The organism is Acidipropionibacterium timonense, assembly GCF_900605005.1.
Taxonomy (GTDB): domain Bacteria; phylum Actinomycetota; class Actinomycetes; order Propionibacteriales; family Propionibacteriaceae; genus Cutibacterium; species Cutibacterium timonense.
The window spans coordinates 2520774-2577704 of record NZ_LR027558.1; the positions used below are offsets into that span (position 1 = coordinate 2520774).

Sequence of the window (56931 nt, forward strand, 5' to 3'; positions counted from 1 at the left end):
CAGGGGGCGCTGCGGATGCGCAGCTACGACCGTCTCTCGCGCACCACGCTGTTGGGGCGACGTCGCGGCGACCTCCTCGTCCGCGTCACCGCGGACGTCGAGGCGGTGCTCGACGTCGTCGTCCGGGTGCTCGTCCCGGCCTGCGCCGCCTCCCTCGTCATCGTGGGGACGACGGTGTTGCTGGGTCGGTTCTCGCCCGCCTCGGCGGCGGTGTTGCTGGGGTCGGCGGTGCTGGCCGGGGTCGTCATCCCCTGGCTCACCAGGCTCGCCTCACGCCGCGCCGACGAGCTCGTCGTCCCGCTGCGTGGTGACCTGGCCGACCGTACCCGGGAGCTGGCCCACGCGGCCCCCGACCTCGTCGCCCTGGGCGCCGACCGGGCTGCCCTGGGACGGGTGCTCGAGGTCGACTCGCGCCTGCGCGAGGCCGAGCGCCGCGCCGCCTGGATGCGCGGTCTGGGAACCGCCGGGCAGATCCTCGCCGCCGGGGTGGCCGTCGTCGGGGCGCTGCTCATCGGCGGTCAGGCGGTCGCCGATGGCCGCCTGGGCGGACGGATCCTCGCGGTGCTGGTCCTCACCCCGCTGGCCCTCCACGAGGTCTTCGGGAGCTTCACCTCTGCGGCGCAGGTCTTCACCCGGGCCAGGGCGGCCCTCGACCGGGTGGTGGAGGTCCTCGACGAACCCCTCGTCGGCGTCGGGGACTCGCCGACCGCCGCGGCGAGCGACGACTCCCCCGCTCTGGACCTCGTGGACCTGTCGGTCGGCTGGCCCGGACACGAGCCCGTGCTCGCCGGGGTCGACCTGCACGTCCGGGCCGGCGAGTCGGTGGCGATCGTCGGGCGCTCGGGGATCGGCAAGACGACCATCGCGGCGACGATCATGGGTCTGGTGCCGCCGATGGCAGGTCAGGTGCACACCCGGGGTCGGGTGCGCTACCTGGCCCAGAACGCGCATGTCTTCGCCACGACGATCTCCGAGAACGTGCGGATCGGGGCGCGGGACGCCACCGACGCCGAGGTGCTCGCGGCCCTGCTGAGGGCGGGGCTGGACGTGCCGCCCGACCGGGTCGTCGGGGAGGACGGGGCCACCCTCTCGGGCGGTGAGGCACAGCGCCTGGCCCTGGCCCGGGTGCTCGTGCAGCACGAGGCCGGCCGGGTCGGGAGCGCCGACCTCCTCATCCTCGACGAACCCACCGAGCACCTCGACGTCGAGACCTCCGAGGCCCTCATGGACGACCTGTGGGCCACGACGACTGGGGCGGCGAAGGTCGTCATCACCCATGATCCGCTCGTCATGGCCCGGTGCGACCGGGTCTGGCAGGTCGGGTAGCCGGAGGCGGCGTCAGGAATTTCCCCCCAGCGCGAGAATGTTCCCCTGGAGGGGAACATCTCCTCCCTCACGGCACTTTCCTGACATGGGGAGCCGGAGACCCCCGACCCTCGGCGCCTCGGGGCACAGCCGCAAGCGCCTCGGGGCGCCGACCCACCGCCCCGAGGCCTCGACCCCGACAACGCCAGGTGCCCGCCCGGGGATCCCGGGCGGGCACCATGAACGGACGAGGGCCTCAGCGGTCGTCGACGATGATGACGTGCAGCTGACGCGGCCCGTGCACGCCGTTCACCCTCGACAACTCGATGTCGCTGGTGGCCGACCCGCCCGAGATCCACGTGAGCGGGTGGCGGTCACGGACCGCCGGCTTGACGAGCTGGACCGCCTGCGGCACGTCCGACACCACCGAGCTGGCGGTCACCACGCACACATGACGGTCGGGCACCAGGGAGATGGCCCGGCGACCCTGGTCGTCCAGGTGGGTCAGGACGATGGTGCCGGTGTCGGCCACCCCGCAGGCCGAGGCGGTGACGACGGCGTCGGTCTGGTTGAGGGTCTCCTTGGTGAGGGCCGGGTCGTCGACCCGCACCTCGAGGCCGGCATCGGCGATGGCCCTGCGCCACGACTCGTCGAGCCCCTTGGGCACGACGACCGACGACTCGGCCCCCGTCGCCTTGAGGCCCTCGACGATCGCCTGGGGCACGCCAGCGGCCGACACCCGCACCACGGTGCAGTTGTAGTCGCGCACCTTCTCGACGAAGGTACCCACGACGTCGTCCATGTCGATACCGCCGCCGTAGGTCCAGGTGATCGGCACGTCGACCGCGGGGTCGCTCTCGGTGATGTCAGCGCTGGCGCGGCGGATCCGGCCGAGGATCTCCTCGCGCGCTGCGGTGTCGTCGAACATCAGTGGTCCTCCCGATTCTTCTTCCACCAGGTCCGGAAGCTCTGGGCCGGAATCCCCTCGACGTCGCGGTACTTGAGCCAGCGCTCGGCGACCGGCACCGGGATCGGCCCCAGCGACTTGCCGCGCATGACCTTGCCGGCGAGCTGCGAGCCCTTCTGCACCGTCTCGAAGTGCTTGGCATCGCCCATGACCCAGGCGGCGGTCTTCATGAGCGCCATCTCTGCGGCCACCTCGTGGTCCTGCGGCACCTTGTCGGCCTTCTCGGCGACGACGACCCGGTTGCGCAGGTGGACGAGGATGTCGGTGAAGGGGATCTTCACCGGGCAGACGTCGTTGCACGCCCCGCACAGCGAGCAGGCATACGGCAGGCCGCGGTCGACCGGGTCGTCCACGCCACGCAGCTGCGGGTTGAGCGCGGCACCGATGGGCCCGGGGTACACCGAGCCGTAGGCGTGACCGCCGGTGCGCTCGTAGACCGGGCAGATGTTGAGGCACGAGGCACACCGGATGCAGCGCAGCACCTCGCGTCCGAGCTCGTCGGCCAGGACGTCGGTGCGGCCGTTGTCCATGAAGATGACGTGCTGCTCCTGTGGTCCGTCCCCCTCGGTGACGCCGCTCCACACCGAGTTGTAGGGGTTCATCCGCTCACCGGTGGCCGAGCGCGGCAGCAACTTGAGGAAGACCTCGAGGTCGTCGAAGGTCGGCAGCACCTTCTCGATGCCGACGATCGACACCAGCGTGTCGGGCAGGGTGAGGCACATGCGGCCGTTGCCCTCGGACTCGACGATGACGAGCGAGCCCGTCTCGGCGACGACGAAGTTGCCACCCGAGACGCCCATCTCGGCACGCAGGAACTTCTCGCGCAGGTGCAGCCGGGCGGCATTGGTGAGCTCGGGCGGGTTGTCCGAGATGTCCTCGGGGGCCGGACGCCCGTAGTTCTTCATCTCGCGCAGGAAGATCTCGCGCACCTGGGAGCGGTTGCGGTGGATGGCCGGCACGACGATGTGGGAGGGCCGGTCGTGTCCGAGCTGGACGATGAGCTCGGCCAGGTCGGTCTCCCAGGCGGCGATCCCCTGCTCCTCGAGGTACTCGTTGAGGTCGGTCTCCTGGGTGGTGATCGACTTGATCTTGACGACCTCGTCGACCCCCTTGTCCTTGGCCACCTGGGCGACGATCCGGTTGGCCTCCTCGGCGTTGCGAGCCCAGTGGACGTGGACCCCGTTGGCCTCGAGGTTCTTCTCGGCCTCGAGCAGGTAGTGGTCGAGGTGGCGTCCGACGCGGTCCTTGATGGACTTGGCCGCGACCCGCAGGTCCTCCCAGTCGGGTGACTCGGAGACGCGCAGGGCGCGCTTGTTGCGGATCGTCGTCGTGGCGTTGCGCATGTTCTTGCGCTGCACGCCGATCTCCAGCTCGGTCCTGGCGGCCTTGGAGAACTTCGGCATGCCCAGGAAGGTCCCGGGATGGTCGGGGGCCGGGGTGAGCCGGGCGACGCCGTGGTTGCCCTCGGTGACCAGACGCAGTTCGGTACCCATGGTCAGTCCTCCTCCGTGCTCGCCAGGATCTCGGCCAGGTGGATGGCCTTGACCCCGGAGTTCTGGCGGGACAGCACCCCGCCGATGTTCAACAGACACGAGTTGTCGCCTGCGACGACGTACTCGGCCCCGGTCTCGCGGACGTGACGGGCCTTGTCGGCGGCCATCGCGGCGCTCGTGTCGGAGTTCTTCACGCTGAAGGTGCCGCCGAAACCGCAGCACTGGTCGTCATTGGGCAGGTCGACGAGGGTCATCCCGCGCACATTGCGCAGGAGCTCGTAGGGCTTGTCACCCAGGCGCAGGAAGCGTCGTCCGTGGCACGACGGGTGGTACGTGACGGTGTGCGGGAAGTAGGCGCCGACGTCGGTCACCCCCAGGACGTCGACGAGGAACTCGGGGACGTCGAAGGTGCGCTTGCTCGTGTGCTCGACCTCGCGGGCCAGTCCGGTGTCGCCGGAGTGCTTGGCGAGCATGGGGTGCTGGTCGCGGACGGCGGCCGTGCAGGAGCCCGAGGGGGACACGATGTAGTCGTAGTCACCGAAGGCCTTGACGTACTGTCGCACGGTCGGCACCGACTCGTCGAAGTAGCCGGTGTTCGTCGTGATCTGGGCGCAGCAGGTCTGCTCGCGCGGGAACTCGACGGTGCAGCCGAGCCTCTCGAGCAGGGAGACGACGGCCTTGCCGGTCTGGGGGAACATGACGTCGTTGATGCACGTGATGAACAGTGCGACGGTGAGCCCCTCGCCCGGTCGGCCGACGGGGCGGCTGGCCTGTGGAGTGGTCGTGGTGGTCATGGATGGCACCTCCTGGTGCATGGGTTGGGGCCGATGGTAATCGGGTGGGCGGTGCGGGATCGACCGGGGCGATCGGTTCGCCGCAGGTCAGGGCACCATCCAGCCGAGGACGGGGGTGGACATGAGGCCGACGACGATGCACATGAGGACGAGGAGGATGAGCGAGTAGCCGAAGACCTTGCGCAGGATGACCGACTCGCCCCCGGCCAGGCCGATGGCCGTGGCCGCGACGGTGAGGGACTGCGGCGAGATCATCTTGCCGACGACGCCGCCGGCCGCCCCGGCGCCCACGAGCAGGTGCTTGACCCCCTCGACACCCAGATGGGACCCGGCGCCGATCTGGTCACCGACGCTGGCCTGCAACTGCGAGAAGAGGATGTTGGCAGAGGTGTCCGACCCGGTGACGTAGGTGCCGATCCAGCCGAGCACGGGTGCCAGGAACGGGTAGACGGCGCCGGCACCGGCGATGAAGAGGCCGAGGGCGAGGGTCTGGCCCGAGTCACCCATGACGTAGGCCAGGGCGACGACCATGCCGATCGTCAGGGCGGAGAACTTCATCTTCTTGGCGTTGACCCACAGCTCCTTGAGGATGTCGCCGAAGGGCACCTTGTAGATGAGGCCCACCGCGATGGCGACGATGGCCAGGAGGAATCCGGGCTGGGACAGCCAGGGCCAGGTGTAGAACTGGTGGCTCGCCGGCTTGCCGGAGGCGCTGAGCAGGCTGGCCAGACCGGGCCAGGCCATCTTGACGTCGGCCTTGGCCAGGGTCGCCTTGACCGCCGGGACGGCCGCGATCGAGAAGACGGCGATGACGAGGATGTACGGCACGAGGGCCATGACGATGCGTCCGCCGGTGAGACCGGAGGTGTTGGGTGCCTCGGCGACGACGGGCTCGGTCTCGATGGACTCGTCCATGGGGATGCCGATGCGCTGGGCCGCCTCGCGTCCACCCTTGGGCTTCCACACCTTGAGGAAGGCCATGGCCAGGACGACGCTGACGACGGCGGCGAAGATCTCGGTGAGGTTGTAGACGGCGGTTCCGCCGACGATGACCTTGGTGACGCCGAAGACGACGCCGACGAAGAGACCGAACGGCCAGCACTCCTTGACGCCCTTGCGACCGTCCATGATCGCCAGCATGAGGAAGGGCACGACGAGGCAGAGCACACCACACACCCGTGCGGTGATCGGGGCGACGTCGAGGACGCCCAGGCCGGAGGTCTTGGCGGCCATGAGCACCGGCAGACCGACGGCACCGAAGGCCACCGGGACGGTGTTGGCGACGAGGGCGGTGACGGCTCCGCGAAGCTTGCCGAAGCCGATGGCGATGAGCATGGCCGCGGCGATGGCGACCGGGGCGCCGAACCCGGCCAGGGCCTCGAGCAGTCCGCCGAAGCAGAAGGCGATGAGGATGCCCAGGACGCGCGGGTCGTCGCTGATGAGGAAGAAGGTGCGCCGCAGGTCGTCGAAGCGACCCGAGATGACGGTCACCTGGTACATCCAGATCGCCGACAGGAGGATCCAGACGATGGGGAACAGACCGTAGAGGAAGCCCTGGACGCTCGTCGACAGAGCCATGAGGACGGGCATCTTGAACGCCGTGATGGCGACCACGAGGGCCACCGCCCAGGAGAAGATGCCCGCCCAGTGGGCCTTCCACCGCAGGGCGCCGAGGGTGATGAGCATGGCGAGGATGGGTAGCAGTGCGACCAGGGCGGACAGCCACTGGTGGCCCAGGGGGTTGGTGTCAGGCCGGAAGGCCTCGAGCAGAACCATTGGGACTCCGTCGTTCCATCAGTTGTCAATGTGGGGGAGGTCACGCCGCCACCGACAGCCGTCGCACATGGACGCCTGCAGTTTTGGTCCGACCAATGGGATCACAGTAAGTCAGGTGCCGGACGGCGTCAAGAACTTGGTCCGACCCAATATTCTTCGGCGTGTCGCGCGAGTCGTGGTGGCCGAGGCGCCGACGCCGTCCGTGAGGCCGCCCCGTGCGCGTTCCCGGGCCCGGTGTGCGCTCGAGGGTGGCTCGGGGCGACAATGGCTCAAACCCCGTCGACCAAGGACCCACGATGAGCGACGAAGCCCGCGAGACCCCCGACCCCGCCCGTCTCGGCGGATTCGGCGTCGCCCTGAGCCACATCGACGCCGAGATCCTCTCCGGCAGGTTGACGAACGGGCAGCGCCTGCCACCCGAGCGCGAGCTGGCCACCCAGCTCGGGGTGAGTCGAGGGGCGGTGCGCGAGGCGATCCGTGTGCTCCAGGCCCAGGGGATCCTCGTCTCGGAGACCGGGCGCGGCAATGGCACCCGTGTCGAGTCGACGCCGTCCAACGCCATCGGCCACATCCTGCGGCTCCAGCTCGCCCTCGACATGGTGTCCTTCGCCGATCTCACCGAGACCCGCGTCGCCCTGGAGAAGGCAGCCGTCGCGTCGGCGGCGAGGATCCAGCACGAGGAGGCACTGCAGCGGGCCGAGGCCACCCTCGGACGGATGCACGACGTCGCCGCACCCGACCCCTTCAACGAACTCGACACCGCCTTCCACGTCGCCCTGGCCGAGGCCGGCGACAACCACCTCATGAGCGACCTCACCGTGGCGATCCGCCGGGCCGTCCACACGCCGATCCGCAAGGCCGAGCACGCCCTGGCCGACTGGGCCGGGTTCCGCGACGTCCTCGTCGCCGATCACGTGGCCATGCTCGCGGCGGTCCGAGCCGGGGACGAGGACCTCGCCGCGGCCCGGACCGAGGCGCACATCCGCTCGGCCTACGCGACGCTGCTCGGGCAGGGTTGACGCCGGGTTCGCGTCACGTCCCGGAGCATCGTTCCGCGGCTCGCACGCGAGGCGCGGTCGGTCGGACGGTCTTCGGAGTGGGGGTCTGCGGCCTCGGGGCCAAGCGGCTCAGGGTCTCCGGCCAGGGCCGCCGGCTCGGGGCTCCGGTCTCCGAGAGTCACTGCGCCCCGGAAGGCGCCATCGCCCCGGCGTCCGGAACCCACTTTGCGCCATGACCTGCACCTCGCGCCCGAAACCACCACCCGGCCGGCAAACACCACCCGGCCGACGCCGAACCCACCTTGCTCCATGACCTGCACCTTGCGCCCGAAGCCACCACCCCACCCTCCCTCGAACCCACCAAGCGCCAGAACACCCACCCTGCTCCTGAAATACAGGGAGCAACGTGCATCTTCTGGCGCTCAGTGACGAGGCAGCCGGGCGGGCCGGTCACTTCCGGAGCAAGGTCGGCCCAGCAGCGAAACGATGCCGGCTCAGCAGCGAAACGGTGTCGGCCCAGCAGCGGAGCAGAGTGCCGGCCCAGCAGCGGAGCAGAGTGCCGGCCCAGCAGCGGAGCAGAGTGCCGGCCCAGCAGGGAAACGGGGTGCCGGCCCAGCAGGGAAACGGTGTCAACCCGGCAGCGGAGCAGCCTGCCCGCCGACGCCCAGCCCGTCCGGCCGCGTCGACGACGCCCCCGCCCTCCTGGCCTCAGCCCTCCTGCTTGTCCAGCCCCGCCTTGTCCAGCCCCGCCTTGTCCAGCTCCGCCTTGTCGAGCTCCGCCTGGAGACGCTCGAGCTTGGCCGTCATCTCCCCGGTCCGACCGGGCCGGATGTCGGCCTTGAGCACCAGGGACACCCGGGTCCCGTACTCCCCGACCGCCTCGGTGGCGCGCTTGACGACGTCCATGACCTCGTCCCAGGAACCCTCGATCTCGGTGAACATCGAGTTGGTGCGGTTGGGCAGGCCGGACTCACGGACGATCCGGACGGCGGCGGCGACGGCGTCGGCCACGCCACCGTCCTCCCGGGAGGCGCGACCACCACTGGGGACAAGACTGAAGGCAACGATCATGGCCCCAGTCTGCCCCGCTCGGGCCCACAGCGGAGCCCCGGGCCCTCCTGCCCACTCCTCCACGGATCGGCCCGCCGACGCCGCCATCCGGCGGTCCGTTCGCCGTATGAAAATTCGCAACCCTCTCTGCACGAAATTGCGCGCGGTCCACCCGCTGATGAACGCCTTGCCAGATGGGTCTACTATCGGCTGTAGTTGACGTCCCGACCCGGCCCCACCCAGTCCGGTCGGGCAGCGTCGCGCATCCAGGACAGTGACTCGACCAGCAGGGAGAAGTCAGGCATGAGCACGGACACCCCGATCGCCCCCGAAGAAGAGGGCTACTTCATCAAGGAGCGCCAGGACATCGCCGAGCGGCCCGACCTGTCCAACACGACCGGCCGCGTCTCCCCGGTGCGCAGCCGCCGCCCCCTCTACCTCGACATGATGCCGCCGTGCAACGCGGGCTGCCCCGCCGGCGAGAACATCCAGGAGTGGCTGCGGCTCATCAAGGCTCACGAGGAGGAGAAGGCCTGGCGCCAGCTCACCTCCGACAACCCCTTCCCGGCCACCGAGGGTCGCGTCTGCTACCACCCCTGTGAGGTGGCCTGCAACCGGGCCGACCTCGACGGAGCCGTCTCCATCCACTCGGTCGAGCGCTACCTGGGCGACCTGGCCATCGAGAAGGGTTGGTCGTTCGACAAGCCCACCGAGAAGTCCGGCCACCGCGTCCTCGTCATCGGCGCCGGCCCCGCCGGACTGTCCGCGGCCTACCACCTGGCGATGCTCGGCCACGAGGTCGAGATCCACGACGCCGGCGACCACGTCGGCGGCATGATGCGCTACGGCATCCCCGAGTACCGCCTCCCCCGCGAGGTCCTCGACGCCGAGGTGCAGCGCCTCGTCGATCTGGGCATCAAGATCGTCCTCAACCACCCGGTCCTCGACCTCGACGAGGAGCGAGCCAAGGGCCGTTTCGACGCCGTCTTCGTCGCCATCGGTGCCCACCTGTCCAAGCGCGTCGACATCCCCACCATGGACGCCGGCCGGATGGTCGACGCGGTGAGCTTCCTCCACGACGTGTCCTCCGGCGGCAAGCCGATCATCGGCCGCAAGGTCGCCGTCTACGGTGGCGGCAACACCGCCATGGACGCCGCCCGCGTCGCCAAGCGGCTGGGGGCCGAGGAGTCCATCGTCGTCTACCGACGCACCGCCGAGCAGATGCCGGCCAACGCCGAGGAGCGCGAGGAGGCCGAGCGCGAGGGCGTCCAGATGAACTGGCTGCGCACCATCACCGAGGTCGGCAACGACCTCACCGTCGAGATCATGGAGCTCGACGAGAACGGCCGACCGCACGGCACCGGCCGGTTCGAGAAGCTCGAGGCCGACACCGTCATCCTCGCCATCGGCCAGGAGGCCGACACCGGCTTCCTCCACAAGATCCCGGGCATGCGCTTCCGCAACGACGTCGTCGACGTCAACCCCTCGACCCTCATGACCGACGTGCCCGGGGTCTTCGCCGGCGGCGACACCGTCCCCTCCGAGCGCACGGTGACCATCGGCGTCGGACACGGTAAGCGGGCCGCCCGCCAGATCGACCTCTACCTGCGTCGTCAGACCGGGTACCCCGCCGCCCGGCACACCACGGTCGGCTTCTCCGACCTCAACCTGTGGTACTTCGGCGACCACGAGCGCCGCCACCAGCCCGAGCTCGACCCCACCCAGCGCATCGGGTTCGACGAGGTCGTCGGCGGCCTGTCCGAGCGCCAGGCCCACTTCGAGGCCGGACGGTGCCTCAGCTGCGGCAACTGCTTCGAGTGCGACGGCTGCTACGGGGCCTGCCCCGAGGACGCCATCATCAAGCTCGGCAAGGGCCATCGCTACGAGTTCGACTACGACAAGTGCACCGGCTGCGCCGCGTGCGCCGAGCAGTGCCCGGTGCACGCCATCCAGATGGTCCCGGAGGAGACCCTCGCCGAGTCGATCCCCGGGTCGGGCAACCCCACGCCGGGATGGGCCGTGAGGCCTGAACCGAGCCCCATCCGCTCCGCACGGGCCAAGTTCAAGCCCGCCGTCCAGAACTGAACGAAGAGACGAGAAGAGTCATGGCCAACAACTCCACCGGAACGGCCCGCACCCGGATGATCGCCGACGGCAACACGGCCGCCGCCTCCGTCGCCTACCGCGTCAACGAGCTCTGCTCCATCTACCCCATCACCCCGTCCTCCCCCATGGCCGAGACCGCCGACGAGTGGTCGGCCGCCGGACGCCGGAACATCTGGGGTGACGTTCCCACCGTCATCGAGATGCAGTCCGAGGGAGGTGCGGCCGGAGCCATGCACGGCGCCCTCCAGGGCGGCGCGCTGAGCACGACCTTCACCGCCTCCCAGGGCCTGCTCCTCATGATCCCCAACATGTACAAGATCGCCGGCGAGCTGACGAGCACCGTCTTCCACGTTGCCGCCCGATCCCTGGCCGCACAGGGCCTGTCGATCTTCGGTGACCACCAGGACGTCATGGCCTGCCGTCAGACCGGCTTCGCCATGTTGTGCTCCTCGACCGTCCAGGAGTGCCACGACCTGGCCCTCATCAGCCAGGCTGCGACGATGCGCTCGCGAGTGCCGTTCATGCACTTCTTCGAGGGCTTCCGCACCTCCCACGAGCTCAACGTCCTGGAGACCCTGTCCGACGACGACCTGCGCGAGTTCATCACCGACGAGCTCGTCCACGCCCATCGTGACCGTGCCCTCTCGCCGGCGCACCCGTTCATCCGCGGCACCGCGCAGAACCCCGACATCCACTTCCAGGCCCGTGAGTCGTCGAACAAGTACTACGACGCCGTCCCGGGCATCGTCGCCGAGCTCATGGACCAGTTCGCCGAGCTCACCGGACGTCGATACCACCTCGTCGAGTACCACGGCGACCCGGAGGCCACCGAGGTCATCGTGTGCATGGGGTCGGGCGCCCGCACCGTCGAGCACACCATCCACTACCTCAACGCCCGCGGCCACAAGGTCGGACTCGTCGAGGTGCACCTGTACCGCCCCTTCCCGGCTGAGGAGATCGTCAAGGCGATCCCCGACACGGCCCGCACCGTCGCCGTCCTCGACCGCACCAAGGAGCCCGGCTCCAACGGTGAGCCGCTCTTCCTCGACGTCCTGTCGGCGCTGTCGGAGGCCGTCTCCCGCGGTACCCGCGAGCACATGCCGATCCTCTCGGGTGGCCGTTACGGCATCTCGTCCAAGGAGTTCACCCCGGGCATGGTGGCCGGCATCGTCACCGAACTCGAGCGGGAGACCCCGCGTCCCCGCTTCACCATCGGCATCAACGACGACGTCACCCACCTGTCGCTGCCGTACACCGAGCTCGACATCGAGGATCCCAAGACGATCCGCGCCGTCTTCTTCGGCATGGGTTCGGACGGCACCGTCGGTGCCAACAAGAACACCATCAAGATCCTCGGGTCGGACGGCGACACCTACGCCCAGGGCTACTTCGTCTACGACTCGCGCAAGTCCGGATCGCGCACGACGTCCCACCTGCGCTTCGGTCCCAATCCCATCGAGGCCCCGTACCTGGTGACCCAGGCCGGGTTCATCGGGGTGCACGCATGGAGCATCCTCCAGTCCATCGACGTCCTGTCGATGGCCCGCGAGGGCACGACCGTCCTGCTCAACTCGCCCTACGGCCCCGAGGAGGTCTGGAGCCACCTGCCGAGGACCTTCCAGCGCCAGGTCATCGACAAGAAGCTCGACCTGTGGGCGATCGACGCCCTGGCGGTGGCCCGCAAGGTCGGCCTGCGCAACCGCACCAACACCGTCCTGCAGACCTGCTTCTTCGCGATCTCCGGGGTCCTGCCCCAGGACGTCGCCATCAAGAAGATCAAGGACTCGATCCAGAAGACCTACGGCAAGAAGTCCCAGAAGATCGTCGACATGAACCACCGGGCCGTCGACGCCTCCCTGGAGCATCTGTTCAAGGTCGAGGTGCCCGAGCAGGTCGACGCCGACCATGACCTCATCGCCCCGGTGCGCGACGACTCCCCCGAGTTCGTCAAGACCGTCACGGCGAAGATGATCGAGGGGGTCGGCGACTCGCTGCCGGTCTCGGCGGTCCCCGACGACGGCACCTACCCGGCCGGCACGACGAAGTACGAACACCGCACCCTCTCCGACATGATCGCCGAGTGGGACCCGCAGGCCTGCATCCAGTGCGGCAACTGCTCCTTCGTGTGCCCGCACGGCGTCATCCGCGCCAAGTACTACCCGCAGTCGGCCCTCGAGGGCGCCCCGGACTCCTTCGAGTCCGCCCCGCTCAACGCCGCCGGCCTGCCGGAGTCGTGCTACACCCTTCAGATCGTCCCCGACCAGTGCACCGGCTGCGGCCTGTGCGTCGAGGCCTGCCCCGCCCACCCGGTCGGCGAGCCCGAGCGCAAGGCCATCAACCTGGCCGAACACCTCGACAAGACCGCCCAGCGGGAGAACGTCGAGTTCTTCAACTCGATCCCGGTCAACGACCGTTCCCGCGTCGACTTCGCGACGGTGCGCGGCACCCAGTTCCTCGAGCCCCTCTTCGAGTTCTCCGGCGCCTGCTCCGGCTGCGGCGAGACCCCGTACGTCAAGCTCATCACCCAGCTCTTCGGTGACCGGGCCCAGGTGGCCAACGCGACCGGTTGCTCGTCCATCTACGGCGGCAACCTGCCGACGACGCCGTGGGGCAAGAACGCCGAGGGCCGCGGCCCGGCCTGGTCGAACTCGCTCTTCGAGGACAATGCCGAGTTCGGTCTGGGCATGCGTCTGGCGGCCGACGTCCAGGGCGGTCTGGCCCGGCGTCGCCTTGAGGACCTCTCCTCCGGCCTGGACGAGGAACTCGTCGAGGACCTCCTGCACGCCCCCCAGCTCACCGAGCACGACCTCGTCGCCCAGGAGAGCCGGGTGCGCCAGCTCGTCTCCCAGCTCAAGTCCATGGAGCAGACCCCGCAGGTGCGCGACCTGTTGAGCGTGGCCGACCACCTGCTGCGCCGCTCGGTGTGGATCATCGGCGGTGACGGCTGGGCGTACGACATCGGTTCGGGCGGCGTCGACCACGTCCTGGCCTCCGGCCGCGACGTCAACGTCCTCGTCCTCGACACCGAGGTGTACTCCAACACCGGCGGTCAGGCCTCGAAGTCGACCCCGCTCGGTGCCGTCGCCAAGTTCGCCTCCGGTGGCAAGCAGACGGCCAAGAAGGACATGGCCATGCAGGCCATCGCCTACGGCTCGGTGTACGTCGCCCGGGTGGCCTTCGGGTCCGACCCGCAGCAGACCCTGCAGGCCTTCCGTGAGGCCGAGGCCTACCGCGGTCCCTCGCTCATCATCGCCTACAGCCACTGCATCGCCCACGGCTACGACCTCAAGAACGGCCTGGATCAGCAGTACAAGGCCGTCCACTCCGGCCACTGGCCGCTCATGCGCTACAACCCGGTGCTGGCCGACGAGGGCAGGAACCCGTTCCTGCTCGACTCCCCGCGCCCCGACACCACCTGGCGCGAGTACACCAAGCTCGAGCTGCGGTACCGGATGCTTGCCAAGGCCCATCCGGACGAGGCCGAGCGGCTGCTTGACCTGGGCCAGCGCCAGGTCGAGAAGCGGTGGCAGGACTACGAGCACATGGCGACGATGGGCCCGGAGGCCTTCGCCGTCGATGCCCGGGTCAAGGGCTTCGCCGAGGAGTCGACGAGGATCTGAGCGGTGTGGGGGTCGGACGTCCGGTCCGGCCCCCACCTCACTGGCCAATCGGCCCAGCAATCACCCACACGTCATCCACGAGCCACACAGAGAGGCCAGAACCCCATGAGCGTCGACCTGAGCACGAAGTACCTCGGTCTGGACCTGCGCAACCCGCTGGTCGCCTCGGCCGGACCCATCCAGCAGACCGTCGACGGCGTCAAGGCCCTGGCCGACGCCGGGGTCGGGGCGATCGTCATGTACTCCCTCTTCGAGGAGCAGGTGCGCCACGAGGAGGCGCGCATGGCCGAGATCGAGATGAAGTACATGGACTCCTTCGCCGAGTCGCTGAGCTTCTTCCCGACCACCCCGAGCAACGCCGGCGGCATCACCGAGGAGTACCTGCGTCACCTCGAGAACTCCGCCAAGGCGGTCGACATCCCGGTCATCGCCTCCCTCAACGCCGCCTCGAACGGCGACTGGGTCTCGACCGCACGTCGCATGCAGGACGCCGGGGCGGCCGGCATCGAGTGCAACATCTACGTCGTCCCCGGCGATGTCGAGGCCTCGGGGGCCGAGATCGAGGACCGGCACGTCGAGATCATCACCGCCGTCAAGGACGCCGTCGAAATGCCGGTCGCGGTGAAGCTGTCGCCCTTCTTCTCGGCTCCGGGCAACATGGCCGTCCGCCTGGCCTCGGCCGGCGCCGACGGGCTCGTCCTCTTCAACCGCTTCCTCCAGCCCGACATCGACGTCGAGTCGATGACCGTCGAGCCCGGTGTGTGGCTGTCATCCCCGGCCGACGCCCGACTCCCCCTCACCTGGATCGCCGCCCTGTCGGGCCGAGTCCAGGCCTCCCTGGCAGCCACCTCCGGCGTCGAGACCGCCACGGACGTCGTCAAGTACATCCTCGCCGGGGCCGACGTCGTCATGACGACCTCGGCGCTCGTACGCCACGGCGCCGGGTACGCCACCGAGTTGCTCTCCGGCCTGGAGTCGTACCTGGAGCGCAAGGAGGTCACCCTCGACCACGCCCGCGGCCTGCTGGCCGTCCCGGCGGACGCCTCGGCCGCCGAGTACGAGCGCAGCGGCTACGTCGCCGCCCTCGAGAAGGCCAAGTCGATCTACGGCATGTGACAACGTCATCAGCGAGGTGGCCGCGCCCTTCGGGGCGCGGCCACCTCGCTGCTCCTCGGGACCTCGCCCGACACGCCGACGCAAATGGGGAATGTCCCCCGAACTGGGGACAAAGACGTCCATATCAAGCATGGATTCTGAATGTCGACACCGTTAATGTCATGTCGGAGGCGCTGAGAAGGTCGGCGTCACGACGTTTCGAGGAGAGACTCCCCATGCCAGCAACCCTGGACAACGACAAGACCGGACGACGGGTCTCACGGCGCACCGTCGTCAAGGGTTCCGCCTGGGCGGCACCGGCAGTGGTCATGGCGACCTCGCTGCCCGCCTTCGCCACCTCGCCGGGCAAGCTGGAGCCGGGACTCAACGGCTGGGTCCGCGTCGCACCGAGCTCGTGCCGCCGGGGCGCCATGAGCTTCGACGTCACGACACCGACCGACGACAACTCGAAGGACTTCGGGCTCTTCGTGTGGAACGGCGGCAAGGACGGCAGCGGCAACACCGTTCCGGTGCCGATCGACAAGATCACCAACCCCACCTTCATCTTCTGGGTGTCCGCGGACTCGGTCTCGCTCGTGTCCAGCCCCGGTCGAGGATGGTCGTACGCAGGTACCGTCCAGGGAACTTCGGGGTCGACGGGCTACGTCGGACTCAAGTTCACGTACTCGGGCGATTACACCGTGGTGGGTGACCGTGTCTACATGGCTCCGCTGAATTTCTCGGTGAGCGCCGATTTCGGTCGATCCTGCCCGCGCAGTTTCAGCACGATCGCCGAACGGCATGTCACCGTCGCTGGCGAGGAACTGGCCTTCGCGCGCATCCTCCGCTACACCAGTAGTGGCACCGGGTACAGCATCGACCCCGCCCAGCCCGTCTCCCCCATCCTCGGATCCGGCCGACGCATGGTGGTGCGCAGTCGCGCCGCCAATCCGCAGTCCGAGGGTCTCGAGAACGTCGCCGCACCCGCGGCGGCATCGATCTGAGACCTCCTGCTCACGATCGGTCACAACCGGCCAGTGCCCACGGGTTCTCCCGTGGGCACTGTGCTGTCCGGACCCCCGGGCACCCCCGAGGGCACCGTGCTGTCCGGACCCCCGGGCACCCCCGAGGGCACCGTGCTGTCCGGACCCCCGGGCACCCCCGAGGGCACTGTGCCGTCCGGACCCCCGCACTCACCTCACCCCGCGAACCTCGGCCACATACCGCCCGACCGCCTCAGGGACAGCCGTGGGGCCGGCCCCGAAGGACCGGCCCCACTCCTGGCGATGCCCGATCACCCGGGCATCATGACGTCACTGGTAACGAACCGTCACCAGGCCCTCGCCAGGGGCGATGGCGTTCATCGCGGCCGTCGACAGGTCGAGGCAACGTCCGCCGACGTACGGCCCGCGGTCATTGATCCGCACCGACACGGTCCGTCCGTTGGCGACGTTCGTCACGCGAATCGTCGTCCCGAGCGGCAGCGTGCGGCTGGCCGCGGTGTACTGCGACGGGTCGAAGGTCTCACCGGAGGCCGTCGGACCACCGGCCGTCCCGTCACCCTCGCCATAGGTCGAGGCGACGCAGGTCGTCCCGCTGGTGACGGGGTTCGAGCTCGACGCGGAGGACGAGGAGGACGACGACGAGGAGCTGGACGAGGACGAGCTGGAACTCGAGGAGGAGCTCGGCGCCTTCGTGCCGACGGTGGTCACCTGGGTGACCGCGGCCTTGACGACCTTGACCGAGACCTTCTTCTCCGAGACCTTCTTGCCGTTCTTGTAGACCACGGTCCACGTCTCGAGGTTCTGGCCGTCGACACCCTTGGTCGTGATCTTCGTCGTGCCCTCGGCCAGGTCGGCGTCCTTGACGGTCTTGGCACCGTGCTTGACCGCGACCGTGCGGGTCTCGGTCTTGACGTCGACCTTGGTGTACTCGATGACCATGCCGTAGGTGAGCGGGGTGCCCAGCCCGGGCTGCGAGATGTCGTCACTGTCGACGGAGATCCCGGCGGCGCGCAGGGCGTCGGCCACCGTGCCCTGGGCCGAGACCTGCTGGCTCGCGCCGTTGACCTTGACGATGACGTCCTTGGCCGAGGTCACCGAGAAGTCGAGACCCTTGCGGGAGATGGCGGCCGAGCGGCTCACCGACAGGGTGTTGTTGGCGTCGATGAGACCGAGCTGGGTGAGCACGGTCGAGACATTGGTGGCGGTCGTCCAGCGGGTGACCTTCTTGCCGTCGATGGTGACGGTGACCGGACGTCCGTAGTTGACGGTGATGAGCGAACCGTCGGTGATCCGGGTACCCAGAGCGGGCTGGACGGTGTCGTGCGACCCGACGTGGATGCCCTGGGACTCCAGAGCCTGCGCCACGGTGCCGGGACGCACCTGGACCTGCTGGGACACGCCGTCCACGGAGATCGTCACGTCGTCACGGTCAAGGACCTTGGCCATCGTGAGCCCACCCGCGGTCGTCAGGGTGAGCGCTCCGGCGATGGCGGAGGCAATAACTTTGGACATTCGCTTCTCGTGTTTCGGGGGCCCGGAGGCCCGACGGTGGTCGAACCAGCAGGCTCGACCGACACCGCCTCGTGGCGGTGCGTCCCACACACTACGACAGGACACGCCGGAAAACCAAAAAATCACTGAGAAAGTTCAGCGACACGCCGGTCCATGGCACAGTCCGGCCCCGCATTCCCGTAGTGTTCGCGGGATCTGCGGGGCCGGGGCTGTGATTCTCTCAGGAACAGCTACGGAACCTCGTGAGCCGGAGGCTGTTCGTCACGACGAAGACCGACGAGAAGGCCATGGCGGCCGCGGCGACGACCGGGCTGAGGAACCCCAGGGCAGCCACCGGGATGGCGATGACGTTGTAGGCGAAGGCCCAGAAGAGGTTGCCGTGGATCGTCCGCAGGGTGGCGCTCGACAGACGCAGGGCGTCGACGGCCGCCTCGAGGTCCGACCTCGTGAGGGTGATGTCGCTGGCGGCGATGGCGACGTCGGTGCCGGTTCCCATGGCGATGGCCAGGTCGGCGGCGGCCAGGGCGGCGGCGTCGTTGACCCCGTCACCGATGAGGGCCACCTTGTGCCCCTGCTCGCGCAGGGCCGTGACGACGTCGACCTTGCCGGACGGCGTCACCTCGGCGTGCACCTCGTCGACGCCGAGCTCCCGCGCGACGCGCCGGGCCGCGCCGGCGTTGTCGCCGGTGAGCAGGACCGTGCGCACCCCCGACCTCCGCAGCCTCTCGATGGCCCGGGCGGAGGTGGGTCGGACGGCGTCCGAGACGCTCAGCGCGCCGAGGACGGTTCCATCGAGGCTGACGACGAGCACCGTCCGGCCATCATCCTGGGCAGCCTCGACGGCGGCGGACAGGGCCTCCGGGAGCTCGACCATGCCGGGGCGACCGGCCAGGGCGTCCTGCCCCTCGACGACGCCGCGGACCCCGGCTCCCGGGAGCGCCTCGAAGTCGCCCACCCGGACGGCGTCGACCCCCTCGGCCCTCGCGCCGGCCACGACGGCCCGCGCGATGGGGTGCTCCGAGCCGGACTCGAGCCCGGCGGCCAGAGCGAGCAACTCCTGCCGGGCGTCCCCGGTCGCCGTGTGCCCGTCGGCACCGAGGACCTCGTCGAGGGTCATGACGCCGGTGGTCACGGTGCCGGTCTTGTCCATGACGACGGTGTCGACGCCACGGGCGCGTTCCAGGGCCTCCGGACCGCGGATGACGATGCCCATCCGGGCTCCACGGCCCGTGCCGGCGAGCAGGGCCATCGGGGTGGCCAGGCCGAGGGCGCAGGGGCAGGCGATGATGAGCACCGCGATGCCGGCGGTGAAGGCCGCCATGATGCCCTGACCGAAGAGGAGCCAGAGGAAGAAGGTGAGCACCGCCACCGAGATGACGACGGGCACGAAGATCCCCGACACCTTGTCGGCCAGGTCCTGACTGGCCGAGCGGCCGGTCTGGGCCTCGTCGACGAGCCGGGCTATCTGCGCGAGCTGGGTGTCGGCGCCGACGGCGGTGGCCTCGACGACGAGCCGTCCGGAGGCATTGACCGTCGATCCGACGATGTGGTCCCCCGGGCCGACCTCGACCGGCACCGACTCCCCGGTGACCAGGGAGTTGTCGACCGCCGAGTGTCCCTCGACGACGATCCCGTCGGCCGCGACCCGCTCACCGGGACGCACGACGAAGCGTCCACCGACGCCCAGGGCTGCGATGGGCCGCTCGGTCTCGGTGCCGTCCGGGTTGGCGAGCCACACCGACTTGGCGCCCATCCTCAGCAGGGCCTGGAGGGCCGACCCGGCCTCGCTGCGACTGCGGGCCTCGATGTACCGGCCGCCGAGGATGAAGGTGATGACGCCGACCGCGGCCTCGAGGTAGATCGCCGAGGAGGCGTCACCCCTGGCCAGCCGCCAGGTCATGGAGTGGTGCATGCCGATCATTCCGGCGTGCCCCCACACCAGGGCCCAGATCGACCAGCCGAGGGAGGCCAGGGAGCCCAGCGAGATGAGGGTGTCCATCGTCGTGGAGCCGTGCTTGAGGTTCGTCCAGGCTGCGCGATGGAAACCCCACCCGCACCAGAGGACGACCGGCAGCGACAGCGCCAGGCTCACCCACTGCCAGCCGGCGAACTGGGTGGCGGGCACCATCGACAGGACGATGACCGGGAGGGCGAGGATGACGGCGACGACGAGACGGCGGCGCAGGGCTCCGGTCCGGTCGACGGTCGGGGTGAGCGACTGGGACGGCGTCGCGCCGTACCCGGTGCGCTCGACGACGTCGATGAGGTCGCCGGGGCCGACCTGTTCGGGGGCCAGGACGTGGGCCTTGGCGGTCGCGTAGTTGACGGTGGCGATGACGCCGTCGATCTTGTTGAGCTTCTTGGTGATCCGCGCGGCGCAGGAGGCGCAGCTCATGCCCTGGATGTCCAGGTCGATGGCGTGGCGCGGGGTCGTGGACTCCTCGGAGAGAGCGGGGGCACGGGTGTCTGTCGACATGATGGTCCTTCGTTGACCACCGTCCGGAGGCGTCCGCAGGGACGGGTCTGGGCGGCAGTGTGGCAGGGGGTCGTCACCGGGTCGTCGGAGGTCCGGACGGGCTCGCCGACGGGTCGGTGATCGGTGGGGACGCCGTCGGACGGCGTCCCCAGGAAGCGCTCGGTCGGGAGCGCTGGCTCGTGGGCACGGCCTGGCGCACCCACGAGCACGCGGTGAGGACGCGAGGGTCAGTGGCCGCAGCCGCAGCCGTGACCCTCGGACTTCTTCTCCTCGGCCTTCTTGCCACCGCAGCCGCACTCTCCCTCGCCGTGGGCGGCGTGCTTGGCGGCGGCGTCCTGGCCGTGGTGATGCCCGTGGCCACCGCATCCGCACTGACCACCAGGGTGTCCCGCGGTGTCGAGGGTGGCGGCCTTGGCGACGGTGTAGTCGCCGGCCTCGTCGACCGCGGCGGCGATCTTGTCGAAGTCGACGGGCTCGGCGGACTCGACGGTCATCGAGCCGGACTCCAGGGAGACGACGACCTTGTCGACGCCGTCGATGGCCGAGACCTCCTCGGTGATGGCGTGGACGCAGTGGTCACAGGTCATGCCGTTGATGGTGTAGGTGGTGTTCATGTCTTCTCCTTGTCGAGGGGTTCGTGGGGTGGGTGGTTCAGGACCGGACCAGTCGAGCGATGGCGCGGTTGGCCTCGTCGATCTTCTCGTCGGACTCCTCGCCACCGACCCGTGCGGCGCGCACGACGCAGTGGCTCATGTGCTCGGCGAGCAGCTCGAGGGAGACCGACTTGAGGGCCGAGTTCACCGCGGCGACCTGGGTGAGGATGTCGATGCAGTACTTCTCCTCCTCGACCATCCGCTCGAGCCCGCGGACCTGACCCTCGATGCGACGCAGGCGGCGCAGGTGGGCCTCCTTGTTGCTGAGGTAGCCATGCCCCGGCGCGTCGGGGTCGACGGGTTCGTTGGCGATGGCACCCGCCGTATCGGCGTGGCACCCGCACGTGGCGTTCTCGGTGGCGATGTCGTTCATGGTGACCTCCTGACGAGAAATATACCCCGGTGGGGTATCAAGGACAAGTCCCCTGCCCATCCGGGACGGACACCGCTGGGCAGGTGTGGAAAACATGTGGTCAAGTCGGCATCAGCACCGACCACGCGACACCCCACGTCAGAGACTGTTCACCCTGTCCACTCCCCCTCGCCGCCGGCGCGACATCTTTGTCATCTTCCTCACATCGTACATCGTGCCTTGTCACATCGGGAATGTCGGCGTGTCGTCAACAGCACACCCGCACTTGTCCACAGTCATCCACAGCTTGTGCACGGCCCGTTCACCGTGGTCATCGAGTTGTCCACATGCCCTGTGGACAACTCGAGCGGACGGGGGCTGCACGGGACCCGCAGATGTGCAAGGATGCCTCCTCACGGGTCTGCGTCCACCGGATCCGGCAGGGAGGTCACGATGTCGCAGTCCCCAGCAGTACCGTCCGGGATCGACCGCAACCCACCCCAGGACCTGGCGGCCGAACAATCCGTCCTCGGGGCCATGCTCATGAGCAAGGAGGCCATCGCCGACGCCGTCGAGACCGTCAAGGGACGCGACTTCTACCGCCCCGCCAACGAACTCGTCTTCGACGCCATCGTCGACCTCTACGGACGCGGGGAGCCGGCCGACGCCGTCACCGTCTCGGCGGAACTGGAGCGGCGCGGGGAACTCGAGCGGGCCGGCGGCAAGGTCTACATGGCCGACCTGCTCGGCTCGGTGTCCATCGCCCAGAACGCCTCCTACTACGCCCGGATCGTCGCCGACAAGGCCGTCCTGCGACGTCTGGTCGAGGCGTCGATGAAGATCTCCCAGATGGGCTACCAGGGCCAGGGGGAGGTCGCCGACATCGTCGACGCCGCCCAACAGGCCCTCTACGAGGTCTCCGAGGGAAAGACGAGTGACGACTACCACCCCCTCTCCGAACTCTTCGAGAGCGCCTACGACGAGATGGAGGCCATCGAGGCCCGGGGCGACTCCATGGCCGGCATCCCCACCGGATTCACCGACCTCGACGAGCTCACCAACGGCTTCCAGCCGGGGCAGATGATCATCGTCGCCGCCCGACCGGCCATGGGCAAGTCGACCCTGGGGTTGGACTTCGCCCGGGCGGCGTCCATCAAGAACGGACTCACCGCCGCGGTCTTCTCCCTCGAGATGGGCCGCAACGAGATCGTCATGAGGCTGTTGTCGGCCGAGGCGAGCATCGAGTTGTCGCGGATGCGCGGTGGTCGGATGAACGAGGAGGACTGGCAGCGTCTCGTCGACAAGACGACGCAGATCTCGACCGCACCGCTCTTCATCGACGACTCCCCCAACCTCACCATGATGGAGATCCGGGCCAAGGCCAGGCGGCTCAAGCAGCAGCACGACCTCAAGCTCGTCATCATCGACTACATGCAGCTCATGACCTCGGGCAAGAAGGTCGAGTCGCGTCAGCTCGAGGTCTCGGAGTTCTCCCGGCAGATCAAGCTGCTGGCCAAGGAGCTCGAGATCCCCGTCATCGCCCTGTCCCAGCTCAACCGCGGACCCGAGCAACGCACCGACAAGAAACCCATGATGAGCGACCTGCGCGAGTCCGGGTCGCTCGAGCAGGACGCCGACATGGTCATCCTCCTGCACCGCGAGGATGTCTACGACAAGGAGTCCCAACGGGCCGGCGAGGCCGACTTCATCGTCGCCAAGCACCGCAACGGCCCGACCCGGACCATCCCGGTCGTCTTCCAGGGCCACTACTCGAGGTTCGTCGACCTGCAGCGGTGAGGATCCTCGTGGCCTCACCGATCGGCGTCGACGATGCGCCGTACGAGGTCACCGGTCAGCGGTCGATCGGACATGACGAGGCGCACCGCTCCGTTCACCGTGTCCGGGCCCTCGGACCCTCGATGTCGCAGTTCGAGGCCGAGATCCTCGGCGACGCGACGTGAGGCCTCGTTGTGTTCCAGGAGCAGGGCGACGACCGGGACGTGCGGCTTGAGCGTCCGGGCCGCATCGATCGCAGCCCGCGCGGCTTCCCGGGCGTAGCCATGACCCTGGGCGGCCGGCGCGAAGCGATATCCGAGGTTCCACCATGCACCGTCAGCGCGCAGGGAGCACCCAGCCGTCCCCAGGATGGTCGGGACGCCCGCGGCCCGCACGACCCAGGGCCCCAGTCCTCCCTTCGCCCAGTCGGCGAGCCACCGATCGAGCATGTCCCTGGTCTCGTCGAGGGTGAGGTGCCGTCCGCTGGGCAGATGCTGCCACACCCGTGGATCGGCGAAGATCTCGTGGAGTCCGTCCAGGTCGGCGACGGTCGGGGCGTCCAGGTCGAGCCGTGCAGTCCTCGTGTGGTCGACGTCGGTGACGGGCATGTGGTCCTTCTCCCACGTGATCGGGTCGGTCCCACACTAGCGGCGGCCCAGCCGGGGAAGGATGACAATCCCTCAACTCCTTGTGGCCCACGACCCCACGCGGGACCATGGATCCATGTCCAAGTCGTGGAGTGAACTGGGAACCGGGATGCGTACCGCCATCGTCGTCGCCGCCTCCCTCGAGGGTGCCCTCAAGATCGCCGCCCTGGTGGATCTGGCCCGTCGTCCGGCCGAGAAGGTGCATGGGAGCAAGGCCGCCTGGGCGGTCGGGATCGCGGCGGTCAACGGGTTCGGGATCGCGCCGCTGAGCTACTTCGCATGCCACGGCATGCTCACGTGCCCCGTGTGCAAGGGTGGCGAGTGCCGGTGTGGGGCGCGCAAGGACGGACAGGGCTGCTGCTCCCTCTTCCGCCCCGACAGCACCTTCGTGCGCGCCCACCAGGCGGTCGCCGAGTCGGTCGGCACCGCCGGTCGGTGACCTCGCCGCGCTGATTCCAGCCCTCTGACGCCCGCCGGCGCCCTCGGCGGGAGGTCGGCGTTGCGCCGGCGTGTCAGGAAATCACCGTGAGCGGCGAAAAGTTCCCCTCCAGGGGAGGAAAGTCGCGCTCAGGGGGTTTTCACGACACGTCCGGCCGGGCACCCCCGCCGGACCCTGACCCCAATCGCTTCCCGAGCCGACGCCGCGGCACTACCGTGAGCCCATGGACGCCATGCACGCCGTCGTCGTCACCCAGTCACTGCCGGCCACCGACCCCCACTGCTTCGTCGACCGGGACCTGCCGATTCCCGAACCCGGGCCGCTCGACCTGCTCGTCGAGGTCGAGGCGGTGTCCGTCAACCCCATCGACGTCAAGATCCGCAAGGGCGCGGGAACCCCTGACCGACCCCTCGTCTTGGGGTTCGACTGCGCTGGCATCGTCCGGGCAGTCGGCTCCCAGGTGACCGGGTTCGCCGTGGGCGACGCCGTGTGGCACGCCGGTGACCGCACCCGCCCGGGCAGCTATGCCCAGTTCACCCTCATCGACCATCGGGTCGCCGCCCACCGCCCCACGTCCCTGGCCCCGGCTGACGCCGCCGCCCTGCCGCTGACGAGCCTCACCGCGTGGGAGGCGCTCGTCGACCACATCGGGCTGGGCGGGGACGACGCCTTCCTCATGATCGGCGGGGCCGGCGGCGTCGGGTCGATGGCCGTCCAGCTCGCCCGGACCCTCACCACCGGGCCGGTCGTCGCCACGGCCTCCCGCAAGGAGAGCGCATCGTGGTGTCGCGGCATGGGAGCGACGGCGACGATCGACCACACGAGCGACCTGCGACCCCAGGTGGACGCGCTCCGCGTCGACGGGTTCCGCGGTGTCCTGTCGGCCTACACGGCCGGCCGCGAGGCCGAGTTGTCCGGCATCATGAAGCCCTTCGGACGCCTCGTCATGATCGACGGCACGGACTGCTTCGACATGATGGCGTTCAAGCCGAAGTCGCTGTCGGCGGTGAGCGAGTCGATGTTCACCCGCACCCAGTTCGGCACCGACGACGTCGCCGAGCAGGGTCGGATCCTCGCCGAGGTCGCGCGGCTCGTCGACGAGGGACGTGTCCGCACGACGGCGTCACATCGACTGACCGGGCTCACCGCCGCCACCGTCATCGAGGCGACGCAACTGGTGGAGTCCGGCAGGATGGTCGGGAAGGTCGTCATCGAGGTCTGAGTCTCGTTCCCGCAGGACGGCTGACGGCAAGGGCGGCGCGATTCCCCGACGTGGGGTCGCGCCGCCCTTGCCGTGGCGTCACGTGGTCGGCGAGGTTCCTCAGGCCGCGTGCTGGCAGGTGGGGCAGGAGCAGTCGTCGCAGGTGCAGTTGGCGCAGGAGTCCTTGCACTCACCGCACTGGCAGGTGGCGTGATCGCAGGTCGGGCAGTCGCAGTGCTCGCAGGTGCAGTTGGCGCAGGAGTCCTTGCACTCACCACACTGGCAGGTGGCGCACTCGTCGTAGTGGCCGTCGTGCTCGTGATGCAGGTGGCCGTCGTGGAGGTAGTCGACGTGGTCGTGGTGGATGACGGCCTCGTGACCGCAGTTCGGGCCGTGGGTGTGGTGGTGGGTCTCGGCCGGGGTGTGCTCAATGGTGGCAGTCATGGTCGTGCTCCTTCATGTGGTGATGGGCGTCGAGGAAGATCGACGCCACGTGGTCGTCCGTGAGCGAGTAGAGGTTGCGCTGGGCATCCCGCCGCACCTCGACCAGGTGTGCCTCCCGCAGGACCTTGAGGTGGTGGGAGACCAACGGTTGCGACACGCCGACGAGGCTGACCAACTCGCCGACGGCGGCCTCCCCGCGGGTGAGGCGGTCGATGATCGCCGCCCGGACGGGGTTGGCCAGAGCGGCGAAGAGCCGGACCACCGGCTGGTAGGACTCCCGCGTGCCGTTCTCGCTCACGACGCCCACGGTACATGGACTCCAGCTTTTATACAAAATCTTTGATATTCGTGGGACTAGGTCTGATGGTCATTCTCATCACCATCTCGGTATGGGGTGTGTGTCCCCTACGCTGGGGCCATGGACCTTGACCTGTCCGCGGCGGCCGATGTGGTCGCCCCGCTGCTGCTCGGCGCGATCATTCGCCACGGCGCGGTGGCGGTCCGGCTCACCGAGGTCGAGGCCTACCTCGGTGTCGACGACCCCGCCTCCCACGCCTGGCGGGGGCCGACCCCTCGCACCCGGGTGATGTTCGGGCCGCCCGGTCGGCTGTACGTGTACCTGTCCTACGGCATCCACCACTGCGTCAATGTCGTGTGCTCCCCCGACGGCACCGCGTCGGCCGTACTGCTGCGGTCGGGGGAGGTCATCGCCGGCCATGACGAGGTGAGACGTCGCCGGGGGGCGGTACCGCCACGTCGCTGGGCAAGCGGCCCGGGGAACCTCGGGTCCGCCCTGGGGGCGGGTCTGGACGACTCCGGCGCGGTCCTGTCACAGGTCGTGCCACACGCCGTCCCAGGCAGCGACGACGGGGACCACGGAGCGTGGTCCCTCGAGCCGGCCGGAACACCGAGCCCCGTCGAGGTGGGGCCGCGGATCGGGATCACCCGCAATGGCGAGGCCCCGCTGCGATTCTGGATCCCCGGGGAGCCGACGGTCTCGGCGACGCGACGTCGGAAGAATCCCCGGTGAGGAGGAAACCTCCCCTGCAGGGGAACATGTCCGCGCTCAGGGGGATTTCCTGACGGTCGGCCCCGGAACCCCCGACGAGACCGGCGGCTCGGTCAGCGTCCGGACCGGGTCGTGCCCCTCATGGCCGGCGCCGTGAGCGGGTCCTGAGGCCAAGGGTGCTTGCTGTACCGACCGCGGTTCTCGGCCCGCACCTGCGGGTAGACGCCGACCCAGAAGCTCGCCAGGTCGTCGGTCACCGCGAGCGGTCGGCGGGCCGGTGACAGCAGGTGCAGCACGACACGCACCCGGCCCTCGCAGATCGCGGGGGTGTCGGTCCAACCGAAGCATTCCTGGAGCTTGACCGCCAGGACCGGGGCGCCGTCACTGCCCACCTCGGGGTAATCGAGTCGAATGCGCGACCCCGTCGGCACCGTGATGGCCTCGGGCACGAGGTCGTCGAGGCGTCCGGCCTGCGGCCAGGGAACCAGGGCCCGCAGGGATGCCGCCGGGTTGAACGGCCGGCCCTGCGCGACGGCGTCGAGATCGATCCACTCCTCGGCGCGGGCGACCAGGGCCTCCTCGGACATGTCCGGCCAGGGACCGCCGAACTCCCGCCGCACCAGCCCGAGACGCCGTCTCAGGTCGAGAGCCGCGCGGCTCCAGGTGAGCACCCCGTGCCCGTCCAGCCCGAGACCGATCTGCCCCAGCGCCGCGAGAACCGCGTCGCGGGCGTCCCGCGCGGCCGGGCGGACCGGCGTCGAGGACAGCTCGATGGCCCCGAGCCGGTGCACCCGCCGGGCCCTCACCCGCCCGTCGTGCCAGGCGGTGACGACCTCGGTGCGGTCGAGCGCCGCTGCCGCCGTCATCGCCAGGGCGGCGTCGACGGGCACGGCTGCCTGGATGAGCGCGCCCGACCCCCTGCCGGCGGACGTCCGTGAGGACTCGGCCACCGCCAGCCACTCCTGCCCGGCCAGCTGCGATCCGACTGGCAGGTCGGCGGCCGTCCCCGAGGCCATGAGGTAGGAGGTCGACCCCTCGTCACGGCGTCGGGCCACCGACTGGGGCCGGGCCAGGGCGACGACCGTCCCGACCGCCTCCTCGTCGGACACACCCCGGCGCCGCGAGGACGTCGACCCGCCGACCAGCCGGGACAGGCGGTCGGCCTCGGCTCGCCACCTCGGCGTCGACGCCGTCCCCCGTCGCAGCGCCCGCAGCAACCCGACGAGGTCGGCTCCGACGGCCCGGTCCTCCCCGGCCAGCATGGCGACGACCTCGGCCGCCGCGCGCTGTCCCACGAGCGGTGCCCCGTCAACGAGCGCCCGAGCCATCCGCGGATCGGCGGGCACCCGGGCCAGCCGGCGTCCCCGATCCGTGGCACGCCCCGCCTCATCCAGCGCGCCCAGCGCGATCAACTCCTCCTGTGCGACGGCGACCCGGTCAGCCGGCAAGGGGTCCGGGAGCGCCATGCCCTCCCCCCGCGGCGAACCCCAGCAGGCCAGGGTGAGCACTGGTCCGACCAGATCGGCGTGCTCCACCTCCGGGGCCGGCTCGGCGTCCATGCCCGACCAGTCCTCGGCGCGCAGACACCGCAGCGCCAGGCCCGGGCCCAGTCGGGCCGCGCGTCCGGCCCGCTGGGTGGCCGAGGCCCGCGACTCGCGCACCGTGACCAGTCCGGTCATGCCCCGGCCCCGGTCCAGACGCGACTCACGTGCCAGGCCGGAGTCGACGACGGCACGCACCCCCGGCACGGTGAGGGAGGACTCGGCGACCGAGGTCGCGACGACGACCCGGCGCGCCGGACTCGGCGTGAGCACCTCGTCCTGGTCACGCGGGTCCGTGCGTCCGGAGAGCCCGAGCACCTCGACGCCGTCGGCGCGGGGACCACCGAGCCGCGAGACGACCTGCTCGACCTCCCGGACCCCCGGCACGAAGACGAGCACCGAGCCGTCCGATGCCGCCAGCGCCTGCCGGGTGCACGTGGCGACGTGGTCGAGGAAGGCCGGACGCACTCCCCGCTGATCCAAGGGGCTACCGGCGAAGGGGGCCCACCTCACGTCGAGGGGGTGGAGCACCGCCGGCACCTCGACGACCCGCACTGCCAGTCCCGTGCCGGCTTCGAGCACCTCGCCCCAGCGGGCGGCATCGAGGGTCGCGGACATGGCCACGACGGTGAGGTCGTCGCGCAGCTGGGCCACCTCGGAGACCATCGCGGCGACGAGATCGGAGTCGAGGTGCCGCTCGTGCACCTCGTCGAGGATGACGGCGTCGATCCCGGGCAAGCCCGGATCGGCGAGCAGCCGGCGCAGGAGTACCCCGGTCGTGACGAACTCGATGCCGGTGCCGGGCCCGCAGCTCGACTCCCCGCGCACGGTGTGGCCGGCGAGCTGCCCCAGCCGGGTGCCGGTGAGGGCGGACAGACGCCGTGCGGCGGCCCGGGCGGCCATCCTCCGGGGCTGGGTGACGACGACCCGCCCCGGTCGGCCTCCCGCCTCACCGAGGACGACGGCGGTGAGGGCCGGCACGTAGGTCGTCTTGCCCGTGCCCGGCGGGGCCTGGACAACGACGGCGCGTCCGGAGAGGGCGTCGGCGAGCTCGTCCCGGTGCTCGGCGACCGGCAGCCCGGCGCCGATGAGGTCGAGGTCGAGGGTCACCTGGCCCGGCCCCCGGTGGCGGGCTCGGACGGGTCGGTGAGCGGTTCGGGGGGATCGGTGAGGAGGAAGTCGGTGGCCGGCACCTCGTGCCAGACCCCGACGACGTGGGTGACGATCATCGTCATGATCTGGACGGCGTCGTGCTCGGCCCCGGGTATGGCGGCGTACTCGTCCGGGTCGACCCAGGCGAACTGCGTCGACTCACCGGGGGCCGGGGAACCTGCCGGGTCCTCGTCGGTGACCAGAGCCATGACGATGTCGGAGTGGAAGTGGCCGGCGTAGGGGCTGTGGGTGTCGAGGGCCACCGGAACCGGATGCATGACGTCGTGGATGCAGTCGGGCACGAGCGGGAGGGGTTGGAGGACGCGCAGCTGGGACAGCTCGTACCCGGTCTCCTCGCGCAGCTCGTGGGCCAGGGCCTGCCACGGGTTCTCGGTGTGCTCGACATGCCCGCCGGGCTGGATCCAGATGCCCATCCGCCGGTGCCGGTGCACCAGCGCCTTGACCCTCCCGTCCATCCGTCGCAGGATCCACGCGCTGATGGTGAGGTCGTGACCGTGCGGTTGGGTGTGCAGATGGGGCATGGGCCCAGCGTGGCACATCCGGTGGCCGCGAGCACCTGCCGGTGGACGGGGCCGGGGAGCTGGACCCGTCCCGGAGCACGGTGTCACCGACCCGACGTAGGGTCTCCTCATGAACCGAAACACCATCGTGACGTTGTCGGTCGTCGCCGTCGCCGCTGCGGCGGCCTTGATCGTGGGCCTGCGGGCACCTCGACGCGCCCGGGTCGAGGAGTCGACCGAGACCCGCCTGGCCGACCTGGCCCATGCCGCGCCATCCGGGGGACGCCGCACCACCCGCCGCGACCCGCACGCCGACGGCCACGCCACCCCTGCCGGCGGGCTCGGCCGCGTCGACGGGGCTCCGGCGTACTTCACGCACGAGAGCTGAGAGGGTCCGGGCCGGGCCGGGTCCCCGGTCGGCAGGTCCCCGCTGGAGTCAGGCCCCCGAATCAGTGAGCCGCCGGGCCGACGAGGCGCTCGGTGAGGCCGATGAGGGCGCTGGCCTGGGACTCGAAGGTCAACCCCTCCTCGACGGCGCGCCGCCCGGATCGCCCCAGGGCAGCGCACCGGTCGGCGTCGGCCAGGAGGTCGACGAGCGGGCCGAGCGCGGCCTCGACGTCCTCGCTGTCGACGAACACCCCGGCCCGGTACGGCTCGAACCGGCGTCGCCAGGCCGGGAAGTCCGAGGCGACGAAGGGCACCCCGGCCGCCATGTACTCGAAGAGCTTGGTCGGCAGCGACCGTACATAGTTGGGCAACGGTGCCAGCATGACCAGGCCCAGCTGGGCGCTGGCCAACAGCTCGGGCACCTGCGTCGGGACGATGAGACCGCGGTGCTCGACCAGGCCCTCGGCCACCGCCCGGTCGAGGGTCGCCACACACCCTCCCAAGGGGCGCCCGGCCAGGACGAGATGGGCCTGCGGGACGACGTCACGGGCCCGACGGACGAGCTCGATCATGAACGAGAGCTTGCGTTCCTCGGTGAGGTCACCGACGTAGACGACGCGACCCGGGACCGGATCGGGCTGCCGGTCGTAGTTGCCGAGCCAGGGGTAGTTGCGCACCACGACGACGTGGTCGGCACGGTAGCGGGCCGCGACCGGTTCGGTGGCGGCGACGACGGCGTCCATCCCCCGATCGGCCAGTCCGACGAGGGCCCGCGCGGCGGTGCGCGCCAGCGGCCGGGTGAACCGATTGAGGTAGGGCTTCGTCTCGATCTGCCCGACGAGGTCCTCGTGGGCGTCGTACACCGTGCGGCAGTCGTGCAACCGACCCCAGGCGAGGGCCAGCGGGATGAGTTCGGGGTCGTGCACCTGGAGCAACTGCGGACGCAGCCGACGCAGTGCCCGCCAGGCGTCGCGTTGGCTCAGCAGCACCCGCTGGACGCGACCCTCGTGACGTCGCAACGCCACCACCGGGATGCCCTGGTCGAGGCCGTCGTGGTCGGCCGAGATGACGAGGTGGAAGTCGTACCCGGCCTCGACGACGGCCCGGGCCTCCTTGTTGAAGACCCGGTTGTCATGGCCGTGATGGACCGTCGACAAGTGGACGACGCGCGGGGGTTCCGAGGGGTTCATCGCCGCCGGGCTCAGGCGTGCTCCGCGAGGACCCTGGCCACCTCACGCGCGGCATGGCCGTCACCGTAGGGATGCCCGGGATCACCGGCGGGGGCGGGACGGGTGGCCAACTCGGCGAGCCGACCGGCGTCCGGGTCGAGGACGTTCCAGCCGTTGTCGACGGTCTCGACCCACTCGGTCTCGGTGCGCACTGTCGTGCAGATGGTGCCCAGGAGGAAGGCCTCCTTCTGCAGGCCGCCGGAGTCGGTGACGACACCGGAGGCATGGACGACGGCGTTGACCATGTCGGGGTAGGCCAGCGGATCGATCGTCGTGAGGTTGCCCCGGGCGATGGTGATGCCGTCGGCCTCGGCACGGACGCGCAGGCGGGGGTGGACCGGGAGGATGACCTTGCGGTCGAGTGAGCCGAGGGCGTCGAGGATGTGCTCGAGACGCGACTGGTCATCGGTGTTGTCGGCACGGTGGATCGTCGCCATGACGTAGTCCTCACCCGCCTCGACACCGGGAACCGGGCGCGGGTTGGCCAGGACCGAGTCGCGCACCTGCAGGCAGACGTCGGTCATGACGTCGCCGACGAGCACCGACCGGGCGGCCAGGCCCTCGTCGGCGAGGTGCTCCATGGCCACCCGGGTCGGGGCCAGGCACAGGTCGGCGGCATGGTCGGTGAGGACGCGATTGTGTTCCTCGGGCATCCGTCGGTTGAAGGATCGCAGACCGGCCTCCAGATGGGCCACCCGCAGGTGCATCTTCACCGCCGACAGGGTTCCGGCGATGGTGGAGTTCGTGTCGCCGTAGACGAGCACCCAGTCGGGTGCCATCTCCTCGAGCACCGGGTCGAGCTGCTCGAGCATCCGGCCGGTCATGACGCCGTGGGATCCGCCGCCGACGCCCAGGTGGAGGTCGGGGTCGGGGATGCCGAGCTCCTGGAAAAAGGAGTCGGACATGTTGACGTCGTAGTGCTGCCCGGTGTGGATGATCTGGTGGTCGATCCCGGCGTCGGCGAAGGCCTTGGCCACCGGGGCCAGCTTGACGAACTGGGGTCGGGCCCCGACGATGCTCACGACTCGCATGATCTCGACTCCTCCGATGACGCCTCTCGTACCGCGTCAGACTAGCCGATGGGTTGCCTCGGCGCGTCCTCGAGCAGGGCGTCGACGAGCACATGGAGCGCCATCCAGGCCGACACGACATTCGGCCCGACGAAGAGGCTGTTGGCCACGGACAGCGCCGGAGCCGCCAGCAGGAGTGCCATCTGGGTCCGGGCGAGGACAGGATCGCGTCGACGCCCTCGCCACGCCCGGGACACCATCCACGTCCAGGCAGCGACCAAGGCGGCAGCGACCGGTAGACCGAAGTCTCCCGCCACATGGAGCAGCCCGTTGTGGGGATTGACCTTGTGGTGGAGGGCGAAGTGCCCGGGGTGAGCAGCCAGTCGGGCGAAGCCGCCCGGTCCTGCCCCGAGCCACGGGTGCGAACTCACGAGCGCCAGGCCGAAGGCGAGCAGGGACAGCCTCACCGGCCACGACGTCGGCCCGAGATCGGCGTGGTGGACCAGCACCGCGACGACGTCGTGCCAGGCGGACGTGGCGCGACCATGCCAGGGCCCCATGACGAGCCCGCCGATCCCGACGACTCCCAACGCCACGAGGACCCGTCCCCACCTCTCGAACAGGAGGAGCGCGGCGACCATGCAGCCCACTGCGAGCAGACATGACACCGACCCGGTCATGCCGAGGAGGTATCCGGTGAGGGCGCAGGCGAGTCCGTGAGCGGCTCGCACCCGTGGACGGCCCGAGGCGAAGGCGGCGTAGGACATCACGGCCGCGCCGATGGCCAGGAAGAGCGCGTAATAGTTCGGATTGGGGAAGAAGGTCCCGGGGAAGGGGAAGACGAGGGGCCGAGTTCGCCACAATCCACCGACGAACTGCGGCAGGTGACGGGTCGTGTCATGTTCCCAGACCGCTATCGGTGCGCTGACGAGCACCGACACCTCCCAGCCCACCGCCAAGGCGATCATCGTCCGTCGGTCGCGGAGCCGAGCCAGGGACCAGGCCAGCACGAATCCCAGGGCCAGGTTGGCCACCTCACCCCAGTCGGCATGACCCGCATGGGCGCCCGAGACAACCCCGATGACGAGCCATCCGGTGCCCAGCACCGCCAGGGCTCGTTCCCCGCGCCACGACCTGCCGACCGCAAGGGCGCACACGGCCAGACCGGCGACGACGACCCGGTACATGGACACCGGACCGAGTGCCGCGTACGAGCCGAGCAGGACAGCCGGCGGCATCGAGCCGATGAGGGCCGCGGCGAGAACTCGCCACGGCCCTCGTTTCACGGGGACCTGCCCGCCTGGTTGCGTCACCGGGCCCTCAGGCACCCGTGATGTCGACGTCCGGACGGCGCACCGCGGCCTTCTCGACACGCATGAGCTCGTCGGCCTCCGCCTCGAAGTTCATCTCCTCCTCGATGGCGCGGCGCCCGTTGGCGCCCATCCGTCGGCACCGTTCGGGGTCGGCGAGGAGTTCGGCCAAGGCGCTCGCCGCGGCCGAGGAGTCGACGGACGTGTCGACGAAAACGCCGCAGTCCCGGGAACCGAAGAGTTCGACGAGGTACGGAAGATCGGTCGAGATGAACGGGATGCCGGCCGCCATGTACTCGAAGAGCTTGGTGGGCAGCGCCTTCTGATAGTTCTTGATGGGCTTGAAGAACGCCACCCCCAGCCAGGACTTCGCCAGGATGTCCGGCACCTGTTCCCCGGGAACCCGCCCGAGCCAGGTGATGCCGGGATGCTCGTCGACCTCGTCGAAGAAGTGCTTGACCTCCGGATCAGGCAGCCCGGCGATGACGAGCCTGGCTCCGGGAGTCCGATCGATCATTTCGAACATCCGGTCCACCTGCCTGCCGGCCGAGAGCATCCCGACGTAGGCGACCTGGCCGTCCTGCTTGTCCCCGCCGACCACGCCGGGGAAGTCCGACAGCATCGGGTAGTTGCGCACGACGGCGCGGTTGGGATTCCGATAGAACCCCAGCACGGTGGACGTCGACGCGACGATCCCGTCGAACCCGTGATCGGCCAAGCCGATGATGCCCTTGGCGACGAGCCGGGCGATCGGCTTGACGGCGTCGGGCAGGTACTCCTTGGCCTCGACCTGGCCGACGAGGTCCTCGTGGGCGTCGTAGACGGCGGCACGGTGCCGTAGGGTCTTCCAGGCCATGACCATCGGGATGAGCTCGGGATCGTGGACGTGGACGACGTCCGGACTGATCCGGTCGAGGGCGCGCCATGCCAGCGCCTGTCTCCTCGTCAGTCGGTCGACCCGGTTCGTCGCCTTGCCCACGCCGACGACGTGAACCCCCTCGACGATCTCCTCACCGTCCTGAGCGCCGATGAACCAGACGTCGGCCCCGGCTCGCGCCAAGGAGCAGCACTCCTTGCGGAAGACCCGGTTGTCTCGCGGGTTGTGGACCGTCGACAGGTGGCAGATGCGGGCGCGGGAGGCCATCAGGCTTCCTCGCCGTCCCCGATGACGATGACCTCGACACCCTCCCACTTGGCGGGGTCGACGACGTGACGTCCGTCGACGAGCACCTTGATGCCCGGCAGGTCCGACGGGCTGAACTGCTGGTACTCGGGGTGGTCGGCCTGGATGAGCGCCCCGTCGACCGGCTCGCCGACGTGGTAGGCGGTGAAGCCGAACTTGGCCAACTCCTCGTCGGTGAACATGGGGTCGTGGACGAAGACCTGCGCCCCCGCCTGCTCGAGGTCGGCGACGGTCGGGAAGACGCCGGAGAAGGCCGTCTCCTTGACCTTGCCGCGGTAGGAGGCGCCGAGCACGACGACCTTCCGTCCCTTGAGGTCCCCGAGCACCCTGGCGACCTCGTCGACGCAGTACTGCGGCATCGTCATGTTGGCCTGGCGGGCGGTGCGCACGATGGTGGCGTCCGGGTCGGTCCACAGGTACAGGCGCGGGTACACCGGGATGCAGTGGCCGCCGACGGCGATGCCGGGGCGGTGGATGTGTGAGTAGGGCTGCGAGTTGCAGGCGTCGATGACCTTGTAGACGTCGATGCCGTTCTTGGCGGCGAACTTGCCGAACTGGTTGGCCAGGCCGATGTTGACGTCACGGTAGGTCGTCTCGGCGAGCTTGGCCATCTCGGCGGCCTCGGCGGTGCCCATGTCCCACACCCCGTTGGGACGCGGCAGGTCGGCACGCTCGTCGAAGTCGAGGAGCTGCTCGTAGAGGGCGATGCCCTTGGCGGTGCCCTCGGGGCTCAGGCCGCCGACGAGCTTGGGGTAACGACGCAGGTCGGCGAAGACGCGGCCGGTGAGCACCCGCTCCGGGGAGAAGACGAGGGTGAAGTCCTGGCCCTCGGTCAGACCCGAGATCTTCTCGATCATCGGCTTCCACCGGTTCCGCGTCGTGCCGACCGGCAGGGTCGTCTCGTAGGAGATGACGGTGTCCGGGGTGAGGTGCTCGGCCAGCGACGTCGTGGCGGCGTCCATCCAGCCGAAGTCCGGCTCCCAGGTCTCGTCGTTGACGAAGAGCGGGACGACCAGGACGATGGCGTCGGCCCCGGGGACGGCCTCGGCGTAGTCGGTGGTGGCGCGCAGCTTGCCGGCCGGGACGAGCTTCTTGAGCTTCTCGTCGAGGAAGGCCTCACCGGGGAAGGGCTCGTTGCCCTTGTTGATCTCGTCGACCACGCGCTGCTGGACGTCGACGCCGATGACGTCGTGTCCCTTCTCGGCGAACTGCACGGCCAGCGGCAGGCCGATCTTGCCCATGGCAATGACGGCGATCTTCATGCCAGACTCCTCGTCTTCTCGTGTGTGGCTCTCGGGGTGAAAGTCCGTCCCGTGGCCCGGCACACGGCACGGCCCACGATCGACGACAGTCTACCGAGGGGTGACGACGCCGTGCGCCTCCCCGACCCAGCAGGCCCGAAGATCCGACCCGTCGCACCCGAGGTCGAGCTAGTGATGAAGATCACAATTTGGAAACGATTGTCGGCGCCCCCTCCCCAGGATGCCCCGACGGGTTTAGCCTCCCACCCATGGCACCGTTCAACCGCGAGGACACCGGCCCCCTGGTCCACAGCATCGGGGACACCGTCGTCGAGCTCTCCCACGTCGACAAGCACTTCGGCGAGTTGCACGTACTCCGGGACATCAACCTCACCGTCGCCAAGGGCGAGGTCGTCGTCATCCTGGGACCCTCCGGTTCGGGCAAGTCGACGCTGTGTCGCACCATCAACCGCCTCGAGACCATCGACTCGGGCACCATCACCATCGACGGCAAGCCCCTGCCGGCCGAGGGGAAGGCCTTGGCCGAGCTGCGTGCCGAGGTCGGCATGGTCTTCCAGTCCTTCAACCTCTTCGCCCACAAGACGATCCTCGAGAACGTCATGCTCGGGCCGGTCAAGGTGCGCAAGCGTTCGAGGGCCGAGGCCGAGAAACAGGCCCGCGCGCTCCTGGACCGGGTCGGGGTGGCCAGTCAGGCCGACAAGTACCCGGCCCAGCTCTCCGGTGGCCAGCAGCAGCGCGTCGCCATCGCCCGGTCCCTGGCCATGGACCCCCGCGTCATCCTCTTCGACGAACCCACCTCGGCCCTCGACCCCGAGATGGTCCAGGAGGTGCTCGACGTCATGGTCGACCTCGCTCGTCGGGGCATGACGATGATCGTCGTCACCCACGAGATGGGGTTCGCCCGCAAGGCCGCCAACCGGGTCGTCTTCATGTCCGATGGCCAGATCGTCGAGAAGTCCGATCCCGAGACCTTCTTCACCAACCCCACCAGCGACCGGGCCCGGGACTTCCTGGGCAAGATCCTCCACTGACCGACTCCCTCCCCCAAGCCCTCCCCCGTACCACCCGACCCCGTCGGATCCCTCCAGGAAGGACCCATGATGAACCTGCGCAAGCCCCTGTCGGCCCTTGGCGCCGTCGCCCTGGGCATGTCCCTGCTCACCGGCTGCGTCGCCGGCAGCTCCTCGTCGAACGGCTCGGGGGACTCCAGTTCCTCGACCGGCGGCTCGGTGACCATCGGCATCAAGTTCGACCAGCCCGGCCTGGGCCTCAAGGACGGCACCACCTATAAGGGCTTCGACGTCGACGTCGCCCGCTACGTCGCCAAGGAACTGGGCTACACCGACGTCAAGTTCGTCGAGACCCCCTCGGCCCAGCGCGAGACGATGATCCAGTCCGGCCAGGTGAAGATGATCTTCGCCACCTACTCCATCACCGACGCCCGCAAGGAGAAGGTCTCCTTCGCCGGGCCCTACTTCGTCGCCGGCCAGGACCTCCTCGTGCGCTCGGGGACCACCGACATCACCGGGCCCGACAGCCTCAACGGCAAGAAGCTCTGCTCGGTCACCGGGTCGACCTCGGCCCAGAAGGTCAAGGACAAGTTCGCCAACAAGGTCGACCTGCAGGAGTACGACACCTATTCCAAGTGCGTCGCCGCCCTGGCCGCCGGGACGATCGACGCCGTCACCACCGACGACATCATCCTGGCCGGGTTCGCCAACCAGTCCCAGTACCAGGGCAAGCTCAAGGTCGTCGGCAAGCCCTTCACCACCGAGCGCTACGGCGTCGGCATCAAGAAGGGCGACACCGCCCTGGCCACGAAGATCAACGCCGCCATCACCAAGATGATCTCCGACGGAACGTGGGAGAAGGACCTCAAGGCCGACGCCGGCGACTTCTCGTACAACAAGGAGAACAATCCGCCCAAGGCCACCGAGGGTCAGTGACCCGCGACCGGCGTCCCCCGTCGACATCCCAGGAGGTGATCCATGTCCGCCCTCGCCGATCTCATGCGTACCTATGACGTCCTCGGCGGGTTCTGGATGACGATCCGGCTCACCCTGTGCGCGGCTCTCGGGGCCTTCCTCATCGGCACCGTCGTCGTCATCATGAGGGTCAGCCCAGTCAAGGCCTTCCAGCTGTTCGGCCGGGGGTACGTCGACGTCGTGCGCAACACACCACTCACCGTCATCGTCACCTTCTGCGCCCTGGGCTTCTACAACGTCATGTCGTGGCAGCTCGCCGGGCCGCACGCCCGGTCGGCCACCCAGCTCTTCTGGTGGGGCGTGGTGGCCCTGTCGGTGTACCACGCCACCGACGTGGCCGAGGGCATCCGTTCGGGCATCAACACCGTCGGGGCGGGGCAGGCCGAGGCGGCACGGTCCATCGGGCTGGACTTCGGCCAGACCCTGCGTCACGTCGTCCTGCCGCAGGCCATGCGTGGGGCGATCACCCCCTTGGGCAACACCCTCATCGCCCTGACGAAGAACACGACCGTCGTCTCGGCGATCGGGGTGGCCGACGCCTCCTACGTCATGAAGAACATGATCGAGTTCTCCCCCCAGTTCATCTATGCGATCTTCATCCTCATGGCCCTGGGCTTCGTCATCCTCACCCTGCCCCTGGGCATGTTCGTCTCGTGGATCACGACCCGGATGGCGGTGCAGCGATGAGCAGCTCGGTCCTCTTCGACGTGCCCGGGCCGGCAGCCCTGCGACGGCATCGTCTCATCGGGGTGCTGGGGGTGGTGCTCCTCGTGGCCGCCGCGTTCGGCGTCGTCTGGGGGCTGCGCAGCCAGCTGGGGGCGCAGGCCTGGCAGCCGCTGGGTGACCCGACCACCTGGGCCTCCTATTTCGTGCCCGGGATCCTCAACACCCTCCAGGCGGCGGCGATCGCCCTCGTCCTGGCCTGCGCGGTGGGGCTCGTCCTGGCCCTGGGCCGGATGAGCTTCGTCATCCCCGTCCGGGCCGTCTGCTCGGTGCTCGTCGAGTTCTTCCGGGCCGTTCCGGTGCTCATGGCGATGCTCTTCTTCTACTACCTCATGGTCTTCGCCGCACCCTTCGACTCCCTCGTCCCGCCGGCGATGAAGTCGCTCGTCGGGGTCGTCGCCGGGCTCACCCTGTACAACGGCGCGGTCATGGCCGAGCTGCTGCGCGCCGGGGTGAACTCGCTGCCCCGCGGCCAGACCGAGGCGGGGCTGTCGATCGGCCTGTCGCTGGAACAGACCCGACGGACGATCCTCCTGCCCCAGGCGATCACCGCGATGATGCCGGCCCTCGTCAACCAGCTCATCGTCATCGTCAAGGACACCGCCCTGGGCTACATCATCACCTACCCGGAGCTGTTGCGGTCGGCGACGACGCTCTCGAGCAACTACGCCAACATCGTGCCGTCCTTCCTCGTCGTGGCGATACTCTTCATCGTCATCAACTTCTCGTTGTCCCGGCTCGCCGAGGTGCTCGAGGCACGGGTGCGACGCCGCCGAGGCCACGTCGTCACCGCCGCCGAGGCCCATCAGGGGGCCTTCCTTGCCGACGAGGGGGCCCTCGAGGAGGCCGACGACCAGCACCAGGTGGTGCGTGAGGGGAGCCACCACCACTGAGGAAGGTGGGACCCGATGTCCAGGAAGACGACCGTGACATGGCTGGCGAGCCCGGAGGACCACGACTATCCGGCCGCCGCCAGCTACTTGTCGCTGCTCCTGGGGCCGCAGGACGTCGACCGGCTCGTCGACGCCCTGCGGGCCGCGACGACGTCGACCTTCAAGGCCAAGGACCTGCTACGGGCCAGCCGGCTGCCGCTGCTGCCCACCGACAACCCGCACGTGGCCAGCGACCTGGCCAAGATCGACGGCGGCAAGGCCCTGTCACCCGTACTGCTGGTGCGTGGCCGGATCGGTGAGGGGATCCCCCTCACCGTCGCCGACGGATACCACCGCATCTGCGCGAGCTACCACACCGACGAGAACACCGACATCCCCGCCGTCGTCGTCGACCTGCCATGACCTTCGCGACGCTGGCGCTCATCTGCGCGGTCTCGCTGCTCGGCCCGGTGCTGTCGATGACGGGGCCGGTGCGCCTGCCGGTCGTCGTCGGCGAGCTCGCCGTCGGCGTCATCCTGGGACGCACCGGGCTGGGACTGGTGCACTCGACCGACCCGACCTTCTCCTTCATGGCCCAGGTCGGTTTCGCCGTCGTCATGTTCATCGCCGGCAGCCACGTGCCCCTGCACCATCCTGCCCTGCGCCGCGGGTTGGGTCGCGGGACCGGTCGGGCGCTGCTCGTCGCCGCCGTGGCCGCTCCGGTCGGGCTCGGGCTGGGGTACCTCTTCGGCACCGGGCACGGCGCCCTCTACGCCGTTCTCCTGGCCTCCTCCTCGGCGTCCCTCGTCATGCCCACCCTGGAGGGGGTGGAGGTCTCGAGCACCGCCGGTGTCGAGATGCTCGTCCAGTTGACGGTGGCCGACGCCGCGACCATCGTCGTCCTGCCCCTGGTCGTCGACCCGGCGAGGGCCCGGACGGCGGCCCTGGGCACGGCTGCGGTGCTCGCCTGTGCGGTGGTGGCCTGGGCGATCATCGTCAAGCTCAGCGCCCATGGGCGGCGTCGACGGCTCCACGTCGTCTCCGAGGACCATCACCTCGCGGTCGAGGTGCGCATCGTCCTCGTGCTCCTCTTCGCCCTGTGCGCGGTGGCGGCGAGCACCGGGGTGTCGGTCATGCTGGCCGGCTTCTGTGCCGGACTGGTCGTCTCGGCGGCCGGGGAGCCGCGACGGGTCGAGCACCAGGTCTTCGCCGTGGGTGAGGGGTTCTTCGCGCCGATCTTCTTCGTCTGGCTGGGGTCAGGTCTCGACCTGCGGTCCCTGGCCAGCCACCCCGCGGCGATCGGGTTGGGGCTGGCCCTCGGCCTGGCGGCGGTCGGCGTCCACTCCCTCGGCACCCTGGCCCGGCAACCCTGGCCGCTGGCGGCCGTCACGGCAGCCCAGCTCGGCGTCCCGGTGGCCGCGGCGGCCCTGGGCACCGCCCAGGGATCGCTGGCTCCCGGGGAGGCCACCGCGCTGCTCCTCGGCGCCCTCGTCACCGTGGCGACCGTCACCCTGGTGAGTCCTCGGGTCAGAGGTCTCGTGAGAGCCGACACGAACTGCTAGATTCCCACACGAGCCCACAGGATCGGATGCCGGTGGGTGCACGCCCCGGGCGTCGTGGCCGGGCACCGATCACGCCGACCCGGGAGGGACCATGTACGCCGCGGAACGCCACAAGTGGCTCATCGACACGGCCCACGACGAGGGCCGGGTCTCGGTGACCCAGGCCTCCGAGCAGCTCGGCGTCGTCCCCGAGACCATCCGGCGGGACCTCGACCACCTCACCTCCCAGGGACTGCTCACCAGGGTCCATGGCGGGGCGATCCCGGCCGATTTCGATCTGCTCGGCGACCAGCCGCTGGCCACCCGTGACGTCTCGGCGGTCCCCGAGAAGGACCGCATCGCCCGGGCCGCCCTCGAGTTCATCCCCCGGACGGCCGCGGCCATCGTCCTCGACGCCGGGTCGACGACCTCACGGCTCGCCGCTCTGCTCGATCCCGTGTCCCCCCTGACGATCTTCACCGACTCCGCCCCGGTGGCCACGACCGCCGCCGCCCACGGCAACTGCGACGTCCATCTCATCGGGGGGCGGGTGCGCCCGACCACCCAGGCCACCGTCGGCAACGCCGAGCAGTTCGGCAGGCTCCGGGTCGACGTCGCCTTCCTCGGCACGAACGGCCTGTCCACCACCCACGGCCTGTCGACCCCCGACGTCGACGAGGCCGCCACGAAGGCGGCGATGGTCGCCTGTGCGCGGCGGGTCATCGTCCTGGCCGACTCACGCAAGATCGGCGCCGAGTCGACGAACCGTTTCGCCCGCCTGGAGGACGTCGACCTGCTCATCACCGACACCGGGATGAGCGCGCGACAGCGGGCGGCCATCGAGCGCAGTGGGCTCGAGGTCAGGGTCGTCTGAGCCCTGACCTTCGAGGCACCGTCAGGGTCGTCCGAGCCCTGAATCCGAGGCACCGTCAGGGTCGTCCGAGCCCTGGGTCCGAGGCACCGGCAGGGTCGTCCGAGCCCTGGGTCCGAGGCACCGGCAGGTTCCCTCGCCCGGATCGATGCCCGGATTTGTGGGGTTTTTTTGGTATTGTGCTTGACATGCCCATCGAGACCACCTACATTCATACATGTTCCCACATGGAACCGCTGCGAATCCGCCGCGCGGGACGACGTCCGGCGTCACACTGGACGCGTACCGACCAGACATGAACGGACAAGGTGGTCTCGCATGATCGTCACGGTCACACCGAACCCCAGCCTCGACCGCAGCGCGTCCCTGCCCGGACCCATCGTCCGGGGCCAGGTGCTCCGGCTCGAGGCCATCTCCCTCGTCGCCGCCGGCAAGGGAGTCAACATCGCGCGGGCCCTCCACGCGGCCGGCGCACCGACCCTCGCCCTCGTCCCGGCCCCCGACCACGACCCACTCCTTCTCGGCCTCACCGAGGACGGCATTCCGCACCGGGCCGTGCAGGTCCGTCACCCGGTGCGCACCAACCTCACCGTCACCGAGCCCGACGGGACGACGACGAAGTTCAACGCACCCGGAGCCGCCCTCGGCCCCGACGAGCTCGCCTCCCTCGAGGGCGCCGTCCTGGCCGCCGCGCGCGAGGCCGACTGGGTCGTCCTCACCGGATCACTGCCCCCGGGCATCCCGGTCGACTGGTACGCCACCATGGTCGGACGCCTCCACGCCATCGGCACCCGGGTCGCCGTGGACGCCTCCGACGACGCCCTCCGGGCCGTCGCCGCAGCCCCCTCGCCCGAGTCGGCCCCCGACCTCGTCAAGCCGAACTCCGTCGAGCTCGGCCAACTATCCGGGGACGACGGGGACGAGCTCGAGGCTGAGGCGGCCGCCGGGTCCTTCGGCCGGGTCATCACCGCCGCCCGCACCCTCGTCGCCCGAGGCATCGGTCGCGTCGTCGTCACCCTGGGCGGCGCCGGGGCCCTGCTCGTCACCGCCGACGCCGCCTGGCACGCCGTCGCCGGACCCATCACCGTCCTGTCCACCGTCGGAGCCGGGGACTCCTCCCTGGCCGGCTTCCTCCTCGCGGCGACCGACGGCGCCGATCCCGGCGAGTGCCTGCGCACCGCCGTCTCCTGGGGCACCGCCGCCGCGGCCCTGCCCGGTTCGACCATTCCCACTCCCGATCAGGCCGGCGCCGTGCCGGTCACGCTCACGCGGCTGTGACCACCGGAAGGAAGACCATGTCCACCTCACTCATCGATCCACAACTCGTCCGCCTCGACGTCGACCTGGGCCACACCAAGGAGGACGTCATCCGCTCCCTCGCCGGGGTCGTCGCCGACGCCGGGCGAGCCGAGGCCGAGGGCCTGGCCCACGACGCCCTCGACCGGGAGTCGAAGTCGCCCACCGGCATGCCCGGCGGCTTCGCCATCCCCCACTGCCGCTCGGCCGCCGTCTCCCAGGCCTCCCTGGGCTTCGCACGGCTCTCCCCGAAGGTCGACTTCGGCGGGCCCGACGGCCCGGCCGACCTCGTCTTCCTCATCGCCGCCGCCGAGAACGGCGGGGCCGACCACATGAAGCTGCTCACCAAGCTGGCCCGGGCACTCGTCCGCCCCGAGTTCGTCGAGTCCCTGCGCACCGCACCGGACACCGACGCCGTCGTCACCCTCATCCGCGACGTCGTCGAGCCCCCGGCGACCGGCACCCCGCAGGTCGCCGGGACCCCGGCCGCCACCACCGCCCAGGCACTCACCGACGACTCCCGGATGGTCCACGTCGTCGCCATCACCGCCTGCCCCACCGGCATCGCCCACACCTACATGGCCGCCGACTACCTCACCGCCGCCGGCAAGGAACTCGGCGTCGACGTCAAGGTCGAGCCCCAGGGCTCCACCGCCACCGAGCCGCTCTCGGCGCAGGACATCGCCAAGGCGGACGCCGTCATCTTCGCCACCGACGTCGGCGTCAAGGGTCGCGAGCGGTTCGCCGGCAAGCCGGTCATCGAGTCCGGCGTCAAGCGGGCCGTCAACGAGCCCCAGGCCATGGTCAAGGAGGCGGTCGCCGCCGCCAAGGACCCCCACGCCCACCGGGTCCGCGCCACCGGGGCCCAGGACGCCGCCCAGGCCGAGGACAAGTCCCAGCTCGGCTGGGGCAAGCGGATCCAACAGGCCCTCATGACCGGCGTCTCGTACATGATCCCCTTCGTCGCGGCCGGCGGTCTGCTCATCGCCCTGGGCTTCCTCTTCGGCGGCTACGACGTCGCCACCAACGGTCTGGACATCGCCCTCAAGAACTCCCCGACGAACCTGCCCGCCGCCACGGCCCACGCCCTGGGCCACTCCGCGGCGATGACCTACCTCGGTGCAGTGCTGTTCGCCATCGGCAAGGCCGCCTTCGGCTTCCTCCTGCCCGCCCTGGCCGGCTACATCGGCTTCGGCCTGGCCGACCGTCCGGGCATCGCCCCCGGATTCGTCGCCGGCGCCGTCGCCGGGATCACCGGGGCCGGATTCATCGGCGCCATCATCGGCGGCCTGCTCGGCGGTCTGGTGGCCTACGGCTTCACCCGGCTCAACCCGCCGAGGTGGCTGCGCGGACTCATGCCGGTCGTCATCATCCCTCTCGTCGGGTCGCTCGTCGCCGGCGGGCTCATGTACGTCCTCCTGGGACGCCCCCTGGCCGCCCTCACCACCGCCCTCAACACCTGGCTGGCGAGCATGACCGGCGCCTCGGCGATCATCCTGGGGATCATCCTCGGCCTCATGATGTGCTTCGACCTCGGCGGGCCGGTCAACAAGGCGGCCTACCTCTTCGCGACGACGAACCTCGCCGTGACGAACGTCGGATCGATGAAGGTCATGGCCGCCGTCATGGCGGCCGGCATGGTGCCGCCGCTGGCGATGGCCCTGTCGACGGCCGTCCGGCCCAAGCTCTACACCCCCATGGAGAAGGAGAACGGCACCGCGGCCTGGCTGCTCGGGGCGTCCTTCATCTCCGAGGGAGCGATCCCCTTCGCCGCCGGCGACCCCCTGCGCGTCATCCCCTCGATGATGGTCGGCGGAGCCGTCACCGGAGCCCTGTCGATGGGTCTGGGCGCCGCGTCGAAGGCCCCGCACGGCGGAATCTTCGTGTTCTTCGCCATCGACAGGGTGTGGGCATTCGTCCTCGCCATCGTCGTGGGGACGATCATCTCTGCCACACTGGTGACCATCCTCAAGCAGGCCGCCGCCAGGAAGAAGGCCGCTGCGGTCGCCGCGGCGTGACCCCGGCGGAGACCACCGCCACATCAGCCCACAACCACCCACCACACAACCCCACATCGGGGAACCACACCGAAGAGGAGAACCCACCATGGCCAAGAAGGTTGTCGCCGTCGGATCGTCCGTCGGACTGCACGCCCGCCCCGCCGCCACCATCTCACAGGCCGCCGCGAAACTCGGCTCGCCGGTCACCCTGGCGACCGAGGGCAATGACCCCATCGACGCCCGCTCCGTGCTGCTCATCATGACCCTCGGCGCCGGCTCGGGTGACTACGTCACCGTCGAGGGACCGAACGAGGACGACGTCAACACCATCGCCGACCTCATCGCCTCCGACCTGGACGCCTGAGCCGTCGAGCACGCGCTGGCGGGTCGTCCGTGGCGGTCACCTCCGGGTGGCCGCCACGGTGCGTCCCGGGGCAGTGGTCACGCCGGGTGCGGGTCGGCCACCGGCGTCGGACGTCGACCCGCCAGTCGCACCGTGGCCAGCACGACGAACCACCACACGAGGGCGACCGGGAAGTTCTTCACCAGATAGGTGTCCATGAGCAGGCCCGGACCGGTGGCCAGGACGGCCAGGCAGAGCACCCGGCGGGTTCCGGCCAGCCCACGCACGCAGGCCACGGCGATCGATCCCAGACACACCGCGAGGGCGATGAGGCCGGTGAAGCCGAGTTCGGCGGCGATCTCGACAACCGTGTTGTGGGCGTGCGGGAGGGTCACGCCGAAGAAGGTCTGGCGCATCGCATGGTACGACCCGGGCAGGAGCCCAGTTTCCCCGCCGTACCACGGCCAGATGACGCCGTACCCGGCCCCGAACACGAGATGGACCGGACCGGAGGTGAGGGTCTGCCAGGCGGTCTGCCAGGTCCTGGCGCGGGAGGAGTCGACGAGACCCCCACGAGCCGCGCTCATGGCGGCCACGGCGCCGGCCACGAGCGTGACGGCACCCAGCGCGAACCACCACCGACCCGCCCTGGACCTGAGCCGACGTCCCAGTCCCCAGATGGCCAGCCCGATGACGAAGACCCCGAGGTCGATGACCCCGGCGCGAGATCCGGTCGCCACGACGCATCCGGCAAGGACGGCGGCAGCCAGCGCGGAGATGACCCGTCGATGATGCCGCAGGACGGCGTCGACCATGACGCCGGCGGCCAGCAACAGGACGACGTGGAAGGTCGAGGCCCCACCCAGACGGGTCGCCACCCGCCAGCCCATGAGGTTGTCCTCCTGGAGCTCGCGCCACAGGTCGGCGGGAGTGACGACGACCAGGACGAGAGCCATGCGCCACAAGGCGTCACGCAGGCCCGCGCGAGGAATGAGCCGCACCAGTCCAACTGCCGTCACCGCGGTGAGGGCCGACTCCAGGAGTGGGACGACGAGGACGTGCAAGGGTACGTGCCGCACCTTCCCCGAACCGACGAGGACCTCGTGGACATGAAAGGGCAGGCTGCCGGCGGCCAGGGCGATGAGCAGGAGGAACGCCGCGAGGGCCACGAGGACCGACCGGGACACGCGCTGCGGTCCCCCGACGATGCGACGGAGGACGAGGAGCACGGCGATGAGCACCGTCGCCCCGACGAGCAGCCCGAGCATGATGGGGTAGCCGGCGACACGCCCCATCGGGCGCTCGGTGGTGACGAAGGTGCAGGTGACGAGGAAGGCGGCCATGATCGCCTCGGCGCACAGGCCGACGGCGACCTCCCCCGCGGCGTCGACCCCGGGGTACAGCCGTCCCAGGAATCCGCGGAAGCCAGTCATGTACTCGATGGCGCAAGTCTAGCTGGGCACCGCTGACGGCCCGCCACCTCGGGGGTGACGGGCCGTCCTGTCCGCTGTGACGCGAGGATGCTCAGGAGATCCGCACGAACTCGTTGGTCCGCGCCGACTCGATCATGGCCTCGCACACCTCGACGACCTTGGCACCCTGCTCCATGGTGACGATGTCCGAGTCCTTGCCCAGGACGGCGTCCCGGAAGTTCTCGTGCTCGGTACGCAGCGGCTCGGGCTTGGGGATGGCGAAACGGGTGACGTCGCCCTCCGCGACACCACGGAAGTTCGCGATGTCGTCCCACACGGTCTCGACCTTCGCGTTGGCGTAGAAGGTGAGGTCGGCGGTGAGGGTGTCGGCGACGAACATGCCCTTCTCCCCGGTGACGAAGGTGCGACGCTCCTTGGTCGGGGTGAGCCAGTTGACGAGGTGGTTGCTCATGAGCCCACCGGACAGCTGGCAGGTGGCCGAGACCATGTCCTCGTACTCGCGTCCGGCCTTGAACATCGTCCGCGCCGCGACGAGCTCGAACTGACGCCCGGTGACCCAGGCGGTGAGGTCGATGTCGTGGCTGGCGAGGTCCTTGACGACGCCGACGTCGGCGATCCGAGCGGGGAACGGACCCTGACGGCGGGTGGCGATCTGGTAGAGATCACCGAGGTCGCCGTTGGCCAGCCGCTTGCGCAGCGACTGGAGCGACGGGTTGTACCGCTCGATGTGCCCGACGGCGCCGATGAGGCCGCGGGACGAGAAGGCCTCGGCCAGACGGTTCGCCGCAGCGGTGTCGTAGGCCAGGGGCTTCTCGATGAGGGCGTGCACGCCGGCCTCGGCCAGCTTGAGCCCGATCTCCTCGTGGAACTTCGTCGGGGCGGCGACGACGCAGTAGTCGACGCCCTGCTCGATGACGGCGTCCACGTCGGGAAGGACGGGCAGGTCCCCGGCGACCCCGAAGGGGTCCTTGCCGGAGGCGTCAGCGATGGCGACGAGGTCGACGCCGTCGATCGCCCGCAGGTTGCGGACGTGATTCTTGCCCATCGAGCCGATGCCGACCATGCCGGCGCGCAGGTTCGCCATGGATCAGGCACCCGCCTTCGCGAGCTTGTTGACGCCCTCGACGATGCGCTCGAGGTCGGCCTGGCTGAGCGAGGGGTGGACCGGCAGGGAGACGCACTCGGCGGCGACCTTCTCGGTGTTCGGCAGCTCGAGACCGGGGGCGAAGGGAGCCAGCGAGGGCAGCCGGTGGTTGGGGATCGGGTAGTAGACGCCCGAGCCGACCTGGTACTCGTCCTTGAGGGCGGCGGTGAAGCGGTCGCGCTCCTCGCCGGTGGCTCCCTCGAGACGGATCGTGTACTGGTGGTAGACGTGCACGTAGCCGGTGGGGACGACCGGGGTGACGGCCTCGGTGATGCCCTGGGAGAGGAAGGCGGCGTTGGCCTGACGGGCCTTCGTCCAGCCCTCGAGCTTGGTGAGCTGCACCCGGCCGATGGCGGCGTGGATGTCGGTCATGCGGTTGTTGAGGCCGACGTACTCGTTGGCGTAGCGCTTCTCCATGCCCTGGTTGCGGATCATCCGGGCCTTGCGGGCCACCTCGGCGTCGGAGGTGGTGATCATCCCGCCCTCGCCGGAGGTCATGTTCTTCGTCGGGTAGAAGGAGAACGCGCCGAAGGTGCCGAAGGTACCCACGTGCTTGCCGTCGATGGAGGCGGCATGGGCCTGGGCGCAGTCCTCGAAGATCTTGAGGCCGTGGGCGTCGGCGATGCGACGGATCTCCGTCATGTTGGCGGGCAGGCCGTAGAGGTGCACCGGCATGATGGCGGCGGTGTGCTCGGTGATCGACGCCTCGATGGAGGCCGGGTCGAGGGTGAAGGTCTCGACGTCGATGTCCGCGAACACCGGCTTGGCGCCGGCCAGGGCGACCGAGTTGCCGGTGGCGGCGAAGGTGAAGGACGGGACGATGACCTCGTCACCGGCCCCGATGCCCGAGGCGAGCAGGCCGATGTGCAGGGCGGAGGTGCCCGAGTTGACGGCGACGGACTCGACCCCGTCGACGACCTGGGCCGAGAACTCCTCCTCGAAGGAGTGGACCTGCGGGCCCTGGGCCACCTGGCCCGAGGCGAGGACGGCGTCGACGGCCTTGCGCTCGTCCTCACCGATGATCGGCTTGGCCGGGGGGATGAATTCGAGAGTCACTGTGTCTCCTACGTCTGGTCTGGGACCGGTGGTGCCGGTCAGTTCTGGTCGCCCTCGGACACGAGGGTGAGGGTGTCGGTGGTGGGGTCCTCGGTGAAGCGGTCGCCGGTCCGGGTGTCGACCCAGGCGTGCTCCCCGTCGGGCTCCAGCGGGAAGCCGGAGCGGCCGACCCACTTGATGCGGCGGGCCGGGACGCCGGCCACGAGAGCGTAGGCCGGGACGTCCTTGGTGACGACGGAGCCGGCGGCGACCGTCGCCCACTCACCGATGGTGACCGGGGCGATGCACACGCTGCGGGCGCCGATGGCGCATCCCCGCTTGCAGGTGACTCCCACCTGCTCCCAATCATCGGCGGACTTGAGGGTGCCGTCGGGATTGATGGCGCGGGGGAAGTGGTCGTTGGTGAGGACGACGGCCGGGCCGATGAAGACGCCGTCCTCGAGCTCGGCGGGCTCGTACACGAGGGCGTAGTTCTGGATCTTGCAGTTGTCGCCGACGTGCACCCCCTCGCCGATGTACGCGCCACGGCCGACGACGACGTTCTCGCCGAGGACGGCCCCGCCACGCACCTGGGACAGGTGCCAGATCGACGATCCGTCGCCGATGGTCACCCCGCCGTCGAGGTCGGCGGTCGGGATGATCCGCGGTTCACTCATGAGTCCATCCTTCGGGACGACGTGTTGGTCAAGCCAAGACTACTCATGTGGGACGACGACTCGGGTAACGCGCCCCACCGGAGTCGGCGTCGAGTGCACACAGGTGCGACTCACGAGGACACGCCTCAGCAGATGTGCATGCCTGGGGAGATCGACCATCGGCACCCTGCGTCGCTTGAGCAGCAGCGCGGAGGGATCGACCGATGCCTCGAGCTCGACCATGCTGCGCGAGCACAGCATCTGGCACCACACGGCGACCGTTGCCATCTGGGCCCAGACGACCGGCGCCTTGAGATAGGAGCTGTTCGACATGGAGATGACCGGGATGACGAGCATGTTCACCGTCACCGCCTGGAGCAGCAGCCGCTGCAGCGGGCCGAGTCCGGGCCGCCAGTTGCGCCGCACCGTCGACCACAGGACGGCCGCCCCCAGAGCCACGACGACAGCCCCCACGACGGTGCCGTACCCCGTGATGACCTCACTGAACCCGTTGTGGGGATCGATGGTGCCGCGGGTCGGCCACGGCGCCCGGACCACCTTGGCAGGGAACTGCGCCGGCCCGATGCCAATGCCCCCGGAGGACACGTACAGCCAGGCCGAGTCGAGGTAGACCGCAGCACGGGACCGTCCCGAATTGGAGGACAGGTTGTAGATCGCCGTGCTCACGGTGTGGGTGAGGTCGTCGACCTTGCCGAGCACGACCAGGGCGCTCACGGCAAGCACCGCGACAGCTGCCGAGGCCACGGCCATCCATCGGGAGAGCATGAGCAGCCAGGCCATGATGACGATCAGGCAGAAGTCGGTGAGTCGCGAGCCGGTGAGCACGATGAGCGGGAAACACAGCAGCGTGGTGCCTAGGTACATCCACCGGACGAGACGGTGTCGCTCGAGTTGCCAGCCGATGATGAGGGCGATCATGCCCGCACACATGAAGTAGGCGAAGAGGTTGGGGTTGACCATGAACGAGGCGATGTCGGTCGCCGTCCGCCGGATCCACGCCGGTGACCCCAACCGATAGTTCGGCAGGTGACGTCCAGTGGCCACCTCGTACAGTGCCGGCAGGATCGCCACGAGGAGGCCGAACAGCCAGGCCCGACACAGGGTGAGGATCCACCGGGGCCGGTCGGCCGCCATCGTCATGGAGAGCATGGTGAGCAGCCCGACGACGACCCCGAGGAGTTCCTTGAGCCCAGCACCCCCCGAGACGAGGAACAGCCCGACGCCGATCCACAGGGCCGACACGACGAGCAGGATCATGCTCGTCCCGGACATGACCTGCCGACGGATGACGACGAGCCCGATGAGGGCCACGACCAGCAGACGTACCGGCGGCAGACCGGCGATCGTCACCGTCGATGCCCAGGCCGACAGGACAGGGACGAGGACGAAACACGCGCCCAGCAACCACTCGCACAGTGTTCCGAAGGCACTGTCCCGCCGAGGGGAGAGATCGACCGTCATGGCTTCCTCGCCAGCTCGACGAGTCCGTTGACGAACCGCTCGTAGTTGGCGTCGGCATCGAAACGTTCATGGATGAGGCGTGCCATCGCCTCACGGACGGTCGGGTCCTTCGCCAAGGTCAGATGCTCCGCCATGGCGTCCGCCACCTCCTGTGGGGTGGGATCCGGCGCCAACAGCCAATGAGGGGGAACGATCTCGCGGACCCCACCGACATCGGTACCGAGAGCGGGGATGCCCCGAGCCATGGCCTCCATGATGGACACCGGGATGCCCTCGGAGGAACTCGTGTTGACGAGCAGGTCGACCCGGTGGTCGCGATACCACGCGAGCAACTCCTCATTCGGCAGGTGCCCGAGCCAGGTGACGTCGACACCGTCCAGGCATCGCGCCGCTCGGTCCGCCAGCGCCGCGTGGAAGGGTCCGTCACCGGCATGGATCCAGTGCAGGTCGACCTCGGGATGGTCCCGATGCAGGCAGGCCAAGGAATCGATGAGGAGGTCGAGCCGCTTGAAACGGCTCATCGTGCTCACCGACATCAACGTGAGGGTGCCGGGACCGGTGGCGGCGCACCGGTCGGTGGGGATGCGGACGCCGAGCCTGTTGACGATGACGGAGCCGGGAGCGAATCCGTACCGCTCCATGGCGAACTGGGCCCCGTCCTCCGCAATGGGTTGAAGCCGGCTGAGATCCGCGGCGATCTGTCGAACGAAGGGGTGGTGGCCCAGTGGATGCCTGTCCTCGTAGAGGTCGGCATTGTGGGTACGAGCGACGGCATGCGCCACCGTCCCGCACCGACGCTCCAGCGCCGCGGCGTCGGCGGAGACCGAGAGCCAGTAGGCGTACACCAGATCGGCACCGCGATAACGGTCACGCAGGTATCGGCGCACCACCGCAACCTGGATGGCGGTCCGCAGGACGAACGCCACCCGGGCTGCGTCGAACCGGCCCAGATCAGTGAGAGTGCGCACCTCACGCCACAGGAGTGTGTCGGTCAACGCCCGGACCGCCCCGAGCAGTCTCCACAGCGGGGACCGCCAGCGAGCGGTGAGTCCGGAGTCGACCCGGATCCCGGCGGGTACCGCACGCGGGCTCACTCGAGGGGTGTCGTTCTTCTCGGGGACGATGACGAGGTCGACGTCCTTCCCCTGCCAATGGGGCAACTCGCTCTCGATGAACTGCTCGCCGGACCCGAACGGAAAACGTGAGGTGAGCAACACGACCAGTGGTCGGGTCATGGATCCGTCCGAAGGCCCAGACCGATCGGCCCGTCGTCGCCACGGGATCATCGCCACAGGACCTCCCACCCGTCACGGCTATTGTTGGGCACACCTTAGCAATGGCGACCGACGTCGCCAGGAGAGATCGGGACGGACATGCAACTGCGCTCGCTGGTCAGGAACATGAGTCACCTGTGGCGTTCGACCCTCGTCGTGTTCATTCTGGCGGCCGTGGCCATCGGGGCCGTCCACTACGCGACGACGAAGCCGAGCTACCAGGCGGAGGCTGACGTCATCTTCACGTCGAAGGCTTTCGAGGACTTCGCCTCTCCCGATGCGGCCGCGGCCTACACGACCTCCTTGGTGACGACCTACAGCAAGTACCTGCAGTCGGTCGCCGTCCTCGACGAGGTCGGCAACTCGATCTCGCCCACGGTGCCCGGGACCACCCTGGCACAGGCCGTGACCTTCACGGCGTCGCCGATGATGCTGTCGATCAGCTACACCGACGGCAACCAGGACAATGCCCAGAAGGTCGTCCAGGCCCTCGTCGACACGTTGAACAAGACCGTGTCGTCCACCGCCACCACGGCCAAGGGACATCCGGTGCTCTCGGTGGCCCATGCCAGCGTCCTCACCGCACCGGTGGCCGGAACCAACAAGTCGATGAGCCGAAGCGCAGTGGTCGGCCTCGTCGTCGGGCTGCTCGTCGCCCTGCTCGTCATGTTCCTGCGCGCGCTCATCTCGACGAAGGTCCGTGATCTGGCCGACGTCTCCGAGATCACCGACGCGTCCGTGCTGGGCGTCATGCCTGCGAAGGACGATCCTCGCCAGGCCGACGCCCTCGGACGCAACCTCTCCTTCATCGCTCCGCGAGACGGTCGGCGAACGGTGCTCATCGCCCCGAGCATCGCCGGGGAGCCGGCGGCGGCAACTGCCCTCGCAGCGGCCGACGCCCTGGCCCGGACCGGGGCGAGCGTCGCCCTCGTCGATGCCGATCTCCACGCCGGCGAGGTCACCCGTGCGGCGGGGCTGTCGGGCGACGGTCTGTCGGAGGTCCTCGCGGGGCGGGCGGAGCTTCGGTCGGTCCTGCCGCAGCGAGCGGGGGCGACCCTCGTCCCTGCCGGGTCAGCCACCGCCAACGGCGCGGAATTGCTCAGCGACAAGGCTTTTGACGCAGTGCTCGCGGATCTTGCCGCCGATCACGACACCGTCATCGTCGCCGGGCCGGCGATGTTGGCCGGGGCGGACTCCTTCGTCATGGCCCCCCGGGTTGCCGCCGTGGTGCCGGTCATCGGTGCCGGCAAGGTCTCGCGCAGCCAGCTCCAGCAGTCCTTGGAGACCCTCGCCCTGTGCCATGCCACGGTCGGCGGGGTCGTCCTCACCGGTGTGACTCCCTCGGCCCGGGTCAAGAAGGCCCTGGCCGTCTGAGGACGATCACGGACGCGGAGAGCCGGGGTCCGTCAGGTCGTCGGTCCGCCCACGGTCATCGACGAGGCCGACTGCCGACAGAGCGACGACCCACCACCACAGGCTCACCGCGAAGTTCTTGACAAGGTACGTGTCGAAGGCCCACGCCAGCGTCGTCGCACACACCGCCAGGGCGGTCACCGCGCCTCCCCTCGGCCACACCTGCTGCGAGCCGCGCTCGTGGGATCCCCCCGCACCATGACGCCACCTCAGCAGTGACCTCAGCCCGGCCGTCCAGAGGGCGATGACGAGCGCCGCGAGGACGAGGGTCATCACCAGACCGAGCTCCGTGAGGACCTCGAGATACACCGAGTGGGCCGAGCTCAGCGCCCGACCGAACCGCGTGATGACCTCCCTGTCCCCGGACACCGGGATGAGCTTGGCCTCGACCGCGTACCACGGGAACACCGAGCCGGACCCGACACCGAACACCAGGGTCCACGGGGAGCTGCTCACGGCGCGCCACCCCACACGCAGCGTCTCGAGTCGTTGCGGAGACTGCCAGGTGGTGAGCCGGTGCAGGGTCGGGACGACGACGACGGCCAGGGCTCCGATGACCACCCCGACACCCGCCAGGAGTCTCACCAGCCGCCCGGCGGCTCCGCGGCCGAGGACGACGAGGAGGACTGCCACGACGAGGACCACGACGAGGAAGGCTGCCCGGGACCCGGTGAGCAGGGTGCCGAGCACGGCCAGCCCCCCCGCCGCGAACCACAGCGCCCGCCTCTGTCCGGCCACCTCGAGTCCGGTGTCGACGAGGACTGCGGCAGCCAGGACCAGGGCCACATGAAGCACGGCGGACCCTCCCATGCCACTGGCCAGACGTCCCGAGCCGTGGATCCCCGCCTGCACCGGCCAGTCGGCGAAGGCCCCCAGCACCAGCGCCAGCGCGGCGCGTGGAAGGTATCGCCGACGTCCTCGCGGCCCCAGGGCCAGGAGCACGACGAGAACGGCCGCCATCGTGACCCACCCGGTGAGGACCGGGACCACCTGGTAGGCCCGTGGGATGACGCCCTGCCGGATCACGGCCAAGGGCGAGACCATCGAGGAGACCAGCGCCCAGGCTTCCATGAGGGTGAATCCGCCGACGAGGATCGTGCCCGTGCGCGTCAATGACGTCAGGGGCCGGGCCCGCCAGGCGACTGGTGCGGCGACGAGGATCGCAGCCACGCAGATGACGAGCTGCAGGCTCACCAACCACGGTCGGGTGATCCCGTGACGAAGGTCGACGAACTGCGCCCCCAGGACGAGCAGGACGAGCCCCCACCCCAGCAGGTCCGGCCACCCCGGCCATGAATGCGTCCTCAACTCGCCCACGCTCCCGTGTACAGCAGCCAACCCCACCAGCACATGACGACCAGGTCGAGAACCACCCCGACGAGCACCAACCCGCGCCAGAAGAGCTTGAGCCCGATCGGCCTGGCCGGACCGCGGGTGAGCTCGGCCAGGGCGATGACGAGCGGGAACCACAGCAGGACCGCGCGGTTGACGCTCATGTACCAGTAGCCGATGGAGAAGGCGACGATCTGCACACCCACCCAGGCCGCCGAGGCCCACCGCCGGCGCACCAAGCAGTACACCGTCGTCGCGATGCCGACGACCACCGAGACGAGCTCGAGCCGGAAGACCGTCGCGACGATCCACGCGTGCTGCCCGTAGGTGCCACGCCAGGTGTCGACGTGAGTCGCCGGCAGGGTGTTGCGCAGGGTCTGCAGTGGCGTCGTGAACCCACGACCCCACCCCTTGGCCTGGGCCTGGGACCACGCCGTCCACGAGCCGGTGAGCGCATGGAGGTACAGGACGTAGCAGACGAGCACACCGAACGGCACGACGAGGGAGGCCAACCGGTCGGCGAGCTCGGTCCCGGATACACGACGCGATCGTCCCCGCCCGGTACCGGGCCCGTCACCCAGGACCGCCATGACGACGAGCGCCCCGACGAGGAAGAGACCCGACACGCGCAGGGTGCAGGCCAGGGCCGCCAGTGCCGAGGCGACCCACCAGCGATCGGCCCGGGCCCGTTCCCAGGCCCAGAAGGCGGCGGCGCAGAAGGGGGCCTCGGTGTAGCCGATCGTCGTGAACCCCGTCGTCGGCAGGATGAGCCACAGGCAGGCCGGCACGGTCCCGCCGATGCGGAAGAGGGCGGCGGCGGCCAGGGCCGAACATCCCAGGGCCAGCAGGACTCCGGTCGTCTGCGCCGGGACGCCGACGAGGGACCCCAGGTGCATGAGGCCCGGCAGCCCCGGGAAGAACGCCATCTCGAGCGGATCGGCGTACCCGTGCTCGGCGATGGAGGCGAAGTGCTGGACATCCCAGTTGCCGGTGGCCCGGGTGAAGCTCGTCCCCTTGGCGAGCATCGCGGCGACGAGGACGACGCCGAGCAGCAGCCGGCTGCCCAGCCAGGTCCGGCGGACCAGGGCTGCGTCGTCGGCCGGGGTCGTCGCGGTGGTGGTGCGTGCGCGGCTCACCCGACCTCCCCGGGGTCGCTGGGATCGGTGTCCCCGGCGCCGGCGTCCCGGGCATCGTCGGCGACGGGCTCGGGCGAGGCGGA

General features: G+C 69.7%; 50 protein-coding genes (2 of these 50 running past the window's edge). 22 read left to right on the forward strand and 28 right to left on the reverse strand.

Translation table 11 applies throughout. The features are described 5' to 3' along the window. A protein-coding gene (cydC, locus tag E0E30_RS11885; RefSeq protein WP_130866449.1) for a thiol reductant ABC exporter subunit CydC crosses the window boundary here: on the forward strand, window positions 1-1326 show its 3' portion. 294 nt of this gene lie to the left of the window's left edge; the window shows 1326 of its 1620 coding nt (coding positions 295-1620); the start codon falls outside the window, past its left edge; the stop codon is at window positions 1324-1326. Between the two features lie 235 nt (window positions 1327-1561). Here the strand turns inward: cydC and E0E30_RS11890 are convergent, their stop codons facing one another. The 4 genes from E0E30_RS11890 to E0E30_RS11905 all read right to left on the reverse strand — a co-directional run bounded on the left by E0E30_RS11890 (window position 1562) and on the right by E0E30_RS11905 (window position 6335). Next, window positions 1562-2233 carry a LutC/YkgG family protein gene (locus tag E0E30_RS11890; RefSeq protein ID WP_130866450.1) on the reverse strand — a complete coding sequence of 224 codons (672 nt, stop codon included), beginning with the start codon at window positions 2231-2233 and terminating at the stop codon, window positions 1562-1564. Further along, the gene (locus tag E0E30_RS11895; protein ID WP_130866451.1) at window positions 2233-3765 is read right to left on the reverse strand and encodes a LutB/LldF family L-lactate oxidation iron-sulfur protein; all 1533 of its coding nucleotides are present in this window, start codon (window positions 3763-3765) and stop codon (window positions 2233-2235) included. The genes E0E30_RS11890 and E0E30_RS11895 overlap by 1 nt, the downstream gene beginning before the upstream one ends. Window positions 3766-3767: 2 nt before the next feature. Then, window positions 3768-4559 (reverse strand): (Fe-S)-binding protein, encoded by a 792-nt coding sequence (locus tag E0E30_RS11900; protein WP_130866452.1) that lies wholly within the window; start codon window positions 4557-4559, stop codon window positions 3768-3770. 87 nt (window positions 4560-4646) lie between these two features. After that, entirely contained in the window at window positions 4647-6335 is a 1689-nt protein-coding gene (locus E0E30_RS11905; RefSeq protein WP_130866453.1) for an L-lactate permease, read from the reverse strand. A gap of 356 nt (window positions 6336-6691) precedes the next feature. Here E0E30_RS11905 and E0E30_RS11910 point away from each other — a divergent pair, with 356 nt between their 5' ends. Continuing rightward, window positions 6692-7354, forward strand: coding sequence for a FadR/GntR family transcriptional regulator (locus E0E30_RS11910; protein WP_210115892.1), 663 nt, complete (start codon window positions 6692-6694; stop codon window positions 7352-7354). A 687-nt stretch (window positions 7355-8041) separates the two neighbouring features. Here the strand turns inward: E0E30_RS11910 and E0E30_RS11915 are convergent. Then, window positions 8042-8404, reverse strand: coding sequence for a thiamine-binding protein (locus E0E30_RS11915; RefSeq protein ID WP_130866455.1), 363 nt, complete (start codon window positions 8402-8404; stop codon window positions 8042-8044). Between the two features lie 282 nt (window positions 8405-8686). Here E0E30_RS11915 and E0E30_RS11920 point away from each other — a divergent pair, with 282 nt between their 5' ends. The 4 genes from E0E30_RS11920 (at window position 8687) to E0E30_RS11935 (ending at window position 16208) form a co-directional block, all read left to right on the forward strand. Further along, entirely contained in the window at window positions 8687-10468 is a 1782-nt protein-coding gene (locus E0E30_RS11920) for an NAD(P)-binding protein (RefSeq protein WP_130866456.1), read from the forward strand. A 20-nt stretch (window positions 10469-10488) separates the two neighbouring features. After that, window positions 10489-14109, forward strand: coding sequence for a pyruvate:ferredoxin (flavodoxin) oxidoreductase (nifJ, locus tag E0E30_RS11925; RefSeq protein WP_130866457.1), 3621 nt, complete (start codon window positions 10489-10491; stop codon window positions 14107-14109). 105 nt (window positions 14110-14214) lie between these two features. Further along, on the forward strand, window positions 14215-15225 hold the full coding sequence (locus E0E30_RS11930) for a dihydroorotate dehydrogenase-like protein (protein ID WP_130866458.1): 1011 nt from the start codon (window positions 14215-14217) through the stop codon (window positions 15223-15225). A 215-nt stretch (window positions 15226-15440) separates the two neighbouring features. After that, window positions 15441-16208, forward strand: coding sequence for a hypothetical protein (locus E0E30_RS11935; protein ID WP_130866459.1), 768 nt, complete (start codon window positions 15441-15443; stop codon window positions 16206-16208). A gap of 309 nt (window positions 16209-16517) precedes the next feature. Here E0E30_RS11935 and E0E30_RS11940 read toward each other — a convergent pair whose 3' ends face one another. From E0E30_RS11940 to E0E30_RS13980, 4 genes are all read right to left on the reverse strand, one after another. After that, window positions 16518-17720: a septal ring lytic transglycosylase RlpA family protein gene (locus E0E30_RS11940; protein ID WP_130866460.1), complete on the reverse strand. Its 1203-nt coding sequence runs from the start codon at window positions 17718-17720 to the stop codon at window positions 16518-16520. Window positions 17721-17940: 220 nt separating this feature from the next. After that, complete coding sequence (locus E0E30_RS11945; RefSeq protein ID WP_130866461.1) at window positions 17941-20196, reverse strand: heavy metal translocating P-type ATPase; 2256 nt, start codon at window positions 20194-20196, stop codon at window positions 17941-17943. A gap of 227 nt (window positions 20197-20423) precedes the next feature. Further along, window positions 20424-20810, reverse strand: coding sequence for a heavy-metal-associated domain-containing protein (locus E0E30_RS11950; RefSeq protein WP_130866462.1), 387 nt, complete (start codon window positions 20808-20810; stop codon window positions 20424-20426). A 37-nt stretch (window positions 20811-20847) separates the two neighbouring features. Next, window positions 20848-21222, reverse strand: a complete 375-nt coding sequence (locus E0E30_RS13980; RefSeq protein WP_130866463.1) for a metal-sensitive transcriptional regulator — start codon at window positions 21220-21222, stop codon at window positions 20848-20850. Window positions 21223-21654: 432 nt separating this feature from the next. On the opposite strand from E0E30_RS13980, the gene dnaB reads away from it, so the two are divergent. After that, window positions 21655-22998 carry a replicative DNA helicase gene (gene dnaB, locus E0E30_RS11960; RefSeq protein WP_130866464.1) on the forward strand — a complete coding sequence of 448 codons (1344 nt, stop codon included), beginning with the start codon at window positions 21655-21657 and terminating at the stop codon, window positions 22996-22998. A 14-nt stretch (window positions 22999-23012) separates the two neighbouring features. Here dnaB and E0E30_RS11965 read toward each other — a convergent pair whose 3' ends face one another. Next, on the reverse strand, window positions 23013-23585 hold the full coding sequence (locus tag E0E30_RS11965; RefSeq protein WP_130866465.1) for a GNAT family N-acetyltransferase: 573 nt from the start codon (window positions 23583-23585) through the stop codon (window positions 23013-23015). A gap of 115 nt (window positions 23586-23700) precedes the next feature. On the opposite strand from E0E30_RS11965, the gene E0E30_RS13520 reads away from it, so the two are divergent. Both E0E30_RS13520 and E0E30_RS11975 read left to right on the forward strand, forming a co-directional pair. After that, window positions 23701-24063: a PLDc_N domain-containing protein gene (locus E0E30_RS13520; RefSeq protein WP_210115825.1), complete on the forward strand. Its 363-nt coding sequence runs from the start codon at window positions 23701-23703 to the stop codon at window positions 24061-24063. A 223-nt stretch (window positions 24064-24286) separates the two neighbouring features. Continuing rightward, window positions 24287-25285 (forward strand): zinc-binding alcohol dehydrogenase family protein, encoded by a 999-nt coding sequence (locus tag E0E30_RS11975; protein ID WP_130866466.1) that lies wholly within the window; start codon window positions 24287-24289, stop codon window positions 25283-25285. Window positions 25286-25384: 99 nt separating this feature from the next. Here E0E30_RS11975 and E0E30_RS11980 read toward each other — a convergent pair whose 3' ends face one another. Continuing rightward, a complete protein-coding gene (locus tag E0E30_RS11980; protein WP_130866467.1) occupies window positions 25385-25708 on the reverse strand; it encodes a hypothetical protein in 324 nt (107 codons plus the stop codon). Continuing rightward, window positions 25692-26006, reverse strand: coding sequence for an ArsR/SmtB family transcription factor (locus E0E30_RS11985; protein ID WP_130866468.1), 315 nt, complete (start codon window positions 26004-26006; stop codon window positions 25692-25694). The genes E0E30_RS11980 and E0E30_RS11985 overlap by 17 nt, the downstream gene beginning before the upstream one ends. A 120-nt stretch (window positions 26007-26126) precedes the next feature. Here E0E30_RS11985 and E0E30_RS11990 point away from each other — a divergent pair, with 120 nt between their 5' ends. Then, the gene (locus tag E0E30_RS11990) at window positions 26127-26738 is read left to right on the forward strand and encodes a DNA-3-methyladenine glycosylase (RefSeq protein ID WP_130866469.1); all 612 of its coding nucleotides are present in this window, start codon (window positions 26127-26129) and stop codon (window positions 26736-26738) included. Window positions 26739-26830: 92 nt separating this feature from the next. On the opposite strand, the gene hrpB is transcribed toward E0E30_RS11990, so the two are convergent. Both hrpB and E0E30_RS12000 read right to left on the reverse strand, forming a co-directional pair. After that, the gene (gene hrpB / locus E0E30_RS11995; RefSeq protein WP_130866470.1) at window positions 26831-29368 is read right to left on the reverse strand and encodes an ATP-dependent helicase HrpB; all 2538 of its coding nucleotides are present in this window, start codon (window positions 29366-29368) and stop codon (window positions 26831-26833) included. Then, complete coding sequence (locus E0E30_RS12000) at window positions 29365-29952, reverse strand: NUDIX domain-containing protein (RefSeq protein WP_130866471.1); 588 nt, start codon at window positions 29950-29952, stop codon at window positions 29365-29367. The genes hrpB and E0E30_RS12000 overlap by 4 nt, the downstream gene beginning before the upstream one ends. A 109-nt stretch (window positions 29953-30061) precedes the next feature. Here E0E30_RS12000 and E0E30_RS12005 point away from each other — a divergent pair, with 109 nt between their 5' ends. Further along, complete coding sequence (locus E0E30_RS12005) at window positions 30062-30319, forward strand: hypothetical protein (RefSeq protein WP_130866472.1); 258 nt, start codon at window positions 30062-30064, stop codon at window positions 30317-30319. 61 nt (window positions 30320-30380) lie between these two features. Here the strand turns inward: E0E30_RS12005 and E0E30_RS12010 are convergent, their stop codons facing one another. Genes E0E30_RS12010 through E0E30_RS12030 form a run of 5 tightly spaced genes read right to left on the reverse strand, consistent with a single transcriptional unit; the run spans window position 30381 to window position 36312 of the window. Next, the gene (locus E0E30_RS12010) at window positions 30381-31508 is read right to left on the reverse strand and encodes a glycosyltransferase (RefSeq protein WP_130866473.1); all 1128 of its coding nucleotides are present in this window, start codon (window positions 31506-31508) and stop codon (window positions 30381-30383) included. An 11-nt stretch (window positions 31509-31519) separates the two neighbouring features. Then, window positions 31520-32578, reverse strand: coding sequence for a non-hydrolyzing UDP-N-acetylglucosamine 2-epimerase (gene wecB, locus E0E30_RS12015; protein ID WP_130866474.1), 1059 nt, complete (start codon window positions 32576-32578; stop codon window positions 31520-31522). Window positions 32579-32619: 41 nt separating this feature from the next. Then, the gene (locus E0E30_RS12020; RefSeq protein ID WP_245306602.1) at window positions 32620-33843 is read right to left on the reverse strand and encodes an O-antigen ligase family protein; all 1224 of its coding nucleotides are present in this window, start codon (window positions 33841-33843) and stop codon (window positions 32620-32622) included. A 34-nt stretch (window positions 33844-33877) separates the two neighbouring features. Next, a complete protein-coding gene (locus E0E30_RS12025; protein ID WP_130866475.1) occupies window positions 33878-35011 on the reverse strand; it encodes a glycosyltransferase family 4 protein in 1134 nt (377 codons plus the stop codon). Next, on the reverse strand, window positions 35011-36312 hold the full coding sequence (locus E0E30_RS12030; RefSeq protein ID WP_130866476.1) for a nucleotide sugar dehydrogenase: 1302 nt from the start codon (window positions 36310-36312) through the stop codon (window positions 35011-35013). Before E0E30_RS12030 ends, E0E30_RS12025 begins: the two co-directional genes overlap by 1 nt. A gap of 248 nt (window positions 36313-36560) precedes the next feature. Here E0E30_RS12030 and E0E30_RS12035 point away from each other — a divergent pair, with 248 nt between their 5' ends. The 10 genes from E0E30_RS12035 to E0E30_RS12080 all read left to right on the forward strand — a co-directional run bounded on the left by E0E30_RS12035 (window position 36561) and on the right by E0E30_RS12080 (window position 45964). Next, a complete protein-coding gene (locus tag E0E30_RS12035) occupies window positions 36561-37343 on the forward strand; it encodes an amino acid ABC transporter ATP-binding protein (RefSeq protein ID WP_130866477.1) in 783 nt (260 codons plus the stop codon). 69 nt (window positions 37344-37412) lie between these two features. Further along, window positions 37413-38258, forward strand: a complete 846-nt coding sequence (locus E0E30_RS12040; RefSeq protein ID WP_130866478.1) for a glutamate ABC transporter substrate-binding protein — start codon at window positions 37413-37415, stop codon at window positions 38256-38258. A gap of 42 nt (window positions 38259-38300) precedes the next feature. Then, on the forward strand, window positions 38301-38984 hold the full coding sequence (locus tag E0E30_RS12045) for an amino acid ABC transporter permease (protein WP_130866479.1): 684 nt from the start codon (window positions 38301-38303) through the stop codon (window positions 38982-38984). Beyond that, complete coding sequence (locus tag E0E30_RS12050) at window positions 38981-39913, forward strand: amino acid ABC transporter permease (protein ID WP_130866480.1); 933 nt, start codon at window positions 38981-38983, stop codon at window positions 39911-39913. Before E0E30_RS12045 ends, E0E30_RS12050 begins: the two co-directional genes overlap by 4 nt. A 15-nt stretch (window positions 39914-39928) precedes the next feature. Then, window positions 39929-40315 carry a hypothetical protein gene (locus tag E0E30_RS12055; protein ID WP_130866481.1) on the forward strand — a complete coding sequence of 129 codons (387 nt, stop codon included), beginning with the start codon at window positions 39929-39931 and terminating at the stop codon, window positions 40313-40315. After that, window positions 40312-41454 carry a cation:proton antiporter gene (locus E0E30_RS12060; protein WP_130866482.1) on the forward strand — a complete coding sequence of 381 codons (1143 nt, stop codon included), beginning with the start codon at window positions 40312-40314 and terminating at the stop codon, window positions 41452-41454. The genes E0E30_RS12055 and E0E30_RS12060 overlap by 4 nt, the downstream gene beginning before the upstream one ends. Before the next feature lie 91 nt (window positions 41455-41545). Then, window positions 41546-42307 (forward strand): DeoR/GlpR family DNA-binding transcription regulator, encoded by a 762-nt coding sequence (locus tag E0E30_RS12065; protein WP_130866483.1) that lies wholly within the window; start codon window positions 41546-41548, stop codon window positions 42305-42307. Between the two features lie 315 nt (window positions 42308-42622). After that, on the forward strand, window positions 42623-43582 hold the full coding sequence (locus E0E30_RS12070) for a 1-phosphofructokinase family hexose kinase (protein WP_130866484.1): 960 nt from the start codon (window positions 42623-42625) through the stop codon (window positions 43580-43582). A gap of 17 nt (window positions 43583-43599) precedes the next feature. Beyond that, a complete protein-coding gene (locus E0E30_RS12075) occupies window positions 43600-45618 on the forward strand; it encodes a PTS fructose transporter subunit IIABC (protein WP_130866485.1) in 2019 nt (672 codons plus the stop codon). A gap of 88 nt (window positions 45619-45706) precedes the next feature. Beyond that, window positions 45707-45964, forward strand: a complete 258-nt coding sequence (locus E0E30_RS12080; RefSeq protein ID WP_130866486.1) for an HPr family phosphocarrier protein — start codon at window positions 45707-45709, stop codon at window positions 45962-45964. Between the two features lie 77 nt (window positions 45965-46041). Here the strand turns inward: E0E30_RS12080 and E0E30_RS12085 are convergent, their stop codons facing one another. The 6 genes from E0E30_RS12085 to E0E30_RS12110 form a co-directional block, all read right to left on the reverse strand. Beyond that, window positions 46042-47376 carry an O-antigen ligase family protein gene (locus tag E0E30_RS12085; protein WP_130866487.1) on the reverse strand — a complete coding sequence of 445 codons (1335 nt, stop codon included), beginning with the start codon at window positions 47374-47376 and terminating at the stop codon, window positions 46042-46044. 91 nt (window positions 47377-47467) lie between these two features. Then, window positions 47468-48460: a Gfo/Idh/MocA family protein gene (locus tag E0E30_RS12090; RefSeq protein ID WP_130866488.1), complete on the reverse strand. Its 993-nt coding sequence runs from the start codon at window positions 48458-48460 to the stop codon at window positions 47468-47470. A gap of 3 nt (window positions 48461-48463) precedes the next feature. Beyond that, window positions 48464-49576, reverse strand: coding sequence for a DegT/DnrJ/EryC1/StrS family aminotransferase (locus E0E30_RS12095; RefSeq protein ID WP_130866489.1), 1113 nt, complete (start codon window positions 49574-49576; stop codon window positions 48464-48466). A gap of 38 nt (window positions 49577-49614) precedes the next feature. Next, window positions 49615-50232: an acyltransferase gene (locus E0E30_RS12100; protein ID WP_130866490.1), complete on the reverse strand. Its 618-nt coding sequence runs from the start codon at window positions 50230-50232 to the stop codon at window positions 49615-49617. 39 nt (window positions 50233-50271) lie between these two features. Continuing rightward, window positions 50272-51693, reverse strand: a complete 1422-nt coding sequence (locus tag E0E30_RS12105) for an O-antigen polymerase (RefSeq protein ID WP_130866491.1) — start codon at window positions 51691-51693, stop codon at window positions 50272-50274. Then, complete coding sequence (locus tag E0E30_RS12110) at window positions 51690-52928, reverse strand: glycosyltransferase (RefSeq protein WP_130866492.1); 1239 nt, start codon at window positions 52926-52928, stop codon at window positions 51690-51692. Before E0E30_RS12110 ends, E0E30_RS12105 begins: the two co-directional genes overlap by 4 nt. A 138-nt stretch (window positions 52929-53066) precedes the next feature. Between E0E30_RS12110 and E0E30_RS12115 the strand changes: the two genes are divergently transcribed. Continuing rightward, window positions 53067-54341, forward strand: coding sequence for a polysaccharide biosynthesis tyrosine autokinase (locus tag E0E30_RS12115; protein ID WP_130866493.1), 1275 nt, complete (start codon window positions 53067-53069; stop codon window positions 54339-54341). A gap of 6 nt (window positions 54342-54347) precedes the next feature. On the opposite strand, the gene E0E30_RS12120 is transcribed toward E0E30_RS12115, so the two are convergent. The 3 genes in view from E0E30_RS12120 to E0E30_RS12130 are tightly spaced (each overlapping or abutting the next) and all read right to left on the reverse strand, a layout consistent with a single transcriptional unit that may run on beyond the window. Then, the gene (locus tag E0E30_RS12120) at window positions 54348-55688 is read right to left on the reverse strand and encodes an O-antigen ligase family protein (protein WP_130866494.1); all 1341 of its coding nucleotides are present in this window, start codon (window positions 55686-55688) and stop codon (window positions 54348-54350) included. Beyond that, complete coding sequence (locus E0E30_RS12125; protein WP_130866495.1) at window positions 55685-56848, reverse strand: glycosyltransferase family protein; 1164 nt, start codon at window positions 56846-56848, stop codon at window positions 55685-55687. Before E0E30_RS12125 ends, E0E30_RS12120 begins: the two co-directional genes overlap by 4 nt. Then, window positions 56845-56931, reverse strand: the end of a protein-coding gene (locus tag E0E30_RS12130) for a DUF2029 domain-containing protein (protein WP_130866892.1). It continues 1386 nt past the right edge of the window; 87 of the gene's 1473 nt are visible here — the last part of the coding sequence; its start codon lies off the right edge, out of view; it ends in the stop codon at window positions 56845-56847. Before E0E30_RS12130 ends, E0E30_RS12125 begins: the two co-directional genes overlap by 4 nt.

What these genes read in the sequence shown, in the direction of transcription:
- E0E30_RS11890 (WP_130866450.1), bottom strand. Translation starts at nt 2,233, where the DNA reads ATGTTCGACGACACCGCAGCGCGCGAGGAGATCCTCGGCCGGATCCGC.
- E0E30_RS11895 (WP_130866451.1), bottom strand. Translation starts at nt 3,765, where the DNA reads ATGGGTACCGAACTGCGTCTGGTCACCGAGGGCAACCACGGCGTCGCC.
- E0E30_RS11900 (WP_130866452.1), bottom strand. Translation starts at nt 4,559, where the DNA reads ATGACCACCACGACCACTCCACAGGCCAGCCGCCCCGTCGGCCGACCG.
- E0E30_RS11905 (WP_130866453.1), bottom strand. Translation starts at nt 6,335, where the DNA reads ATGGTTCTGCTCGAGGCCTTCCGGCCTGACACCAACCCCCTGGGCCAC.
- E0E30_RS11915 (WP_130866455.1), bottom strand. Translation starts at nt 8,404, where the DNA reads ATGATCGTTGCCTTCAGTCTTGTCCCCAGTGGTGGTCGCGCCTCCCGG.
- E0E30_RS11920 (WP_130866456.1), top strand. Translation starts at nt 8,687, where the DNA reads ATGAGCACGGACACCCCGATCGCCCCCGAAGAAGAGGGCTACTTCATC.
- nifJ (WP_130866457.1), top strand. Translation starts at nt 10,489, where the DNA reads ATGGCCAACAACTCCACCGGAACGGCCCGCACCCGGATGATCGCCGAC.
- E0E30_RS11930 (WP_130866458.1), top strand. Translation starts at nt 14,215, where the DNA reads ATGAGCGTCGACCTGAGCACGAAGTACCTCGGTCTGGACCTGCGCAAC.
- E0E30_RS11935 (WP_130866459.1), top strand. Translation starts at nt 15,441, where the DNA reads ATGCCAGCAACCCTGGACAACGACAAGACCGGACGACGGGTCTCACGG.
- E0E30_RS11940 (WP_130866460.1), bottom strand. Translation starts at nt 17,720, where the DNA reads ATGTCCAAAGTTATTGCCTCCGCCATCGCCGGAGCGCTCACCCTGACG.
- E0E30_RS11945 (WP_130866461.1), bottom strand. Translation starts at nt 20,196, where the DNA reads ATGTCGACAGACACCCGTGCCCCCGCTCTCTCCGAGGAGTCCACGACC.
- E0E30_RS11950 (WP_130866462.1), bottom strand. Translation starts at nt 20,810, where the DNA reads ATGAACACCACCTACACCATCAACGGCATGACCTGTGACCACTGCGTC.
- E0E30_RS13980 (WP_130866463.1), bottom strand. Translation starts at nt 21,222, where the DNA reads ATGAACGACATCGCCACCGAGAACGCCACGTGCGGGTGCCACGCCGAT.
- dnaB (WP_130866464.1), top strand. Translation starts at nt 21,655, where the DNA reads ATGTCGCAGTCCCCAGCAGTACCGTCCGGGATCGACCGCAACCCACCC.
- E0E30_RS11965 (WP_130866465.1), bottom strand. Translation starts at nt 23,585, where the DNA reads ATGCCCGTCACCGACGTCGACCACACGAGGACTGCACGGCTCGACCTG.
- E0E30_RS13520 (WP_210115825.1), top strand. Translation starts at nt 23,701, where the DNA reads ATGTCCAAGTCGTGGAGTGAACTGGGAACCGGGATGCGTACCGCCATC.
- E0E30_RS11975 (WP_130866466.1), top strand. Translation starts at nt 24,287, where the DNA reads ATGGACGCCATGCACGCCGTCGTCGTCACCCAGTCACTGCCGGCCACC.
- E0E30_RS11980 (WP_130866467.1), bottom strand. Translation starts at nt 25,708, where the DNA reads ATGACTGCCACCATTGAGCACACCCCGGCCGAGACCCACCACCACACC.
- E0E30_RS11990 (WP_130866469.1), top strand. Translation starts at nt 26,127, where the DNA reads ATGGACCTTGACCTGTCCGCGGCGGCCGATGTGGTCGCCCCGCTGCTG.
- E0E30_RS12000 (WP_130866471.1), bottom strand. Translation starts at nt 29,952, where the DNA reads ATGCCCCATCTGCACACCCAACCGCACGGTCACGACCTCACCATCAGC.
- E0E30_RS12005 (WP_130866472.1), top strand. Translation starts at nt 30,062, where the DNA reads ATGAACCGAAACACCATCGTGACGTTGTCGGTCGTCGCCGTCGCCGCT.
- E0E30_RS12010 (WP_130866473.1), bottom strand. Translation starts at nt 31,508, where the DNA reads ATGAACCCCTCGGAACCCCCGCGCGTCGTCCACTTGTCGACGGTCCAT.
- wecB (WP_130866474.1), bottom strand. Translation starts at nt 32,578, where the DNA reads ATGCGAGTCGTGAGCATCGTCGGGGCCCGACCCCAGTTCGTCAAGCTG.
- E0E30_RS12025 (WP_130866475.1), bottom strand. Translation starts at nt 35,011, where the DNA reads ATGGCCTCCCGCGCCCGCATCTGCCACCTGTCGACGGTCCACAACCCG.
- E0E30_RS12030 (WP_130866476.1), bottom strand. Translation starts at nt 36,312, where the DNA reads ATGAAGATCGCCGTCATTGCCATGGGCAAGATCGGCCTGCCGCTGGCC.
- E0E30_RS12035 (WP_130866477.1), top strand. Translation starts at nt 36,561, where the DNA reads ATGGCACCGTTCAACCGCGAGGACACCGGCCCCCTGGTCCACAGCATC.
- E0E30_RS12040 (WP_130866478.1), top strand. Translation starts at nt 37,413, where the DNA reads ATGAACCTGCGCAAGCCCCTGTCGGCCCTTGGCGCCGTCGCCCTGGGC.
- E0E30_RS12045 (WP_130866479.1), top strand. Translation starts at nt 38,301, where the DNA reads ATGTCCGCCCTCGCCGATCTCATGCGTACCTATGACGTCCTCGGCGGG.
- E0E30_RS12050 (WP_130866480.1), top strand. Translation starts at nt 38,981, where the DNA reads ATGAGCAGCTCGGTCCTCTTCGACGTGCCCGGGCCGGCAGCCCTGCGA.
- E0E30_RS12055 (WP_130866481.1), top strand. Translation starts at nt 39,929, where the DNA reads ATGTCCAGGAAGACGACCGTGACATGGCTGGCGAGCCCGGAGGACCAC.
- E0E30_RS12060 (WP_130866482.1), top strand. Translation starts at nt 40,312, where the DNA reads ATGACCTTCGCGACGCTGGCGCTCATCTGCGCGGTCTCGCTGCTCGGC.
- E0E30_RS12065 (WP_130866483.1), top strand. Translation starts at nt 41,546, where the DNA reads ATGTACGCCGCGGAACGCCACAAGTGGCTCATCGACACGGCCCACGAC.
- E0E30_RS12070 (WP_130866484.1), top strand. Translation starts at nt 42,623, where the DNA reads ATGATCGTCACGGTCACACCGAACCCCAGCCTCGACCGCAGCGCGTCC.
- E0E30_RS12075 (WP_130866485.1), top strand. Translation starts at nt 43,600, where the DNA reads ATGTCCACCTCACTCATCGATCCACAACTCGTCCGCCTCGACGTCGAC.
- E0E30_RS12080 (WP_130866486.1), top strand. Translation starts at nt 45,707, where the DNA reads ATGGCCAAGAAGGTTGTCGCCGTCGGATCGTCCGTCGGACTGCACGCC.
- E0E30_RS12085 (WP_130866487.1), bottom strand. Translation starts at nt 47,376, where the DNA reads ATGACTGGCTTCCGCGGATTCCTGGGACGGCTGTACCCCGGGGTCGAC.
- E0E30_RS12090 (WP_130866488.1), bottom strand. Translation starts at nt 48,460, where the DNA reads ATGGCGAACCTGCGCGCCGGCATGGTCGGCATCGGCTCGATGGGCAAG.
- E0E30_RS12100 (WP_130866490.1), bottom strand. Translation starts at nt 50,232, where the DNA reads ATGAGTGAACCGCGGATCATCCCGACCGCCGACCTCGACGGCGGGGTG.
- E0E30_RS12105 (WP_130866491.1), bottom strand. Translation starts at nt 51,693, where the DNA reads ATGACGGTCGATCTCTCCCCTCGGCGGGACAGTGCCTTCGGAACACTG.
- E0E30_RS12110 (WP_130866492.1), bottom strand. Translation starts at nt 52,928, where the DNA reads ATGACCCGACCACTGGTCGTGTTGCTCACCTCACGTTTTCCGTTCGGG.
- E0E30_RS12115 (WP_130866493.1), top strand. Translation starts at nt 53,067, where the DNA reads ATGCAACTGCGCTCGCTGGTCAGGAACATGAGTCACCTGTGGCGTTCG.